The sequence below is a fragment of the Cupriavidus sp. 22TCCZM01-5 genome, from assembly GCF_057798915.1.
The window spans coordinates 1-55,890 of record NZ_JBYOJR010000030.1 but is presented as its reverse complement, the minus strand read 5'-3'; the positions used below and the strand labels follow the sequence as shown (position 1 = coordinate 55,890).

At 67.0% G+C, this 55,890-nt stretch carries 51 protein-coding genes (1 of these 51 only partly in view); 29 read left to right on the top strand and 22 right to left on the bottom strand.

All coding sequences use genetic code 11. The features are described from left to right. From AC3FNH_RS24010 to ligD, 3 genes are all read right to left on the bottom strand, one after another. Positions 1-594, bottom strand: the 5' portion of a protein-coding gene (locus AC3FNH_RS24010) for a response regulator (RefSeq protein ID WP_488721805.1). It extends 1,380 nt beyond the left edge of the window; 594 of the gene's 1,974 nt are visible here — the first part of the coding sequence; the start codon lies at positions 592-594; its stop codon lies off the left edge, out of view. A gap of 210 nt (positions 595-804) precedes the next feature. Then, positions 805-1,191: a hypothetical protein gene (locus tag AC3FNH_RS24005; protein ID WP_488721804.1), complete on the bottom strand. Its 387-nt coding sequence runs from the start codon at positions 1,189-1,191 to the stop codon at positions 805-807. Next, entirely contained in the window at positions 1,188-3,836 is a 2,649-nt protein-coding gene (ligD, locus tag AC3FNH_RS24000) for a DNA ligase D (protein ID WP_488721803.1), read from the bottom strand. Before ligD ends, AC3FNH_RS24005 begins: the two co-directional genes overlap by 4 nt. A 306-nt stretch (positions 3,837-4,142) precedes the next feature. Here ligD and AC3FNH_RS23995 point away from each other — a divergent pair, with 306 nt between their 5' ends. Continuing rightward, positions 4,143-5,156, top strand: a complete 1,014-nt coding sequence (locus AC3FNH_RS23995; RefSeq protein WP_276102410.1) for an SDR family oxidoreductase — start codon at positions 4,143-4,145, stop codon at positions 5,154-5,156. Between the two features lie 31 nt (positions 5,157-5,187). Here AC3FNH_RS23995 and AC3FNH_RS23990 read toward each other — a convergent pair whose 3' ends face one another. Next, positions 5,188-6,204: a sigma-54 interaction domain-containing protein gene (locus AC3FNH_RS23990; RefSeq protein WP_488721802.1), complete on the bottom strand. Its 1,017-nt coding sequence runs from the start codon at positions 6,202-6,204 to the stop codon at positions 5,188-5,190. Positions 6,205-6,499: 295 nt separating this feature from the next. Between AC3FNH_RS23990 and AC3FNH_RS23985 the strand changes: the two genes are divergently transcribed. The 5 genes from AC3FNH_RS23985 (at position 6,500) to AC3FNH_RS23965 (ending at position 10,524) form a co-directional block, all read left to right on the top strand. After that, complete coding sequence (locus tag AC3FNH_RS23985; RefSeq protein WP_276102409.1) at positions 6,500-7,903, top strand: sigma-54-dependent transcriptional regulator; 1,404 nt, start codon at positions 6,500-6,502, stop codon at positions 7,901-7,903. Positions 7,904-8,072: 169 nt separating this feature from the next. Next, positions 8,073-8,810: a sensor histidine kinase gene (locus AC3FNH_RS23980; protein WP_488721801.1), complete on the top strand. Its 738-nt coding sequence runs from the start codon at positions 8,073-8,075 to the stop codon at positions 8,808-8,810. A gap of 174 nt (positions 8,811-8,984) precedes the next feature. Then, complete coding sequence (locus AC3FNH_RS23975; RefSeq protein WP_488721800.1) at positions 8,985-9,338, top strand: hypothetical protein; 354 nt, start codon at positions 8,985-8,987, stop codon at positions 9,336-9,338. Between the two features lie 69 nt (positions 9,339-9,407). Next, entirely contained in the window at positions 9,408-10,001 is a 594-nt protein-coding gene (locus AC3FNH_RS23970) for a hypothetical protein (RefSeq protein ID WP_276102406.1), read from the top strand. Positions 10,002-10,065: 64 nt separating this feature from the next. Further along, on the top strand, positions 10,066-10,524 hold the full coding sequence (locus AC3FNH_RS23965; RefSeq protein WP_276102405.1) for a PRC-barrel domain-containing protein: 459 nt from the start codon (positions 10,066-10,068) through the stop codon (positions 10,522-10,524). Positions 10,525-10,662: 138 nt separating this feature from the next. Here AC3FNH_RS23965 and AC3FNH_RS23960 read toward each other — a convergent pair whose 3' ends face one another. Further along, positions 10,663-11,106, bottom strand: coding sequence for a BON domain-containing protein (locus AC3FNH_RS23960; RefSeq protein WP_488721799.1), 444 nt, complete (start codon positions 11,104-11,106; stop codon positions 10,663-10,665). A gap of 136 nt (positions 11,107-11,242) precedes the next feature. On the opposite strand from AC3FNH_RS23960, the gene AC3FNH_RS23955 reads away from it, so the two are divergent. Genes AC3FNH_RS23955 through AC3FNH_RS23945 form a run of 3 tightly spaced genes read left to right on the top strand, consistent with a single transcriptional unit; the run spans position 11,243 to position 13,719 of the window. Beyond that, the gene (locus AC3FNH_RS23955) at positions 11,243-11,755 is read left to right on the top strand and encodes a low affinity iron permease family protein (RefSeq protein ID WP_488721798.1); all 513 of its coding nucleotides are present in this window, start codon (positions 11,243-11,245) and stop codon (positions 11,753-11,755) included. Between the two features lies 1 nt (position 11,756). Further along, a complete protein-coding gene (locus AC3FNH_RS23950) occupies positions 11,757-12,899 on the top strand; it encodes a DUF3182 family protein (RefSeq protein ID WP_488721797.1) in 1,143 nt (380 codons plus the stop codon). Then, on the top strand, positions 12,886-13,719 hold the full coding sequence (locus AC3FNH_RS23945) for an alpha/beta hydrolase family protein (RefSeq protein WP_488721796.1): 834 nt from the start codon (positions 12,886-12,888) through the stop codon (positions 13,717-13,719). The genes AC3FNH_RS23950 and AC3FNH_RS23945 overlap by 14 nt, the downstream gene beginning before the upstream one ends. A 67-nt stretch (positions 13,720-13,786) precedes the next feature. Here AC3FNH_RS23945 and AC3FNH_RS23940 read toward each other — a convergent pair whose 3' ends face one another. The 4 genes from AC3FNH_RS23940 to AC3FNH_RS23925 all read right to left on the bottom strand — a co-directional run bounded on the left by AC3FNH_RS23940 (position 13,787) and on the right by AC3FNH_RS23925 (position 17,098). Further along, positions 13,787-13,975 (bottom strand): DUF3008 family protein, encoded by a 189-nt coding sequence (locus AC3FNH_RS23940; RefSeq protein WP_276102400.1) that lies wholly within the window; start codon positions 13,973-13,975, stop codon positions 13,787-13,789. Between the two features lie 93 nt (positions 13,976-14,068). After that, positions 14,069-14,227, bottom strand: a complete 159-nt coding sequence (locus tag AC3FNH_RS23935) for a DUF3309 family protein (RefSeq protein WP_276102399.1) — start codon at positions 14,225-14,227, stop codon at positions 14,069-14,071. A 193-nt stretch (positions 14,228-14,420) separates the two neighbouring features. Continuing rightward, positions 14,421-15,074: a response regulator gene (locus tag AC3FNH_RS23930; RefSeq protein ID WP_488721795.1), complete on the bottom strand. Its 654-nt coding sequence runs from the start codon at positions 15,072-15,074 to the stop codon at positions 14,421-14,423. Next, on the bottom strand, positions 15,071-17,098 hold the full coding sequence (locus AC3FNH_RS23925; protein ID WP_488721794.1) for a type IV pili methyl-accepting chemotaxis transducer N-terminal domain-containing protein: 2,028 nt from the start codon (positions 17,096-17,098) through the stop codon (positions 15,071-15,073). The genes AC3FNH_RS23930 and AC3FNH_RS23925 overlap by 4 nt, the downstream gene beginning before the upstream one ends. 356 nt (positions 17,099-17,454) lie before the next feature. On the opposite strand from AC3FNH_RS23925, the gene AC3FNH_RS23920 reads away from it, so the two are divergent. From AC3FNH_RS23920 to AC3FNH_RS23910, 3 genes are read left to right on the top strand one after another with little or no spacing between them, the layout of a single operon-like run. After that, complete coding sequence (locus AC3FNH_RS23920; protein WP_488721793.1) at positions 17,455-17,880, top strand: hemerythrin domain-containing protein; 426 nt, start codon at positions 17,455-17,457, stop codon at positions 17,878-17,880. A gap of 25 nt (positions 17,881-17,905) precedes the next feature. Then, positions 17,906-19,228, top strand: coding sequence for a hypothetical protein (locus tag AC3FNH_RS23915; RefSeq protein WP_488721792.1), 1,323 nt, complete (start codon positions 17,906-17,908; stop codon positions 19,226-19,228). After that, positions 19,221-20,000, top strand: coding sequence for a Crp/Fnr family transcriptional regulator (locus AC3FNH_RS23910; RefSeq protein WP_488721791.1), 780 nt, complete (start codon positions 19,221-19,223; stop codon positions 19,998-20,000). The genes AC3FNH_RS23915 and AC3FNH_RS23910 overlap by 8 nt, the downstream gene beginning before the upstream one ends. Here AC3FNH_RS23910 and AC3FNH_RS23905 read toward each other — a convergent pair. Continuing rightward, positions 19,922-21,112, bottom strand: a complete 1,191-nt coding sequence (locus tag AC3FNH_RS23905; protein ID WP_276102393.1) for an NAD(P)H-dependent flavin oxidoreductase — start codon at positions 21,110-21,112, stop codon at positions 19,922-19,924. The two genes, AC3FNH_RS23910 and AC3FNH_RS23905, sit on opposite strands and share 79 nt — an antisense overlap. A 258-nt stretch (positions 21,113-21,370) precedes the next feature. Between AC3FNH_RS23905 and ubiU the strand changes: the two genes are divergently transcribed. The 3 genes from ubiU to ubiT are packed head-to-tail and all read left to right on the top strand — an operon-like array spanning position 21,371 to position 23,804. Beyond that, the gene (ubiU, locus tag AC3FNH_RS23900) at positions 21,371-22,399 is read left to right on the top strand and encodes a ubiquinone anaerobic biosynthesis protein UbiU (RefSeq protein ID WP_488721790.1); all 1,029 of its coding nucleotides are present in this window, start codon (positions 21,371-21,373) and stop codon (positions 22,397-22,399) included. A 29-nt stretch (positions 22,400-22,428) separates the two neighbouring features. Further along, entirely contained in the window at positions 22,429-23,343 is a 915-nt protein-coding gene (locus tag AC3FNH_RS23895) for a U32 family peptidase (protein ID WP_488721789.1), read from the top strand. Further along, on the top strand, positions 23,340-23,804 hold the full coding sequence (gene ubiT, locus AC3FNH_RS23890) for a ubiquinone anaerobic biosynthesis accessory factor UbiT (protein WP_488721788.1): 465 nt from the start codon (positions 23,340-23,342) through the stop codon (positions 23,802-23,804). Before AC3FNH_RS23895 ends, ubiT begins: the two co-directional genes overlap by 4 nt. A gap of 39 nt (positions 23,805-23,843) precedes the next feature. On the opposite strand, the gene norR is transcribed toward ubiT, so the two are convergent. Next, entirely contained in the window at positions 23,844-25,409 is a 1,566-nt protein-coding gene (gene norR / locus AC3FNH_RS23885) for a nitric oxide reductase transcriptional regulator NorR (protein ID WP_488721787.1), read from the bottom strand. Between the two features lie 143 nt (positions 25,410-25,552). Between norR and ytfE the strand changes: the two genes are divergently transcribed. The 8 genes from ytfE to AC3FNH_RS23845 all read left to right on the top strand — a co-directional run bounded on the left by ytfE (position 25,553) and on the right by AC3FNH_RS23845 (position 36,477). Next, entirely contained in the window at positions 25,553-26,230 is a 678-nt protein-coding gene (gene ytfE, locus AC3FNH_RS23880; protein WP_488721786.1) for an iron-sulfur cluster repair protein YtfE, read from the top strand. Between the two features lie 38 nt (positions 26,231-26,268). Next, on the top strand, positions 26,269-28,554 hold the full coding sequence (locus tag AC3FNH_RS23875) for a nitric-oxide reductase large subunit (RefSeq protein ID WP_488721785.1): 2,286 nt from the start codon (positions 26,269-26,271) through the stop codon (positions 28,552-28,554). 376 nt (positions 28,555-28,930) lie between these two features. Beyond that, positions 28,931-31,420 carry a type VI secretion system Vgr family protein gene (locus AC3FNH_RS23870; protein ID WP_488721784.1) on the top strand — a complete coding sequence of 830 codons (2,490 nt, stop codon included), beginning with the start codon at positions 28,931-28,933 and terminating at the stop codon, positions 31,418-31,420. A gap of 2 nt (positions 31,421-31,422) precedes the next feature. Continuing rightward, a complete protein-coding gene (locus AC3FNH_RS23865; protein ID WP_488721783.1) occupies positions 31,423-33,363 on the top strand; it encodes a T6SS effector phospholipase Tle3 domain-containing protein in 1,941 nt (646 codons plus the stop codon). Further along, positions 33,363-34,046: a T6SS immunity protein Tli3 family protein gene (locus tag AC3FNH_RS23860; RefSeq protein ID WP_488721782.1), complete on the top strand. Its 684-nt coding sequence runs from the start codon at positions 33,363-33,365 to the stop codon at positions 34,044-34,046. Before AC3FNH_RS23865 ends, AC3FNH_RS23860 begins: the two co-directional genes overlap by 1 nt. Positions 34,047-34,154: 108 nt before the next feature. After that, the gene (locus AC3FNH_RS23855; protein ID WP_488721781.1) at positions 34,155-34,838 is read left to right on the top strand and encodes a T6SS immunity protein Tli3 family protein; all 684 of its coding nucleotides are present in this window, start codon (positions 34,155-34,157) and stop codon (positions 34,836-34,838) included. Beyond that, positions 34,835-35,092, top strand: coding sequence for a PAAR domain-containing protein (locus AC3FNH_RS23850; protein ID WP_488721780.1), 258 nt, complete (start codon positions 34,835-34,837; stop codon positions 35,090-35,092). The genes AC3FNH_RS23855 and AC3FNH_RS23850 overlap by 4 nt, the downstream gene beginning before the upstream one ends. After that, positions 35,089-36,477 (top strand): hypothetical protein, encoded by a 1,389-nt coding sequence (locus tag AC3FNH_RS23845; RefSeq protein WP_488721779.1) that lies wholly within the window; start codon positions 35,089-35,091, stop codon positions 36,475-36,477. The genes AC3FNH_RS23850 and AC3FNH_RS23845 overlap by 4 nt, the downstream gene beginning before the upstream one ends. A 75-nt stretch (positions 36,478-36,552) precedes the next feature. Here the strand turns inward: AC3FNH_RS23845 and AC3FNH_RS23840 are convergent, their stop codons facing one another. The 4 genes from AC3FNH_RS23840 to AC3FNH_RS23825 all read right to left on the bottom strand — a co-directional run bounded on the left by AC3FNH_RS23840 (position 36,553) and on the right by AC3FNH_RS23825 (position 40,850). Further along, positions 36,553-37,395 carry a TauD/TfdA dioxygenase family protein gene (locus tag AC3FNH_RS23840; protein ID WP_488721778.1) on the bottom strand — a complete coding sequence of 281 codons (843 nt, stop codon included), beginning with the start codon at positions 37,393-37,395 and terminating at the stop codon, positions 36,553-36,555. Between the two features lie 119 nt (positions 37,396-37,514). Next, a complete protein-coding gene (locus AC3FNH_RS23835; protein ID WP_488721777.1) occupies positions 37,515-38,489 on the bottom strand; it encodes a quinone oxidoreductase family protein in 975 nt (324 codons plus the stop codon). A 140-nt stretch (positions 38,490-38,629) separates the two neighbouring features. Further along, positions 38,630-39,631, bottom strand: coding sequence for an AraC family transcriptional regulator (locus AC3FNH_RS23830; RefSeq protein ID WP_276102376.1), 1,002 nt, complete (start codon positions 39,629-39,631; stop codon positions 38,630-38,632). Positions 39,632-39,791: 160 nt separating this feature from the next. After that, positions 39,792-40,850, bottom strand: a complete 1,059-nt coding sequence (locus AC3FNH_RS23825) for a beta-keto acid cleavage family enzyme (protein WP_276102375.1) — start codon at positions 40,848-40,850, stop codon at positions 39,792-39,794. A gap of 385 nt (positions 40,851-41,235) precedes the next feature. On the opposite strand from AC3FNH_RS23825, the gene AC3FNH_RS23820 reads away from it, so the two are divergent. Next, a complete protein-coding gene (locus AC3FNH_RS23820) occupies positions 41,236-42,228 on the top strand; it encodes a tripartite tricarboxylate transporter substrate binding protein (protein WP_488721776.1) in 993 nt (330 codons plus the stop codon). A 64-nt stretch (positions 42,229-42,292) separates the two neighbouring features. Continuing rightward, the gene (locus tag AC3FNH_RS23815) at positions 42,293-43,363 is read left to right on the top strand and encodes an AraC family transcriptional regulator (RefSeq protein WP_488721775.1); all 1,071 of its coding nucleotides are present in this window, start codon (positions 42,293-42,295) and stop codon (positions 43,361-43,363) included. Here the strand turns inward: AC3FNH_RS23815 and AC3FNH_RS23810 are convergent. Genes AC3FNH_RS23810 through AC3FNH_RS23790 form a run of 5 tightly spaced genes read right to left on the bottom strand, consistent with a single transcriptional unit; the run spans position 43,357 to position 48,606 of the window. Continuing rightward, positions 43,357-44,544, bottom strand: a complete 1,188-nt coding sequence (locus AC3FNH_RS23810; RefSeq protein WP_488721774.1) for a c-type cytochrome — start codon at positions 44,542-44,544, stop codon at positions 43,357-43,359. The two genes, AC3FNH_RS23815 and AC3FNH_RS23810, sit on opposite strands and share 7 nt — an antisense overlap. 40 nt (positions 44,545-44,584) lie before the next feature. Next, on the bottom strand, positions 44,585-45,397 hold the full coding sequence (locus AC3FNH_RS23805; protein WP_488721773.1) for an ABC transporter ATP-binding protein: 813 nt from the start codon (positions 45,395-45,397) through the stop codon (positions 44,585-44,587). Beyond that, positions 45,391-46,434: an ABC transporter permease gene (locus tag AC3FNH_RS23800; RefSeq protein ID WP_488721772.1), complete on the bottom strand. Its 1,044-nt coding sequence runs from the start codon at positions 46,432-46,434 to the stop codon at positions 45,391-45,393. Before AC3FNH_RS23800 ends, AC3FNH_RS23805 begins: the two co-directional genes overlap by 7 nt. 4 nt (positions 46,435-46,438) lie before the next feature. Beyond that, positions 46,439-47,476, bottom strand: a complete 1,038-nt coding sequence (locus AC3FNH_RS23795) for an ABC transporter substrate-binding protein (RefSeq protein ID WP_488721771.1) — start codon at positions 47,474-47,476, stop codon at positions 46,439-46,441. A gap of 32 nt (positions 47,477-47,508) precedes the next feature. After that, a complete protein-coding gene (locus AC3FNH_RS23790) occupies positions 47,509-48,606 on the bottom strand; it encodes an LLM class flavin-dependent oxidoreductase (RefSeq protein ID WP_488721770.1) in 1,098 nt (365 codons plus the stop codon). A gap of 269 nt (positions 48,607-48,875) precedes the next feature. Between AC3FNH_RS23790 and AC3FNH_RS23785 the strand changes: the two genes are divergently transcribed. The 4 genes from AC3FNH_RS23785 (at position 48,876) to AC3FNH_RS23770 (ending at position 53,377) form a co-directional block, all read left to right on the top strand. Then, a complete protein-coding gene (locus tag AC3FNH_RS23785) occupies positions 48,876-50,084 on the top strand; it encodes an acyl-CoA dehydrogenase family protein (RefSeq protein WP_488721769.1) in 1,209 nt (402 codons plus the stop codon). Further along, complete coding sequence (locus AC3FNH_RS23780) at positions 50,081-50,725, top strand: cysteine dioxygenase family protein (RefSeq protein WP_488721768.1); 645 nt, start codon at positions 50,081-50,083, stop codon at positions 50,723-50,725. The genes AC3FNH_RS23785 and AC3FNH_RS23780 overlap by 4 nt, the downstream gene beginning before the upstream one ends. After that, entirely contained in the window at positions 50,722-52,329 is a 1,608-nt protein-coding gene (locus AC3FNH_RS23775) for a rhodanese-related sulfurtransferase (RefSeq protein WP_488721767.1), read from the top strand. The genes AC3FNH_RS23780 and AC3FNH_RS23775 overlap by 4 nt, the downstream gene beginning before the upstream one ends. Positions 52,330-52,492: 163 nt before the next feature. After that, entirely contained in the window at positions 52,493-53,377 is an 885-nt protein-coding gene (locus tag AC3FNH_RS23770; RefSeq protein WP_488721840.1) for an alpha/beta fold hydrolase, read from the top strand. Positions 53,378-53,407: 30 nt separating this feature from the next. On the opposite strand, the gene AC3FNH_RS23765 is transcribed toward AC3FNH_RS23770, so the two are convergent. Together AC3FNH_RS23765 and AC3FNH_RS23760 are read right to left on the bottom strand one after the other, a co-directional pair. Continuing rightward, positions 53,408-54,055, bottom strand: a complete 648-nt coding sequence (locus AC3FNH_RS23765) for a hypothetical protein (RefSeq protein ID WP_346348619.1) — start codon at positions 54,053-54,055, stop codon at positions 53,408-53,410. A 17-nt stretch (positions 54,056-54,072) separates the two neighbouring features. Continuing rightward, positions 54,073-55,467, bottom strand: coding sequence for a selenium-binding family protein (locus AC3FNH_RS23760; protein WP_276102363.1), 1,395 nt, complete (start codon positions 55,465-55,467; stop codon positions 54,073-54,075). Positions 55,468-55,890 lie beyond the last annotated feature (423 nt).

Here is a 55,890-nt window from a genome sequence, read left to right as displayed (position 1 = left end):
AAGGCAACGTTGCGGGGCTTCGAGCAAGCTTTCAGGCGACTGGCCGCACAGTTCCGCCAGGCGCGGACTGACGAAAAGCAGGCGACGCTCGCGCGCGTCCAGCAGCCACACCACGTCGACCAGTGATTCCGCGAGCTGGCGGAACATGTCCTCGTTATCGTGCAGCGCCTGGCTGGTGCGGTGATAGGCATCTTCCGCCTGGCACAGGCGCAACAGGGAGTGGATGCTTGCGACCAGTTCTTCGGGCTCCGACGGCTCGGCGATAAAGCTGTCAGCACCGCACTCGAGCGCCTGCACGCGCTGCACGGAACTGGCCAGTGCGGGTGAGGTCAGCAGGACCGGCGTGCGCGCCAGGATGGGATCGGTCTTGAGCCGCCTGCAGACTTCAAAGCCGCTGATATCGGGCAGCTCCAGTGCCAGCAATACGAGCGCGGGCGCGTGCTGGCGCACCAGCGACAGCGCAGCCTGGCCGGTAGACGCTTCGATCACCGAAAAGCCGGCCCGTTGCAGGATGCTGCTCTTGACGTAGCGCGCTCCCTCGCGGTCCTCGACGTTCAGAAGGAGCGGGCCATTGCGGGAGGCGTTCGTGTTCATGGCCGCCAGCCTTCGCATCGGGGCCATGCGACGCTCAAGACGCTAAAGGCTGCAAAAACTGCCTGGTGCAGCCGCGCGGGTTTTGTACGAATTACATGCCTGGCTATGCTCACGGTGCGTTCCCCCTTCTGTGACTGAGCGGACGGTCGATCCCTTATTGGTGGGACCACAGGGGGGATGCGCAAAAGGCGTGCCGACGGCAGGCCTCTGCTAGTGCCGTGCCACTTCGCCGCTATGTGCCTCGGCGCTCGGAGAAGTGCCGCCGTGCGGGCCCGCGGACTGCGGCGCTTCCGCGGCCTTTTGCGGAACCTGGCCCGCGTCGGGGGCTGCCGGGGCAGTGCCGGCTCCCTTCCTGCCAAACTCCGCGGCGATCCGGTCTTGCGCCTGGGCCAGGCGTTCGGCCTGGTGCTTTGCCTCTTCGGCTTCCCTGGCCTTGCGCGCGTCGGCGGCTTGTTGCTGCTCCGGCGTGGGTGCCGGCAGGCGCGCACCTGCCGGCAGGGCCACGGCCATCAGCATCGCCGCGACCAGCGCGCGCCGTGGAGGACGTGGCAGCGCCTGGCGTACGTGGCGCATATAGCGGATGAAGGACCGGGTCATGGCTTGCTCCTTCCGGCGCGCGCCAGCCGGGCGGCTGCGCGCGTAAGGGTCTGGCGCGTACCGGCATAGGCGTCCCACGGATCGTGACGCGCGATCTCGTCCAGCCGTGGCGCCACATTGGCCACGGTCCACTGGTCGGAGCCCTTGAGGCCGTCAAGCTCGTCCCAGGCGAGCGGCACCGACACGCCCAGGCAGCTGCGCGCACGTGCGGAGAACGCCGCCACCGTGGTGGCGCCTACCCCATTGCGCAGGTAGTCGATGAAAATCTTGCCAACGCGGTTGCGGGCGCCGCTTTTCGCGACGAAGCGCTTGGGGATCGTGGCGGCCATGTGGAGCACCACGTCGCGGGCAAAGTCCTTGACCTCGTCCCAGCCCGCGCGTGGCGTCAGCGGCACCACTACGTGCAGGCCCTTGCCGCCGCTGGTTTTCACGAAGCTACCGAGCCCCAGTTCATCGAGCCACGCCTTCATCAGCGCCGCGGCTTCGCGCATATGGGGCCACGGCACGCCTTCACCGGGATCCAGGTCGAAGACGATGCGGTTGGGCCGGTCGATGCTGTGCTTGCTGGCGTTCCAGGTGTGGAACTCCACGACATTGAGCTGGGCCGCCGCCACCAGCGCGTGCTCCGAGACGATCTCCAGCAGCGCCGGATGATCCGGCCACAAGCTGGGATCGAGCACGTTGACGCCATCCACCCTGAGCGTGTCGCCATGCCGCTGGAAGAACTGCTGGCCGGCCACGCCGTCAGGCGCACGCACCATGGCGATCGGGCGGCCGCGCAGGTGCGGCAGCATCAGCGGTGCCACGCGCTCGTAGTAGCGTACCAAATCGCCTTTGGTGAGGCCGCTGGCCGTGTCGATGACGCGTTCGGCGTGACTGATGGCAACCTTGCCCTGTGCCGCGGTGGGTTTGCCTTTGCGCGCGGCACCGGTCTCGCGCTTGCCGCCGGCCGGCGCAGCGGGCAGTTCCACGGACACCGCGCTGGCGGGCTTGTCGCTGCGCAGGCCATGGAAGACCGCATGCCGCACGCGCCCGTCGCGCGTCCAGGAACCGAACGATACTTCCGCCACCAGCCGGGGCCGCACCCACAGCCCTTTGGCTGACCCTGGCAGCGTGTCGAAAGGCGCCTTGTCGGTACGCAGCGCATCGAGCTGTGCGCGCAGTTTCGCGAGCGTGCGGGTATCGAACCCCGTGCCCACATTGCCGGCGTAGCGCAGGCGGCCGGCGCTGTCATGCACGCCGAGCATCAGCGCGCCAAGGCCGGCGCGGCTGCCCTTCGGTTCGGTGTAGCCACCGATCACGAACTCCTGCCGCTGGGTGCACTTGAGCTTGATCCAGGTATTGCTGCGCGTGCTGACATACGGCGCATCCGCGCGCTTGCCGATCACGCCTTCGAGCTTCATGCGGCACGCGGCTTCCAGCATCTCGTCCGGCGCGGCCTCGAAGTCTTCGCTGAAACGCAGGCGCGGCGCGGTGCTGGATTCGAACAGGCGCCGCAGCAGCGCGCGCCGCTCCGCCAGCGGCACCTTGCGCAGGTCGTGGCCGGCATAGAACGGCAGGTCGAACACGAAGTACTGGATCGATTCGACGTGCGCGGTCTCGAAGGCGTTCTGCAAGGCCTGGAAGTCGGTCTCCCCGTGCTTGCCGAGCACGACCATTTCTCCGTCGAGCCAGCCGTCGGGCAAGCCTAGCGAGCGCACTTCGCGCGCCAGCGTCTTCAGGCGCGAGGTCCAGTCGTGGCCCTGGCGCGTGAACAGGCGCACGTCGTCGCCGTCGATGCGGGCCAGCACGCGGTAGCCATCGAACTTGACTTCGTAGCGCCAGGCGCCGGCATCGGCGGGCACGCGTTCCACCAGCGTGGCAAGCTGCGGCGACAGGGCGAGCGGCAGCGCGGCGGCGACAGCGCGGCGCGGCAGGGCCCTGGCTGTGTCATGGTCCTTGCGCTTGCCGGTTGCCTTGGACTTCCCGCTCTTGCGCGCCGCCGCCGCCCGGGAAGTGCCGGCCAGCACGCTGTCCGGCAGGGCCTCGGTCACGTCGAGTTCAGATGCGGGCACGGCGGCATCGTCGCGCTCCTTGATCAGCAGCCACGCATCCTGTTCCTTCTGGCGGCTGCCATGCATGCGCACCAGGGTCCAGTGGCCGTGCAGCTTCTCCCCGCGTAGCTCGAACTTCAGCTTGCCGGCGCGATAGGCCGCATCGGCATCGCCATCCGGCACCCATACCCCGCGGTCCCACACGATCACCGTGCCCGCACCGTAATGGCCGGGCGGAATTACCCCTTCGAAACCCGCGTACTCGAGCGGGTGGTCCTCCACGTGCACGGCCATGCGCTTGTCGGCCGGGTCGAGGCTCGGGCCCTTGGGCACGGCCCAGCTCTTCAGGGTGCCGTCCAGCTCCAGCCTGAAGTCATAGTGCAGGCGGCGCGCGGCATGCTTCTGGATGACAAAGGACAAGGCGCGTGTGCGCCCGGTGCCGCGCCTGGATGTCAGGGCGCGCTCACGCACGCCGCCCGGTTCGGGCGTGGCGGCGAAGTCCCGCATCTGGCGGTACCGGCTCAGGCTGTCGGGACCGCGCTTGCGCGCGGGCGGGGCTTTGCCGCCGGCGGTGCGGGCATCTTCGGTGGCCTGGCGCGTGGTTTTTGCCATGGTGGACCGGTTTCCATGGGGAAGGGAGGCGAACCTCGGTGGCTTCAGCTTAGGCACGGCCCAGGCCCGCCGAAATCGGCGCCAGTCCTACACCCGGGTCGGCCAATGCCGCGCGCGTGTGCTTCTTACCGGACGTTGTAAATCCGCGCGGGCGCTTGCGACGCGCTGGCCGGGAAAACCGCGGCAGCGCCGCGGGAACGCTCCTTGCGGCTTCTGGCCCTGCATATCGGTCGAGCGTTGCCGGCAGTGCGTCCCCGGATGCCGGCGATTGTCATCACCGCGCCCGGGGCATCAGGATGCAAGCAGATGAAACTCTCTCTGAAAACGATCGGGTCGCAGGTCATCGTGCTGACCGGCGCTACCAGCGGCGTTGGCCTGGTCACGGCACGCAAGGCGGCGGCCATGGGTGCCCGCCTTGTGCTGGTGGCGCGCGGCGAAGAATCGCTGCACAAGCTGGCCGAGGAACTGCGCGAGAAAGGCACCGAGGTCATCACTGTCACCGCGGACGTGGGCCGGCATGAAGACGTAGCCAACGTGGCGCATGCCGCCATCGAGCGCTTTGGCGGCTTCGATACCTGGATCAACAATGCCGGCGTGACCATCTTTGGCCGCCATGCCGATGTGCCGCTCGAAGACCAGCGGCGCCTGTTCGACACCAACTACTGGGGCACCGTGCATGGCTCGCTGGCGGCGGCGGCGCATCTGCGCGAACGCGGAGGCGCCATCATCAATATCGGCAGCGAAGCGTCGGACGGGCCCTTGCCGCTGCAGAGCGCCTATGCGGCGTCGCAGCACGCGATCAAGGGCTTCACGGATTCGCTGCGGCTGGAACTGGAGCAGGAGATGGCGCCGATCAGCGTCACGCTGATCAAGCCGGCCGGGCTGGAAACCCCGCTGGCCGAGCATGCCAAGAACTTCCTCGACGTCGAGCCGCGCCTGCCGCCGCCGCTCTATGACCCGGCACTGGCGGCGGACGCCATCCTGTTTGCCGCCGAGAACCCGCGCCGCGACCTGTTCGTGGGCGGCGCCGCCAAGGCATTCTCGGCAGCCGCCTATCATGCGCCGCACGCGTTCGACCAGTTCATGCGCCGCTTCATGGGCCGTGCGCAGCAGACCCGCCACCCGGCGGGCCCGCTTGAGGACAACACGCTGTACGGTGGCGGCAACGGCCTGCAGGAGCGCACGGGCAACCGCGCCGCGTTGCAGTCATGCCCTTACACCACGACTGCGCGCCACCCGGTGCTGGCCACCGCACTGGTGGTCGGCGCGTCCGCGGCGGTGGCCGCTGTGATGCAGGTCCGGCGCGGCCGCCATGGCTAGCTTGCGTCCGGCGTCCGGCCCGGGCCGGCCATCAGCCGGCCCGGTACGCCTCCAGGCGGTTGTACAGCGTCTTGAGGCTGATGCCGAGCGCGCGCGCGGCCTGCCGCTTGTCGCCGTTGAAATGGGCGAGCGTGGCCATGATGATCTCGCGCTGCGTATCGGCGAGCGTGGTGCCGACACGCACGTTGACCACGCCGTCGACCGTACTCGGACGCTGCGGCTGGGTACCGAGGTTCGGGTTGCCGATTTCCACGACCGTGTCGGCCAGGATAAAGGCACGGTAGACCGCGTTCTTCAGTTCGCGCACATTGCCGGGCCAGTCGTAGCGCGTCAGCCGCTCCAGGGTCCCGGCCGAAAACATCTTGTCCGTGTGCTCCATCGCGTTGTACTGGGCCAGGAAGTGGCGGGCCAGCGGAACGATATCCTCCACGCGCTCGCGCAGCGGCGGAATATGCAACGGGAACACGGCAAGGCGGTACAGCAGGTCTTCCCGGAGCTGGCCCGCGCGGACCGCGTCGAGCGGGTCGCGGTTGGTCGCGGCAAGGATGCGCACGTCGCTGGCGATCAGGGTATCGCCGCCGACGCGATGAAAGGTGCAGCTTTCCAGTACGCGCAACAATTTGACCTGCATGGCCGGGGGCATTTCGGTGACCTCGTCCAGGAACAGTGTCCCGCCCTGGGCCTGCTCGAAGTAGCCCGCCTTCTGGTCGATGGCGCCGGTGAAACCGCCCTTTTCGTGGCCGAACAGCTCGGATTCGATCAGCGTGGGCTGGATGGCGCCGCAGTTGACCGCGACGAAGGGGCCGCTGGACCGGCTGCTGCGCGCATGCACCGCCCGCGCCACGACTTCCTTGCCGGTGCCGCTTTCCCCGATGGCAAGCATGGTCACATCCGTGGCGGCCACGCGCTCGATCTGCGCCAGCAGGCTGCGCATGGCGGGCGCGGTGCTCTCCCATAGCAGGGAAACCTGGGACGGAATGGCGCGGCCCCGCAGGCCTTCCGCTTGCGGAGCGGCGCCGCGTCGGGATGGACTGGCGGTGGTCGACACGTTGGCATGGGTCCAGGAGCGCGGGACGTTCCTATGCTAGCCCGATAGGCAGGGCCCTGCCAGACGTCGGGCGCAGCACGCGGAAACATCCGACAGCCGTGTCAGAGAGACACTGGCAACAATCGGTCTCCGGGATGTTTAGACTCCGGGTACGCACCTTGCGTTGCGCCCGCGTGTCCGCGATGCGAACGTTTGTGTTGCGTCGCAGCAGGCGGGCATGCCGCGTTTGCCAACCGGCCCAACCGGCCCACCGCTGTTCCCCGGCAAACTTCCCGGCCGTCGGGCCGCGCCATCCATGCCTCATATCCTGATTGTCGACGACGACGAAAACGCCTGCGCCGCGCTGGCCGAAATCGTGGCACTGGAAGGGTTCACAGCCGCTACCGCGGGCAGCCTGCGCGAAGCGCGGCTGCAGATCGGCTGGCGCATGCCCGACGTGATCCTGGCGGACCTGCGCCTGCCCGATGGCAGCGGCATGGAATTGTTTGCCGAGGTGGCGTCGGCCGGCGTCGAAGTCATCCTCACCACGGGGTATGCCAGCGTGGACAGCGCGGTGGAAGCCTTGCGCTCGGGTGCGACCGATTACCTGGTCAAGCCCATCAACGTGGCACGCTTGCAGATCGTGCTCAAGCGCCTGGCCAATACCGGCGCGCTGCGCGCGGAAATCCATTCGCTGCGCGGCGAATTGCGGCGCTACGGCCGCTTCGGGCGCTTGCTGGGCAGCTCCGATGTCATGCAGGCGGTCTATGACCAGCTCGCGCGCGTGGCCCCGACCGAGGCCACCGTACTGCTGATCGGCGAAAGCGGCACCGGCAAGGAACTGGCCATGCTGACCGTGCATGAACTGTCTGCGCGGCGGCGCCAGCCCTTCCTGGCGGTGAACTGCGGCGCGATCTCGCCGACCCTGATCGAGACCGAGATGTTCGGCCACGAGCGCGGCAGCTTCACCGGCGCCGACCGCCAGCACAAGGGCTATTTCGAGCGCGCCCATGGCGGCACGCTGTTCCTCGACGAGATCACCGAGATGCCGGCGGAGTTGCAGGTCAAGCTGCTGCGCGTGCTCGAGACCGGCACCTTCATGCGCGTGGGAACGAACCGCGAGCAGCATGCCGATGTACGCGTGCTGGCCGCCACCAACCGGAATCCCGAAGATGCCGTGGCCGAAGGCAAGCTGCGCGCGGACCTCTTCCACCGGCTCAATGTGTTTCCGGTCGAACTGCCGCCGCTGCGCGCGCGCGGCGACGACGTCATCCAGATTGCCAATACCATGCTGGAGCAGCTCAATGCCGAACAGGGCACGGCGCGGCGCTTTGCCCCGGGCGTGCTCGACAGCCTGCGCCTGCATAGCTGGCCGGGCAATGTGCGCGAGTTGCGCAACTTCGTGCAACGGGCCTACATCATGGCTGACGACGACCTCATCACCGAGGTTCAGGTGCCGCTGCAGGTCGCGGCCACGCAGGCACCAGCGTCCGCGATGGTGTCGGTGCCGGTGGGGATGTCGCTGGCCGATGCCGACCGCCAGCTCATTTTCGCGACCCTGGAGCAGTGCGCGGGCGTGAAGAAGCACGCGGCGGAAATCCTTGGCATCAGCCTGAAGACCCTCTACAACCGCCTAGAAGACTACGCGGCTCGCGGCGAGCTGCCGGAATGGCTGCGTGCGTCGCGCAGCAGCCAGGCCGGCGCCTCGGCCGGGGGCTGATTCCCGCGGGCGCGCTGGCGCAGTCATGGGCCGGCCTTGTCTGGCGTTGCATGCTTTTTGCATGGCAACGGTGTGGAAAACGGCGGGGCCAACAATTATGACGCAGCATTCGCCAGCCAGCGAACATCCGAACCCCGAAGGCGGGCCATGGCCTCTGGTGGATCAGGACGTGCGCACTGTCACCGAGGTAGGGGCCCTGATCGACCAGACCGCGCACGACCTGCGTTCCTCCCTCAATGCCATCCAGAGCTGGGCCTATGTCCTCGAACGCGCTGTCGACCAGGCGGGGCCCGCCCGGCGCGCGCTGGAGGGCGTGCGCGCGGGCGTCCAGCAGCAGCTTGCGCTGGTCGACGAAATGGAAGAGGCGGTGCGGCTGCTCGCCGACGAAGGCAGCCCGCAATGGCGCCGCACCGACCTGCTGGCCGCAACGATGCAGGCAGTGGCCGACCGCCGCCCGGCAGCGACGGCACGCGGCGTAGAGTTGAAGCTGGAGCAGGCTGACGGCGCCGCGGCCGGGTGGTTCATCGACGCGGATCCGGCCCGGTTGGCGGCGCTGCTGCGCCATCTGCTGGTGCATTGCATCTGGCGCGCACAGGCTGGCGGCACCGTGTCGGTCCATTTGTCCGCACAGGCCGACCACGTCAAGCTGCGCATCACGGAAAGCCCGCTGCTGGATCAGACGCGCAGCGCCAACCGCCTGTCCGCGCTGTCCGATTTCTTCGGCAGGCGCCCGCCCCAGGCTGGCCAGTCTTCGCGGCAGTCCAGCGCCCTGCTGCTGACCCGCCGCATGGTCGAACTGCACGGCGCCGCCCTGAGTTCCGAGGGGGAGACCTGCAATACGGACAAGGTGACGGTCTGCATCGCGGTGAAGTTCCCCCGACACGCGTTTCGCGCGCCAGGGCTATAGCTGGCTGTAGCTTTTACATCGCCCCGGCACAAAGTGCGCGCGCCAAGCGTGCGCGTCAGCGGTCGATTGCCGCGTACCCACGGCCATGTGCGCAGCGGGCGGCACAATGCGTGCGCCGCCCCGCCTGGCCCACCGATTGCATAGGGAGGGACGTTCCTTTTCGGAGGCCCAGCCATGCACAAAGCCCACGCTCCCGCCAAGGCCAGTCCGGCTCGCAAGCCCGCCGCCCATACCGGGAAAACGGCAAGCGCGCGCAAGCCTGCTGCCGCGAAGCAGGCCAGGCCAGATGCCAGGTCATCCGCGCCCGCCGAAGACAAGCGCAAGACCTATCAGGGCGCTGTCGATGACTCGCTGGAAATGACATTCCCCGCCAGCGACCCGATCTCGCCAAGTGCGGCGATGCACGCCGAAAAGAAGACCCGGACTCACCGCGACGACGTCGACTGGAAGCTCAAGCGCGGCAGTGAACACCAGCCCGCCGGCGCGAAGCCCGCCGGACGCCGCAAGGGCGCCACAGGCCGCAGCTGAGCGGCGTGCCATGGCCTGGCCGCCGATCGCAAGTGTCCGATGACAGCGCATGAGACAGGAGGAGCCACGATGACTGATGCCATCATCGCCGGTCGTTTCGACAGTTTCGCCAAGGCGGAAACCACCGCGGGCCGCCTGCGCGCGCAAGGTGTCGCGCAAGAGGACTTGAGCGTCTTCTACGTGAATCCGCCGGGCCAGCACGCTGCCTACCCGATCGGCGGCGATACCGCTGTCGATCCCGGCTCGCGCCGTTCAGGCTTCGGTGCCGTCGCGGGTGTGTTGCTGGGCGCCACTGCGGGCGCCGCGCTTGGCGCGGCGATCATCACCATCATGGGAGTGTCGCCGCCAGTGTCTTTGTTCGTGCTGGTTTTTGCCACGGGGCTTTGCGCTTATGTCGGATCTCTGGTGGGGGGCGCGCTGTCGCTGACGCGCGGGGGGCGCGCCGAAGGCCGCCGCGGCCGTGCTCCGGTGCGCAATGCCGGGGTGTTGCTGGCCGCGCATGTCGAACCGGGCAACGCTGGCCTGGTATGCGATTTGTTGCGCAAGGGCGGCGCCCGCGACATCGAGCGCGCGCAGGGCCATTGGCGCGAAGGCCGCTGGGCCGACTTTGATCCACTGGCACCGCCGGTGCCGGCCGGGCGCGAAGGCGAGCGCCACGCGTGACTGGCCAAGGAAATGACGGACGACTGCTCTCGTCCATCTGCTTGCATCACTTCAGGAGGTGTCCATGAGACAAGACCAACCCCCGCCCCGGGAACCGCAGCCGCGCGGCGCGGCGATTGTCGGCAGCATCGACCGCGATTCGCCGGGCCCAGGCCCGTTCGTGATGGCGGCCGATACGCTGGAAGGCAACAAGGTGGTCGATCCCGCAGGCGATGATCTCGGCACCATCGACCACATCATGATCGACGTGCCGGGCGGACGTGTTGCCTACGCCGTGCTTGCCGTTGGCGGCTTCCTTGGCATCGGCGAGAAACTGTTTGCATTGCCGTGGTCGGCCCTGACGCTCGACACGCGCCGCAAGTGCTTCGTGCTGGGCGTGGAGAAAGACCGCCTGAAGGCCGCGCCGGGATTCGACAAGGACCACTGGCCGGGCATGGCCGACTCGCAGTGGGCCACGAGTATTCACGAGTACTACGGCATATCGCCGTACTGGGAGTCGGACCGCTACGATCCGTGGCACTGATCCGGCGCACCGGCCTCACTGGCCGCGCCGGAAAGTGCGGCGCGGCCATGACCAGGATTCAGGGTGGGAGAACGGGGCGAGGGCCGGCGGCATTTGCGCCGGCCCTCGCTTTGCCTGCCAGGCATGGGTATTGCCGGGTCAGACCTTGTGGTGGATCTGGCCGGCAGGCGGCGCCACCGGGATCGCGTTGGTGTGGTTCGCGTCCGGTTGTGCGGGCGGCGGCGGATCGTCGTGCCGCGTGCGCAGGGCGTTGTGCACGCCCAGCACGCCGGGACTGATGGCAGCGGCTTTTTCGATTTCCTGCGCAACGGCGGGGCTGTCGACGCAGCCAGTCAGTGTGACGCGGCGGTCGGCGACTTCAATGGCAAGCCCCTGCGGCAAGCTGCCAGCAAACGCCTCGGCGATGCGGGCCCGGACCTGCGCTTCAAGTTCGCTGGATGACGTCATGGCGATCTCCGGCTGTGGGAACAGGAACACGGGACGGCGCAAGATGCGTTCCCGCACCGCATCTGGCGGCTTCGTGGCGAAGTGGCTTGCGCGTTGTAGGACGGCGACCGCTGAACCAAGGGCGGTGCGCTCCATACAATGAAAGCAGCGTGTCGGCGGCAGGCGTTGCTTGCCGCGAACGAGGAGAGCAGCGATGAGCAGAAACGGTCTCGGCCTGCCGGGTCGGCCAGGCCCGGCATCCGCAACAGGCGCGCGGCCAGGATCCTGGCTGATGCACCGGTTCGACCGCTTTGCCGGTGCGGCCACGCGCTACGCCGGCTCGGCAGCGGCCTTTGTCATCTCGGTGGTCGTGGTGCTTGCGTGGGCGCTCACGGGTCCCATGTTCGACTACTCGGAAACATGGCAGCTGGTGATCAATACCGGCACCACGATCGTCACCTTCCTCATGGTCTTCCTGATCCAGCAAAGCCAGAACAAGGACGCCATTGCGGTACACCTGAAGCTCAACGAGCTGCTGGCCTCGCATCGCGAAGCGAGCAATATGCTGGTATCGATCGAAGATCTCGACGAGGAGGAGCTGCGCCAGCTCGTCGCCTTCTATCGCCACCTGGCGGCGCTCGCCGACAAGGAAGGCGGACTGAAAACTAGCCACTCCCTGGACGAGGCGCGCCTCAACCAGGCGGCGAAGCGAGAGGCACGGGTAAGCCGTCGCTCGGCTGCGATGGCTGCCGGGCCGCAGCCGGCAGGCTCCCCGGAACCCGGCACGTCTCGCCAGGAAGCGTGATATGCCGGCGGATCGCGGCAAGGCCAGGCAGGTGATGGTGTATGGCTGCGCCGACTACGGGCAGCCCGACAGCCACCAGGCCGTGACGCTGGAGCGCATCGGCAGGAAGGTGGCGCAGCTCGCCGGCTACGGCTTCGGCGGTGCCTACGAGGCCTGCGCCAGCACGCCCGAGGCAGCTTTGTACCTTGTGCCCCTGGACACGCTGGTCGGTGTCGCGCAGGCACGTGCGCTGGGCGTCCACGGGGTCGAAGACCTGTATGGCGGTGTGGTGCCGTTTGCCTTCGTTGCGACCAAGGCGATCACGCACGGGCTGGTCGCGCCCGATGCGGCGGCCCCGCAAGGCTGGTATCCGGGCTTCGAGCGGCGGGCCCGTGCGGCGGTGCTGCCAGGCTTTACCGCGTTCTCGCTCGAAGATGCCCGTCAGGCGGGCATGCGCTTGCTGGCCGGGGGCGTTGTCCGCCTGAAGGATCCGTGCGGCATCGGTGGACTCGGCCAACAGACGGTCGACAGCGAAGCGGCCCTCGACGCGGCGCTGGCAGCCATGTCGGCGGCCAGCATCGAGGCCAATGGCCTCGTGCTCGAACGCGACCTGGCTTCGCCGCGAACCTATAGCGTCGGGCAGGTGCTGCTGGACGGCTTGCTGGCCAGCTATTGCGGCATCCAGGATCTCACCGCAAACAACAGCGGCGAGCAGGTCTATGGCGGGTCGACACTGACGGTGGTGCGCGGCGGCTTCGACGCGCTGCTCGCGCAGCCGTTCGCGCCATGCGCGCTGTCCGCGGTGCGTGCGGCAACGGCCTATCACGACGCCGCGCTCGACGGTTATCCGGACATGGTGCTGTCGCGCTGCAACTACGACGTGGCCTTCGGCGTGCCGTCAGGCGACGCCGGTGCCAGGGAGCTTGGCGGCGTACTCGAACAGTCCTGGCGCGTCGGCGGTGCGACCGGCGCCGAACTGGCTGCGCTGCAGGCCTTGCATGCCGATCCGCGCCGCCACCGCGTGGTGGCCGCGACGCGTGAAGTCTATGGCGAAGGCGTGTCGGTCCCCGACGGCGCCGAAGTGTATTTCCAGGGCGAGGACCGCGACATGGGCCCGCTGACCAAGTATGCATTCCTGGAGTCGGATGACCATGGCAACCCATGAAGACGTGATCGAGATCCAGAGCGAAGGCGGCAGCATTGCCGGCACGCTGATCGCGCCGGCCACCAAGCTGCCCGGCGTGCTGTTCGTGCATGGCTGGGGCGGCAGCCAGGAGCAGTACCTGGCTCGTGCGCGCAAAGTGGCGGGCCTTGGCTGCGTGTGCCTGACCTTCGACCTGACCGGCCATGCCGGCACCCGTGCGCAATACGAGACCGTCAGCCGCATGCGTAACCTGGCCGACCTCGTGGCCGCCTACGATGTGCTCGTGCGTCATCCGGAAGTCGACCGCAACGCCATTGCCGTGGTCGGCAGCAGCTACGGCGGCTACCTGGCGGCAGTGCTGACGACGCTGCGCCCGGTGCGCTGGATGGCGCTGCGCGCCCCGGCGCTGTATATGGACGAGGGTTGGGAGCTGCCCAAGCGCCAGCTTCACCGCGACCAGGACCTGGCGACCTACCGGCGCTCGGTGGTGCCGCCCGACGCCAATCGCGCGCTGCGGGCCTGCACCGGATTCGAGGGCGACGTGCTCATCATCGAATCGGAAAGCGACCAGATCGTTCCGCATGCCGCCGTCACAAGCTACGTGGACGCCTGCGTGCACGCCAATTCCATGACCTACCGCGTGATCAAGGGCGCCGATCACGGCCTGGCCGACGAAGAGCACCAGCGTGCCTATTCCAGCCTGCTGGTGAACTGGCTGCGCGAGATGGTCACCGGGGCGCGCGCGGGGCCGGTTGCGGCGCAGCAGCGGCCTGCAGCCGCGAATGCGCCATCCGCTGACGGCGAACCGCTCGCCCAGGAGGGATCCGGCACGGCCCCCTAGCGCAAGAACGCCCGCCCGCAGAGCGGGACGGGCGTTCGATGGCGTATCCGGATGGACGGGCAGGCGCTCAGCGACCGGATACGTGCTTGGGTTTGCCCTTGGTCCCGGTCGACGCCATCTTCTCGAGTTCCTTGGTGCTCATGGACTTGGCCATTGACCTGGACGCTCCCTTAAGCGCGCCGGCTTTCTTCTCGCCGCGCTTGGCGGCGAGCGCCGCACCTGCGGCCTGCTGCTGTGCTTTGGATTTCGCTGGCATGTTTATCTCCTGCTTCACTGAGGCACTGCGTCCGGCCACCGAACGGTGGCCGGACGGCAACGCGTTCATGGACGGGGGAACGGGGCTGCCTGTCTATATGCGGCCCAGGACCACCAACAGCAGCACGATGAGGACGATCAGTCCCAGTCCACCGCTTGGCCAGTAGCCCCATTCGGCGCTATACGGCCACGCCGGCAAGGCGCCGACCAGCAACAGGACGAGGAGGATTAGAAGAATGGTGCCGATTCCCATATCGCGCTCCAGGTTTTGGCCGATAGGCCACGCTTGTCATCTGGGCTTGTCGCTGTCGGGCACCCTTTGCTGAATCGGAGCCGTGGACAGGCTTCGCCACGTAATTTCAGCGTAGGCGAGGGGCCAGCCGCATCCTTCCGGAACGCGGCTGAAAACGGTGTAGGAATCGGATGACGCCCCGGCGCCGGGGTGGCTAGCCCGCCTCGTTCAGGCCGTGTTCCACCGCGTAGACCGCCACCTGCACGCGGCTGGCGAGATTGAGCTTCTTGAGGATGTTCTGCACGTGGATCTTCACGGTGCTCTCGGCCACGCCCAGGTCGCGGGCGATCTCCTTGTTGCTCTCGCCGCGTGCCAGTCCCTGCACGATCTCGCGCTCGCGCGCAGTCAGCCGCGCCGTGTCGTCCTGCCGCACGGGCGCCGGAGCCGGTGCGCGGAATTGCTGCACGAGCTTGGCGGTCATGGCTTCCGAGATCACCGGCTCGCCGGCGGCGGCATGGCGGATCGCGCTGGTCAGGGCCTCGGTCTCGATGTTCTTCAGCAGGTAGCCGCGCGCGCCGCTGCGCAGCGCGGTGGCCAGTTCCTCGGCCTCTTCGGAGACGGTGAGCACGATGACGGCGGAGTCGGGCAGGTCTTCGACCAGGAGCTGCAGCGCTTCCAGCCCTGACAGGCCGGGCATGTTCAGGTCGAGCAGGATGACGTCGGGGCGATGCTGCTTGGCGCGCTTGATGCCCTCCACCCCGTCGGCCGCTTCATCGACGATCTCGAAGTCGGCCTGCCGCTGCAGCAGCGCGCGGATGCCCGAGCGGAACAGCGTGTGGTCGTCGATCAGCAAGATGCGGATGGTCATGGCAAGGACTCCTGGGTTGGGCGCGGCAACGCTTGCCCCGCAGTGGAATGGCGTTCCGCGCGGGCGGCCTGGCCGCCGCGCGGCAGCACCAGCTCGATGCGCGTGCCCTGCGCGGGGCGGGCCTCGATGGCAAGCCGCGCGCCGAGGCGCGCCGCGCGTTCGCGCATGATGTTCAGGCCAACATGCACGTCGCTGTCGTGCCCGAGTTCGGCCGGATCAAAGCTTTCGCCATCGTCCTCGACCACGAGGTGGAAATCGTGCCCGTAGCTCAGCGACACGGTGACGTGCGCGGCCATGGCGTGCTTGCGCACGTTGGACAGCGCCTCCTGCAGGATGAACAGCACCTGCAGTTGCTGCTCGGGTTGCAGCGGCAGGTGGTTGCCATGGTCGTCGATGACCAGCGTGGCTTCGGTGCGGCACTGGCGGCGGAAGCGCTCCACCGTTTCCTCGACGGCGGGGCGCAGCTCGCCGGGCGTGAGCCGCGAGCGGAAGTTGTTCAGCAGTTCGCGCACGTCCTGGTAGCTCTCTTCGACGCCATGGCGAAGCATCGGCACGAGCTCGCGCGTCTCCGCCAGATCGTCGCGTGCCACCGCATCGCCGAGCAGCTGCACCTGCAGGTTCAGGAAATTGAGGCCCTGCGCAATGCTGTCGTGCAGGCCCTGCGCGACCAGGTTGCGCTCTTCCACCACGGCAAGCTGGCGCGCGCTCGCGGACAGGCGCAGGTGTTCCAGCGCCGTGCCCAGATGCTGGGCGAGGGTTTCGAGCAGCTGACGATCCGAAGCGGGCAGCTCGCGCGGTGCGCGGAAGTGCAGCGCAAAGGTGCCGATGGCGCCGCGCTGGCTCTCGATGCGGAATGCCGCCATGGCGCTGAAACCTTCGCGCGTGCAGGGCGAGGGCTGCGGCAGCAGCGGGCGGCGCGTGGTCTTGCGCAGGTCGGCAATGGCGACCACGCCTTCGTGCGTGGCATCGCCGCAATGGCAGGCGTCGACCGCCATGCAGTTGCCGGCCTCGGCCAGCGCCGCGGGCAGGCCCGCGGAGGCAAGCAGGTGGAGCTTGCCGTGCTGTGCGTCCATGACCCGCACGGAGCCGCCATCGGCATCGAACTGGCGCATCACGCGCTGCAGGAAGCCGCGCGCCATGGCTTCGGCATCGCGCGCCTGGTTGAGGAAGGCCGCCATGTCGTAGAGCGTTTCAAGATCGCGGTTCTGGCGCTCCAGTTCGGCGGTCTTGCTGGCCACGCGCGAAGCCAGGTCCTGGTACAGGTCCTGCAGCTCGTCGGCCATGCGGTTGAAGCCCGCGTTCAGGGTGCCGAACTCGTCGCGCGTTTCGACGGGCAGGCGCAGCGTGAACTCGCGCGCGGCCATGCGGCGCAGGCCGTCCTGCAGGCGCAGCACCGGCAGGATGATCCACAGGTAGAGCAGGTAGATGACCGCCACCGTGCCCACGCATGCAATGGCCGCCAGCCCGGCCTGCGACAGCCGCAGCAGGTCGGTCTTGCGCGCGCTGTCGTGCTCGATCAGCATGACCAGGCGGTCGGCCTGGGCGACGAACCCCGGCAGCGCCTTCACGTAGGCGGGTCCGTCACCCGCGCGCGCCAGCGGCCGCAGGCCCCGCTGCCAGTCATGCACGACGCGGTCGAGCTGCGCATGGATGGCTGGCTCGTCCGGCAGGAACAAGGGCCGCACCGGGTTGCCCTTGCGCAGCTGGGCCAGCGTGGCGTCGAGCGCCTGGATCTGCGCGGCCCGCTCACTTGGCTGGCCGACGTCGGCGAGACCGAGCTCGATCGCCACGCGGTTGGCGCGCATGCGCAGGCTGCCGGCGTCATTGATGGCGGCGCCCGCGCCTTCGAGCTTCCACGACAGCCAGAGCGTGCCGGCGATCATGGTGAGCACCACCAGCAGCGAAGCCAGTGACAGAAGGATGATGCGCGTGGACAGGCGGTAGCGCGGCGGTGTCAGGCCGGCGGCATCGGGAAACGGGCTGCTGTCCGCGACGGGCGCAGTGTCGGTGTCGGAATTGGACATGGGAAAGACATGGGAACAAGGTCTGGGGACTGGGGGCGGTCAACCTTAATGGAAGATTGTCCGCGCGCGCGGGGCGAGTCAGCATGCGCCAGATCAAGAAAACGTCATTCCTTGACATGATTTTGTGCTGCATGGTGCGCTTCCGACGGAGGCACGGTGCTTGTGCGACTCCACCCGGTTTCGGCTTGAGTAAATATCACGACGTGATGTAATAAAAACACGCGTGCCTCTCCTGCGCCATATAGACCCTGAAGGCTCCGGGTCATGTCCGCGAATCTTGCGCGGACTTATTCGCGATCAAGTCCATACGGCAATGGGGGTCCTAGCATCCCTTCGACTGACCCCGGAGAACCGCCATGTCCAGCGCCATTGAGACCCTGGTGCGCCAGCACCGCGATTGCGATCAAGCCCTTGAAGGCCTCGAAGCGAGTCTTCGCCAGCCGGACTGGGATGCGGCGACGGGAGCGTTCGCGCGCCTCGAAGCCGCGCTGCAGGGGAATTTCACGGCCGAGGAGGAGCGCCTGTTCCCCGCCTTCGAGCAGGTGGCCGGCTCCGCCGGTGGTCCTACCGCGGTGATGCGCCACGAGCATGGCGACGTGCGCGCGCTGCTCGATAACGCGCGCGAATGGCTGCAGCTGCGCGACGCCAACGCGCTGGCCGCGGAACTCGACACACTCTCCGTGCTGCTGCAGCAGCACAACCTCAAGGAAGAGAAGGTGCTGTTCCCGATGTGCCGCGCGCACGTGCCCGGCCTTGACGCCTTGCTGGCGAACGTCGGCTGACAGTCTTCAAAAAGGGAACGCCACCTTGAAAGCCGCCAGCCTCGACTACGAACGCGCGCCGCGTCCCGGCGTGGTGTTCGGTTGCGTGATGCCGGCGCCCTGGCTGGGGGCCGCCGCGGGCTTGCTGCTCGCGCTTGGCCCCGTGGCCGGCCTGCCCGACAGGTTCGCGCCGCTGGCGCTTGCGGCCGTGCATGTGCTGGCGCTCGGCATGCTGCTGCCGGTCATGCTCGGCGCCTTGTTCCAGATGATGCCGGTGGTGGCTGGCGTGGCGGTGCCGGGCTCGGGCGGCCTCGCACCGCTGGTGGCGCTGGCAGGCGGCACGACGGCCGGTGCGCTGGCCGCGGGCTTTCTCGGTGGCGGCCCCGCACCGTTCCGCGTTGCCGCGGCGACCGGCGGCCTGCTCTTGCCGCTCGCGGGGGGCTTGCTGCTGCTGGCTGGGCGGCGGGTCGCCGCGGTGGATGCCACCACGCGCACGCTGGCCGGTATCGGCATGCCGCTGGCGGTGACCGGACTGCTCGGCGCAGCCCTGGCGGGCTGGTTCGGCGGGCTGTGGGTGGTGCCGCCGTCGCAGTGGCTGGCGCTGCATGTGACCTGGGGCCTGGGCGGGTGGCTGGCCGCACTGGTGACCGGGGTGGCGACCACGGTGCTGCCGATGTTCTGGCAGGCGCCGCGCCAGCCGCGCTGGCTGGAGCGCTGGCTGCCGCTCGGGCACTGGTTGCCCCTGCTGGCATTCAGCGTGCTGGTGGTGGCGCGGCCAGATGGCGCGCTCGCACGCTGGGGCCTCTTGCCGTGGCTGCTGTTTGCGGCGCTGGTGGCCGGAATCGGACTGCGGGCCACGCTGCGCGCGCGGCGCCGCCATGATCCGGTCTGGATGCTGTGGCCGGTTGCCGCGGCGAGCATGCTGGCCGCGGCGCTGTTCGCGGCGGTCCTGCCGCTGGCACCGGAGCCGTGGCACGCGGTGCTGTCATGGTGGACCGGCACGCTGGCGCTGGTCGGCGGCGGCGTGGTGCCCGTGACCGCCATGCTCGGCAAGATCGTTCCTTTCCTGGTATGGCTGCACCTGCGCCGGCTGCTGCCGCCGCGCGCGCGCGTGCCGGCCATGCAGGCCATCATCACGCCGTCTGCCCAGCGGCGACAGGCCTGGCTGCTGCTGGCTGCCTTCGCGATGCTGCTGGCATTGCCGCTTGCGCCGGCATGGCTGGCGCGCGCCGGCGGCGTGGCGTTTGCGCTCGCCAATGGCTGGCTCGGGCTGCAGTTGCTGAAGGCAATGCGATGCATGCGCGCCATGCGTGCGCGCGGCGGGCTGCCGCCGCGCAAGCCGCTTGCGCAAGGAGTTCACCATGGCTGAGATCGAGATGCTCGACAGCTTGCCGCTGTTCCGCGGCGTCGATGCCCGCGTGCTGGACGCGATCGCCGGCGCGGCCACGCAGCGGCGCCTGCACAAGGGCGAGTTCCTGTTTCGCCGCGGCGAACCGTGCCGCGGACTGTTCATCGTGATGGACGGGCTGGTAAAGCTTTCGCTGCCCGCTGCGGCCGGCGGCGCCAAAGGCGCGGAGCGGGCCATCGAAGTCTTTGGCCCCCGTGCGGCCTTTGGCGAGGATGTGCTGTTCATGGACGCGCCGCAGCCCGCCGACTGCCAGGCGATGACGCGCACTACCGTGCTCTGCATCGGGAGCGCCGTGCTTTGGGACGCGGTGTCGCGCGACCCGTTGCTGTCGGCGCGCCTGCTGCGCAACCTGTCCAGCCGCCTGCATGCGCTGATGCGCGATATCGAGGCCACGAGCCTGCACAACGCCTTGCAGCGCGTGGCCGGATTCCTGTGCGATGAGGCGCGCGCGGGACGGCGCACATGGCTGGCCTGCACGCAGCGCGTGATGGCCTCCAAGCTCGGCATCACGCCTGAAACCTTGTCGCGCGTGGTCAGCCGCTTCTGCGCCGAGAAACTGGTGCGGCTCGAGCGCGGCAAGATCTTCCTGCTCGATACCGATGGGCTGGGGCGCCTGGCTGACGATGCGTCACGCGCGGACGCCCCGGCCGCCGCTCATGCGGCGACGGTGGCCGCGGTGGCGACGATGGCCGGTGCGGCCATCGCGGCAGGCTTTTCGCCGGTGAGCAGGTAGTGGAGCAGGTCCGCCACCGGGCGGATCGCTTCGCCGAATGGCAGCGTGCCCTTGCCGCGGAAGAACAGCCCGCGCTCCACGTCGCCGCGCACGGCCTGCGCCAGCTTCAGGTCGATGCAGAACTGGCCGATGCGTGACACGCCGTCGCGCAGGCCGCAGGCGTGCAGGCAGTCAAAGCCTTCCAGGCAGTCGCGGGGCTTGGCACGGCGCTGCAGGCGGCTTTCGCTCGACAGGTAGCGCGACAGCCACGGCGTGAGCACGGCGCGCGCCGGCAGGCCCGCCACGCTGGTGAACTCGCGCAGGTCCTCCGGGCGGGCGGTGGCCAGTACCTGCTTAAAGGCCGGATGCGCGTCGCATTCCTCCGTGACGGCAAAGGCGGTGCCGAGCTGCACCGCGGCAGCGCCTTCGCCGAGCCAGTGGCGCACCTTGGCATGGCTGTTGATGCCGCCCGCCAGGATCAGCGGAATGCTGTCCCACGCGAGCCCGAGCGTCTGGAACAGCTCGCGGCATTCGGTCAGCACGCGCGCAAACGAAAAGCGCTCCTCGCCAAGGTCCTGGATGGCGGGCGCGCCCAGATGCCCGCCCGCATGGGCCGGGTGTTCGACCACGATGGCGTCGGGCAGCCGCCCCTTCTTCATCCACTTGCGCAGCACCAGGCCGATGCCGCGTGCTTCCGACAGGATCGGGATCAGCGCGACTTTCGGGTGGTTCGCGGTCAGTTCCGGCAGATCCAGCGGGAGGCCCGCGCCCATGACGATGGCATCGGCGCCGCTTTCGCAGGCCTGGCGCACCAGCTGCGCGTGCGAGCCGACGGCCTTCATCACGTTGACGGCGACCAGGCCGCGTCCGCCGGACAACGCGCGCGCGCCCTGGATCTCGCGATCAAGCGCCACGAGGTTGATGGCCTCGATGCGTGCCTTGTCGCGCGTGCCGCGCGTCTGCGCGAGCAGGTCGGGATGATGGTGGCGCAGGTCGATGCTGGCAATGGTGCCCACGCCGTTGTGCGCGGCCACGGTACCCGCCAGGCGGTGCGCGGAAATGCCGATGCCCATGCCGCCCTGGACGATCGGCAGCAGCCGGCGCCCGGCCAGTTTCAGCCAGTGTTCTGTCATGATGGTCTCGCTTGTTGGGAACTGCGTGCGGCCCGCGATATCGGGCCGCGCACGAACGGCCAAGCGTGGCACAGCGTCCGGCGCTGGCGTTTGCCGCAGGTCAATGGGGCGCCACCGCCTGCACCAATGGCGTAGGCCGACCGGTCTATGCAGCAAGGCGTTGCGGCGCGGTTTGCGCATGGTCAAGTCCACACGTCAAGTGGCTCGCTAGCATCTGCGCTGGCCGAATTCCCGCGCCGCGCAAGCGGCGCCTCCGACATGACAACCTCATCTTCCGTACGGGCGCGCCCACCGCAACTGGTCGCGCCCGCCGGTTCGCTGACAGCGCTGCGCGCGGCGCTGGAGCATGGCGCCGATGCCGTCTACCTGGGCCTGCGCGACGCCACCAATGCCCGCAACTTCGGCGGGCTCAATTTCACCGAGGCCGATATTCGCACCGGCGTGGCCGAAGCGCATGCGCGCCACGCGGAGGTGCTGTTCGCCATCAACACCTTCCCGCAGATGGGGGAGGTGGCCAGGTGGCACCGTGCCGTCGATGCGGCCGCGGACCTCGGCGCCGACGCGGTCATCATGGCCGACGCGGGGTTGATGGCCTACGCGAGCCAGCGGCACCCGCAACTGCGGCTGCACTTGTCGGTGCAGGGTTCCACCACGCATGCCGATGCCATCGAGCTGATGCGCGAGCGCTTCAATATCAGGCGCGTGGTGCTGCCGCGCGTGCTCTCGCTCGCGCAGATCGGCAAGCTGGCGCGGCAGACCAGCGTGGAGCTGGAAGTGTTCGGCTTCGGCAGCCTGTGCGTCATGGCGGAGGGCCGCTGCCTGCTGTCCTCCTATGCCACGGGGGATTCCCCCAATAACAAGGGCGTCTGCTCGCCCGCGCACGCGGTGCGCTGGACCGAGCAGGACGGCACCATGCATGCTCGCCTGTCGGGCATCCTCATCGACAGCTACGCGCCCGGCGAGCCTGCCGGATATCCCACGCTGTGCAAGGGGCGCTTCGAGGTCGAGGGCGAGCGCGGCTACGTGCTGGAAGAGCCCACCAGCCTCAACGCGCTGTCACTGCTGCCGGCGCTGCTCGATATCGGCATCGCCGCGATCAAGATCGAAGGCCGCCAGCGCAGCCCGCGCTATGTGGCGGACGTGGTGGGCGTGCTGCGCGCCGCGATCGACGCCGCCTGCGCCGAGCCCGCGCGTTTTACGCCGCGCCAGGAATGGCAGGGCACGCTCGGCCGCCATGCCGAAGGCGACCAGGTGACACAGGGCGCCTACGACCGGCCGTGGCGATGAGCGCGGCAATTCCAACCACGGAGCCATTCATGCGGGAAACCTCCACACGCGGCGCGGCCAGGTTCGGCATTGCGCTGGGACCGTTGCTGTACTACTGGCCGCGCACGGCGGTGATGCAGTTCTATGCCGACGTCGCCGGATCGGCCGTCGATCGCGTCTACCTTGGCGAGACCGTATGCACGCGCCGCCACGAACTGCGCCATGCGCACTGGCTCGAGATCGCGCAGATGCTGCGCGAAGCCGGCAAGGAAGTGGTGCTGTCCACGCCGGTGCTGATCGAGTCCGACACCGATATCGCCTGCATGCGCCGCGTCTGCGAACAGGACGACTACCTGGTCGAGGCCAACGATGTCGGCGCGGTGCGTTGCATGGGCGGGCGCCCGTTCATCGGCGGCCCGCATCTGAACGTCTATCACGCGGACACGCTCGCGTGGCTGGCCAGCCTTGGCGCCCGGGGCTGCGTGGTGCCGGTCGAGATGGACGGCGCCACGCTGGCCGCGCTGTCGGCGGGGCGCTGCGCCGGCGTGGCACTGGAAGTGCTGGCCTGGGGCCGCATGCCGCTGGCGTTCTCGGCGCGCTGCTTCACTGCGCGCCACCATCGGCTGCGCAAGGATGCGTGCGAATTCCGTTGCCTCGACTATCCGGACGGCCTGGTTGCCGCCACGGGCGAGGGGCAGGCCTTTTTTACGCTCAACGGCATCCAGACCCAGTCGGCGACGTGCCTGGATCTGTGCGACCAGGCGCAGGCGATGGCGCACATGGGTGTCGACATGTTGCGTGTGAGCCCGCATTCGACGGGGACGATCGAGGCGGTGGCCGCGCTGGCGGCGATCCGCGCCGGCGAACGTGCGCCTGGGCCGAGCGGCGTGGTGCCGGCCGGCGCGCAACCATGCAACGGGTACTGGCATGGACGTCCCGGCATTGCGTGGGAGGACCGGCCATGAGCGCGCTGCAAGGACTGCTGGCCCGCGTGCATCGGCGCATGCCTGCCCGTGCGCGCGCCATGCCGCTGGTCTCGGCACTGGAGCTGGCGCGGCGCGCCGGGTGGCTGGAGCCGCCCGCCGCGCTGGACGGGCACACCTTCCTGCTGACCGTGGAGGATCTCGGCCTGGATGTGCCATTTCGTTGCGAGCAGGGGCGTTTCCGTACGACCGGCCGCGGCGCCGGTGAGCCCGAACTGACGTTGCGGGCCCGCGTGCCCGACTATCTACGCCTGCTGGCGGGGCAGTGCGACACCGACACGCTCTTCTTCCAGCGCAAGCTGGTGATCAGCGGTGATACCGCACTGGGGCTTGAAGTGAAGTACTGGCTGGACGCCGCGCCGAGGCCGCCATGGCTGGAACCGCTGGTATCGCGGCTCGCTGCCGGGCTGGGCGTGGCGGCGCCGGAGACGCGGCATCGTTGAGGCGGGCAGGCGGCTTGCGCACCGTCTTACCGGAGCCGCCTACTTGCACCCAAGCCGCTTAGCCAGCTTGTGCAGGTTGCTGGCGTCGATGCCGAGCTGGCGCGCGGCCTGGGCCCAGTTGCCGTGGTGCGCGCGCAGCGCCTGGTCGATGCAGTCGCGCTGGGTTTGCTCGACAGCGTCGCGCAGCGTGGCACCGGCAGGCAGTGCCACCGGGTGGCGCTCGGTCTCCGCGACATGCGCAACGGGCGCCGATGCATCGGACGGCGCCGCCAGGCTGTCCAGGTCGAGCAGGTCGGGCTCCAGCGTCACGATGTCATTGCGGTTGGCGCCGCGGCTCACGGAGCGCAGCGCCGCGCGGCTGACCACATGCTCGAGCTCGCGCACATTGCCGGGCCAGCGGTAGCGGCGCAGCGCGTCCTGCGCGGCCGGCGACAGGCGCAGGCTGCGCATGCCGAGCCGCGCGCGGTTCAGTTCCAGGAAGCGCCCCGCCAGCAGCAGTACATCGTTGCCACGCTCGCGCAGCGGGGGAATCGGGATTGGGTAGACCGACAGCCGGTGGTACAGGTCCGCGCGGAACGAGCCGTCGCGCACATGCTCGCGCAGGTTGCGGTTGGTGGCGGCGATCACGCGCACGTCGACGCGGCGCGGCTTGTCCGAGCCCAGGCGCTGGATCTCGCCGTTTTGCAGCGTGCGCAGCAGCTTGGCCTGGATCGCCAGCGGCAGCTCGCCCACTTCATCGAGGAACAGCGTGCCGCCGTCGGCGGCCTCGAAGCGGCCGGGCCGCTCGCCCGTGGCGCCCGAGAACGCGCCCTTGACGTGCCCGAACAGCTCGCTTTCCGCGAGCGATTCCGGCAGCGCGGCGCAGTTCACGTGGACCAGCGGGCGCTCGCGCCGGCGCGACAGGCGATGCAGCCGGTGCGCGAACAGCTCCTTGCCGACGCCGGTCTCGCCGAGCAGCAGCACCGGCAGCTCCGAATCGGCCACCACGTCCAGTTCATGCAGCAGCCCGGTGATGGCCTCGCTCTGGCCGACGATCTCGCTCTCGTCGGCTGGCAGCTCGTTGTCGGGGGTCTTGCCGCGCGATAGTTGCAGCGCGCGGATTTCAGCCTCCAGCCGCGTGGTGCGGATGGCGCTTTCGACCAGCAGCGTGAGCCCCTCGAGCGCGGCCTGCGCGGTATCGTCGAAGGTGCCTACCTGCAATGCATCGAGCGTCAGCACGCCCCAGACGCGGCCGTCCTGTTCCAGGCTGATGCCCATGCAGTCATGCACGGGCAGCGGCTCGCCCACGTGCTCGTCGATCAGGCCGTCATAGGGGTCGGGCAGCGCGCTGTCATGGTGGAAGCACGTGACGCCGCGCCGCGCCAGGATCGCGCCAAGCCGCGGGTGCAGGCCGACCGCAAAGCGGCGGCCAAGTGCATCGCGCACCAGCCCGTCCACGGCCACGGGCCGCAGGTGTTCTTCTTCGAGCCGCAGCAAGGCCACGGCGCCACAGCCGAAGTGCGCGCGCAGTGCGCTGACCAGCCGCTGCAGGCGCACCGCGTGCGGCAGGTCGGCGACCACATCCGCCAGCAGTTCCGTATAGATGTCCCGTTGGTTTAGGGTCATAAATACCTTTAAGGGTAGAAAACACCCACACATAGGATGGGTGAATTTTACCGTGATTTTTTTAACTAATTGATTTTCAAGAAATAAAAACTGGCACGATACTCGCGATAGTGATGTGCAAACCATTCGAGAAGGAGCACATCATGCGCTTGCAAGACCAGCCTCTGGGCCAGCTGGCCCGCCGTATTCCGGGTGCCACGGGCATCTTCCACGACTATGACCTCGACTTCTGCTGCGGAGGCAAGCAGACGCTGCGCGATGCCGCGGCCGCCAAGGGCCTGGATGCCGAAGCCATCGAAACCCGCCTGCAGACTTTGCAGCGCGACAGCGAACCGGTGCAGACCGACTGGGGCGCCGTGCCGCCGGCCTCGCTGATCGCCCATATCCTGACGCGCTTCCACGAGCGCCATCGCGAGCAACTACCCGAACTGATCCGCCTGGCCCGCCGTGTCGAGCATGTGCATGGAGACCGGCCGGATTGCCCTGTTGGCCTGGCCGATCATCTCGTGGTCATGCGCGACGAACTGGAAGCGCATATGCAGAAGGAAGAGCAGGTGCTGTTCCCGATGCTGGCACGCGGGCTGCAGGCCGCCGCGACGGCGCCGATTACGGTGATGCGCATGGAGCATGACGACCACGGCGAAGCCCTGCAGCGCCTGGCCACGCTGACCAACGACATCACGCTGCCGCGCGCGGCGTGCAACACCTGGCGGGCGCTGTACCTCGGCCTGCGCACGCTGCGCGAAGACCTGATGGAACACATCCACCTGGAAAACAACATCTTGTTCGAGCCGGCCACCGCGCAGGCCGCGAACGACTGAGCCAACGCCAACACATTCCCATTAAAGCGAGCCTTATCATGGGTCCCTATCGCAGACTCTGGTTTCTGCTGATCGCCGTGCTGGCGGTCACGTTCTCCCTGCTCGGCTACTACGGTGTCGAGGTTTACCGGCAAGCGCCGCCGACGCCTGCCAAGGTGGTGGTCAGCGACGGCCGCACGCTCTTCACCGGCGAGGACATCCTCGACGGCCAGACCGCGTGGCAATCGGTCGGCGGCATGCAGCTTGGCTCCATCTGGGGCCACGGCGCCTACCAGGCGCCGGACTGGACCGCCGACTGGCTGCACCGCGAGCTGACCGCGTGGCTGGACCTGGCTGCGCAGCAGCAGTACGGCCGGCCGTATGCGAAGCTCGACGGCGCGGCACAAGCCGGGCTGCGCGAGCAATTGCGCGCCGAGTACCGCGGCAACCATGCCGATCCGCAGACCGGCGTGCTGACCGTGTCGCCGCGCCGTGCGCAGGCCATGGCACAGACCGCGGACTACTACGATCGCCTGTTCTCGGACTCGGCCGACCTGCACACGAGCCGCGAGCATTTCGCGATGAAGGAGAACACGCTGCCCAGCGCCGAACGCCGCGCGCAGCTCACGCGTTTCTTCTTCTGGACGGCATGGGCCGCGTCCACTGCGCGTCCAGGGCACGAAGCCACCTATACCAACAACTGGCCGCATGAGCCGCTGATCGGCAACCAGCCGACCAGCGAAAACGTGGTGTGGTCGGTCGTCAGCGTGGTGGTGCTGCTCGCCGGCGTCGGCCTGCTGGTGTGGGCCTGGGCGTTCCTGCGCGGGCAGGAAGAGGACCTGCCGCATGCCCCGACGCGTGATCCGCTGCTGGCCGTGGCGCTTACGCCGTCGCAACGCGCGCTCGGCAAGTACCTGTTCCTGGTGGTTGCGCTGTTTGTGTTCCAGGTGTTTCTGGGCGGCTTCACCGCGCACTACACGGTGGAAGGGCAGAAGTTCTACGGTATCGATGTCTCGCAATGGTTCCCGTATTCGCTGGTGCGCACCTGGCACATTCAGAGCGCGCTGTTCTGGATCGCCACGGGCTTCCTGGCAGCGGGCCTGTTCCTGGCACCGCTGATCAACGGCGGCAAGGACCCGAAGTTCCAGCGCCTGGGCGTGGACATCCTGTTCTGGGCGCTGGTGATCGTGGTGGTCGGCTCGTTCACGGGCAACTACCTGGCCATCGCGCAGATCCTGCCGCCGAACCTGAACTTCTGGCTGGGCCACCAGGGCTATGAGTACGTGGACCTGGGCCGCCTGTGGCAGATCGGCAAGTTCGCGGGCATCGTGATCTGGCTCGTGCTGATGATGCGCGGTATCTGGCCGGCGCTGCGTTCGCGCGGCGGCGACAAGAACCTGCTGGCGCTGCTCACGTCGTCCGTGGTTGCCATCGGCCTGTTCTACGGCGCGGGCCTGGCCTACGGCGAGCGCACCAGCCTGACGGTGATGGAATACTGGCGCTGGTGGGTCGTCCACCTGTGGGTGGAGGGCTTCTTCGAAGTGTTCGCCACCACGGCCCTGGCCTTTGTGTTCTGCACGCTTGGTCTCGTGTCGCGCCCGATGGCGACGGCCGCGAGCCTGGCATCGGCATCGCTGTTCATGCTCGGCGGCATTCCGGGCACGTTCCACCACCTGTACTTTGCTGGCACCACCACGCCGGTGATGGCGGTCGGTGCCGCGTTCAGCGCGCTGGAAGTGGTGCCGCTGATCGTGCTGGGTCATGAAGCGTGGGACAACTGGCGCCTGAAGGACCGCGCGCCGTGGATGGCCGACCTGAAGTGGCCGCTGATGTGCTTCGTCGCGGTGGCGTTCTGGAACATGCTTGGCGCCGGCGTCTTCGGCTTCATGATCAACCCGCCGATCTCGCTGTACTACATCCAGGGCCAGAACACTACGCCAGTGCATGCGCACGCCGCGCTGTTCGGGGTGTATGGTTTCCTCGCGCTCGGCTTCACGCTGCTGGTGCTGCGCTACGTGCGTCCGGCCTGCCGCCTGAGCCCGTCCCTGATGAAGACCGCGTTCTGGGGCCTGAACGCCGGCCTCGTGCTGATGATCAGCACCAGCCTGCTGCCGATCGGCATCATCCAGTTCCTGGCCAGCGTGGAATACGGTACCTGGTACTCGCGCAGCGAAGCGTTCATGCAGCAACCGATCCTGCAGACCCTGCGCTGGGTGCGCACGTTTGGCGACGTGGTGTTTATCGTCGGTGCCGTGTCGTTCGCGCTGCAGGTGGTGCTTGGGCTGGCTAATCGCACGGTCGCGGCGGATGCGCAGCCGGTGGGGCTGGAGCCGGCACGGCGGTGAAATCGATGGCTCCCCTGTTCCGCGTCGCGGCCCTGTGGCAGGCGAACGGAGCAGGGGATGCCGCATGTACCTGTACGCCTAAACAACGTACCTCAGGTCCTTCTGAGCGCTTGCACTGGATAACGCAAATTTCCCCACCAGTGAACTCGGATTTCTCCAAGTCCGATTGCAGAAAGCGCTCGCCATGCTTGCGAATCACGCAGTTCAGCGCTGGCAATGTCCCTCACATGCTTCTACACGGATTGATGCGCCCGATCAAATCGGGCGTAGTGATTGCTGCGCAGGATAGGCCGTCATCGTCCGGTTACGACGGTGACTGTTCAGCCTGGCACGAAGCGCCAGGCGTAACGGCACAGCAAAAGCGGAGGGAACAAAAATGGCGGAAGGTTTTGACGATCCCAGGTCAACCGGCGCCCGCGCGCCCGATGGGCTGATCACCGGGCAACAGGCATACCATCTTGAAGTGCCCGGCACGGCCAGCGCCGCGGCGTTGTCGGTGGTGTCCTTCGAGGCGGTGGAGCGGCTGGGCGAGCCCTACACCGTCACCATCCAGCTCACGCACCCGCTGGCGCTCGACCGGGCCGACTACCTCAACCGCGACGCCACATTCCTGATCGATCCCGCAGACGGCAGCGAGCCGCGCAAGTTCGCCGGCTGCATCACGCACTTCAGCGAAACCTGCCAGACGCGTGACTTTTACGGCTACGAGATTGTGGTCGAGCCGCTGGTCGCGCGGCTCAGGCTCACGCGCGCCAGCCGCATCTACCAGCAGCAGACCGCGCCGCAGATTATCGAGGCAATCCTGCGCCGCCATGATCTCAAGGGCCATCAGTTCATCTTCAGGACGCGACGCCAGTATCCGCAACACAAGTTGCGCATGCAGTACGGCGTCTCGGACTGGGACTATATCCGGCTGCTGATGGAGCAGGAGGGCCTGTACTGCTATTTCACCCCGGGCAAGTTCGGCGAGATGGTCGTGTTCGGCGACGACATCGACCACTACCTCTACCAGCCGGAACTGCGCGTGCCGTACCGCGAGACGGCGGGACTGGAGTCGGGCCAGGAGACGGTGTTCTCGATCAAGACCCATGCCAGGACGATCCCCGAATCGTTCCGGGTGGCGGACTTCAATCCCGACAAGGCGTGGGAGCGCCCCACCGGCGAGGCCAACGTCGCGCGCAAGGAAAAGACGACCTACGGCCAGTCCTATGTCTACGGCACGAACCACCTGGACTTCGACGACGCCAGGTGGGAGGCGCAACTGCGCCACGAGGCGGAGCTGGCCGGGCAACTGGTCTATGCGGGCGAGAGCAATGTGCTGGCGCTGTGTCCGGCGCGCATCCTGCGCATGGACCTCGCGCTGCCCGACGCGCCCAACGGGCAGGTTGTCACCGAAGTCATCCACACCGGCGCGCGCGATGCCGCGTACCGCAACCGCTACCGGGCCATCCCCTCGGAGCGGCGCTTCCGCCTGCCACTGGCCGAAGACAAGTGGCCGCGGATCGCCGGCACGCTGAGCGCCCGCGTCACCTCGCCGGGCCAGTACAAGTACGCTTACCTGACGCAGAACGGACACTACGTCGTCCGCTTCGATTTCGACTTTGACGCGTGGCCCAACGGCGGGGAAAGCGTCCCCCTGCGCCTGGCCAAGCCGTTCGCCGGGGCGTTGCAGACGGGCTTCCACTTTCCTCTCGTAGACGGCACCTACGTGGACGTGGCCTTCCGCGATGGCAACCCGAACAAGCCGTACATCGCCAGCGTGCAGCACAACAGCCAGCATCCGGACCCGATCACGAACCAGGACCGGTGGCTGTCGCGGAACGTGATCCGCACGCAGAGCAACAACAAGCTGCGCATGGAGGACTGGCAGGGACAGGAAAGCATCAAGCTGTCTACGGAATACGGCGGCAAGACGCAGCTCAATCTCGGCTACCTGGTGGATCACAGGAAGAAGAAACGGGGCGAAGGCTTCGAGCTGCGCACCGATCTCAAGGGCAGCGTGCGCGGCGGCGCGGGTCTGCTGTTATCGGCTGACAAGCAGGAGCGCGCCAATGGCCACCAGGTGGACATGGCCGCCGCCATGAACCAGTTCGAACTGGCGATGGCCCATGCACAAGGACTGGCAGAGGCCGCGCGGGTTGCCATGGCGGAAGTGGCTGACCTACGGGCGGAGAACCGGTGGCTCAAAGAGAGCGTCGGGGAACTGAAACAGGCGGCCATGGTGCTGTCGGCGCCGGCGGGTATTGCTGCCGCCACGCCCGAGCGCATTGCCCTGTCGGCGGGCAAGGATATCGGCATCAAGACCGCGGCATGGCTTCATGTCAGCGCCTTGCGCAATGTCGCCATCACGGCGGGCGAGGTGTTGTCGCTGTTCGCGCACAAACTCGGCATCAAGCTGTTGGCGGCCAAGGGCAAGGTACTGATTCAGGCCCAGTCCGATGCGATGGAGCTTGTGTCGGACAAGAACATGCAGTTGACCAGTGCCAGCGGCACGCTGACCGCCAATGCCCGGAACGGCGTCATCCTGAGCGGTGGCGGCAGCGCCTATGTGAAGGTGCAAGGCGACAACGTGGAGATCGGCGGCGCCGGCCATCTCATCCTGAAGATGATCGAGTTGCAGAAGTCGGGGCCGGGCTCGCTGTCATTGCCGCTACCCAGGTTCGGGCGGACAGACCTTTCACACGATGAGCGTTTCGTGCTGACCGATGCCATCAGTGGCGAACCGGCAGCCAACCGCGCCTACCGGATCAAGCTCGCTGATGGACAGATTGTCGAGGGTGTGACCAATGCCGATGGCGAGACCTCGCTGCTGGCCAGGGATATTGCGCAGGGTATGGAACTGCTGCGCGTGAAACTGGGGCTGTGAACATGAGTGAGAACAGCAATAGCGAACGTACAGAGGTGGATGCCGACAACGAGGCGACGGCCCCGCCGCGAGACTGGCGGAGAGAGGCGACGCGAGTGGTGCCGATGCAGCGGGACGTGAATGGCAATCCGTTCTGGGAGTCGTACCTGACCCCCACGAGCTTCTGCGTGCGGGCCGAAGCGCAAATTCCGCCGCACATGCCGGGGGTGGTCATCTTCGTGCATGGGGTCAACTCTGAAGGGGAGTGGTATGACACGGCTGAGGATGCGTTGTGTGCCGGTTTAAACGAGCGCCTTGGTCTCGAAGATACGGACTTCAAATTGAAGCCCAACAAATATGTCGACCGTGATCCCGATAAGAAGAAGATGCACGAGCGAAGGTATAACTCTGAGGAACCTGGCAATTCACCCGTCATCCGCTTCTACTGGGGCTACCGCGAGCCCGATGAGCATCAGGGCCGATACAAGGTGCCGCTGCGCAACCTTAAGGGGGTGGACTTCCAGAAGCGCACCGAGAATGATTCCGGGCCGTGGTTTTGGGGCGGCGGCGCGTTCCAAAACGGCACCAACAACCTACAGCAAATGTGGAGCCACAAGGGGTTCGATCGGACCATCCTGAGTATTGTGGATCTTCAGTTGCTGAACACCGAGCCTGAGCGCCAGTTGCAGAACGCCCCGCTGCGGGACTACTACCCGCATGCTGCCAAGCGGCTGGCGAACCTGATTGACAAGATTCGCAGCAGCTATCCGCATGACACGGTGACGATCATGTCGCACAGCCAGGGCACGATGATCGCCATGGCCGCGACGGCCTTGTGCGAGACGCGCGCCCCGGATGCGCTGTTCGTCATGAACTCGCCGTTCGCGCTGGATGACAAGCCGACGGACTTTGCCGCGTGCGGGAATAATCGGCCCACCGCTGAGGCGCGTGTCCGAACGTTCTGCAATATCGCCAACCGGATCAAGGGTGAGCGGCGGATGCTGGACGACCGGCTCAAGGGATTGCTTGCGGTCGGAAAAGGACCGGACGGCGAGCGGTGGCACCCGGATATCCAGATCACGCTAGAGATCAAGGAGCGCGACAACCATGGCCGCCTCTATGTCTATTTCAGCCCGCATGACCGCGTGATGGGATTGACTTCGCTGCAAAGCATCGGCTGGCAGGGTGTCAATGACACGCTGATTGATCTGCTCGGGGATACGGTCAAGCAGCGCATGCTGGCGCGCTTGACGCCGTGCGGGGACGTGCCCGGCCAGAAGCCGTACGGCACCCTCCCCGACATGAAGGGCGGCAGGCTCTACGACCCGGACCATCCCAAGGAGTTTTGGGACGGTAACCGGGGGCCGTTCTTCAACGCTGTCAAGCTGTGGGCCGTGCCGCACGCGAACCAGAAGGTGACCATCAACGCCGAACAGGTGCCGAAACCGTTGACGGCTGAAGAAACACGGCGTTTTGATGTATCCGTCACGGACCCACTAGTAAATGAGATGGGCGCTACTGACCCAGACACCGGCCAATACCTTGAACGGGATTATCCCTACTTTGAGTCGATCCAAGAACCCGAGCAATACCTGGACCGCGGCGCGGACATCTACAACGACGGTCGCCGGGTGAGAACGAAGGAAACTGTAGAAGAGGCCCGGAATCGGCTGAAACACCACAAGGCTGAACCCACCGACCACAGCACGCTCCCAATGAATAGAAAGTTCATGCAACGGGTGGCAGCTTATGACTTGCCCATAGGCTTCTGCGAGTCCTTCGATGACCGTGCGTTCTGGCGCGGTTTGATGATGGACGCGGACTGGACGCAATGCACGGATGCCTATTTCGAGAACGGCGTATTGCTCAAGCCGGACATGCCAACAGCCTATGTCGACAAAGAGATAGTCTCGGACGCTATCGAGCGGGCACAGGCCGAACGGGAAAAGCGGGAGAGACACTGATGCGCGCAAACATCCTGGGCGCTGTCGCCATGCTAATGATCGCCGGGTGTGCTGTAAAGAATGCGAATCCCCCGGAAATTGAGCGGAACTACGACGTGCCGCCGCAGGTGATCTACCAGATTGACGATCACCGCTTTTTCTCGCTGGAGAGTTATTCCGATTGTCATCATGGCACGACGTACTACAACGACACCCGCCAGGGCATTCGTACCAAACTGGGGTGGGCAAGCAAAGAGAACTATCGCGGACGTCTGATCAACGCTGATCCTACCGGACAGAACATCGTCATTCCGAATTCCACCCCTCCAAAATTTGCGTGCCCCGATAAGGGATGCCGGGTCTCGTTTGCTTACTCCACAGACGGTGGGCGTACGTTCCAGGGGGAATGGTACATGCGCAATACACAGAGTCCCTATCAGGACTCTGCCAACTACATCATTGCTGCTACGGCAGACCGCATCTACATAGCGGAAAAGTGGGGATCGGATGATTACTACGTGGAGCAATATCCACTGATTCCGGGTATCGACCTGAGCAAGGAATTGCCACCGGGTATCAAGGGGGATCGATTTAGCGCATCCAAGCGCCCAGACTACCTCAAGGGAGTGCACACGCCATCAGGACAGGAATACCTATTCTGTGACGACTCCATCCGCCCAATGAATCTACCACCCAAAAGATGAAAGAACCTGCTCTGCTAAATGACGCCGCCAGCCAAATTTCGACAAAGAGACGGTCTCGGACGCCATCGCGCGGGCACAGGCCGAACGGGAAAAGCGGGAGAGACACTGATGCGCACAAACATCCTAGGCGCCGTCGCCATGCTAATGATCGCCGGGTGTGCCGTAAAGAATGCGAATCCGCCGGAGATTGAGCGGCGCTACGACGTGCCGCCGCAGGTGATCTATCGGATCGATGACCACCGCTTTGTCTCGCTGGAGAACTATGCGGACTGCCATCATGGCACCACGTACTACAACGACACGCGACAAGGCATTCGTACCGAACTGGGAGAAGACAGCATCGAGAATTATCAAGGGCGACTGATTAATGCCGATCCTTCCGGTCGCTACATTGTGATTCCTTCTTCATTCCCTCCCGAAGAATCCTGTCCCGACAAGGGATGCAATATCTCGTTCATTTACCCGACAGATGGCGGGCGCTCGTTCCTGGGCACTTATTACATGCGCAATACATGGAGGCCATATCGGGATTCGGCCAACTATATCGTTGCAGCCACCGAGGATCGCATCTACATCGCGAAGAAGTGGGGATCAGGGGACTACTCTGTTGAGCAGTATCCGCTCATTCCCGGTGTCGACCTGAGAAAGGAACTGCCGCCAGGAATCAAGGGCGACCGTTTTCGCGCCTCTGACCGTCCGGACTACCTCAAGGGCCTGCACACACCCTCAGGTCAGGAATACCTGTCCTGTGACGATTCCATCCGCCCCAACAATCTGCCACCCAATAAATGAAAGAACCTGCCCTGCTGGATAACCCCACCACCCACGGTGGCCGCGTCAAGACCGCCTCATCCACCTTCATCCTCGACGGACGCCGCGCGGCGCGCGTCGGCGACATCGTCTCCTGCCCCATCCACGGTGACAACCCGCTCACCGAGGGCGGTGAAGGCATGAGCGACGAGGGCCGCCCGCTGGTCGTCACGGGCTGCCGTTCGCAATGCGGCAGCGTCGTGCTGCCGCGATACTCGGGAGTCAAGATCAGATGACATCGCCGTGGTTCTGTCCCGTGCCGAGCAAGCGACCGGAAGTTGCCTGGCCCGGCATTTGGCCCTATCTCATCATCTATGTGGTGATTCAGGCGATCACCGCTCTGATCGTGATCGACGCATGGCCCAAGGGAAAGCCGGCTGGCACGTTCGACTTTTACATGACCTTGTTGTTTCCGGCCGCATACGCGTCTTTTGTCGTTCTCAGTTTGTTTTATTACTTCTCGTTTGAAAGGCCCGCCTGGAGAACCTACGCGTGGAACAACCTTTGCGAAGAGCGCGAATGCTATTGGCACAGGTGGGCGCAAAAGTGCGTGGCGGTGGTGGGAAGCGTGGTGCTTGCTGCGGAGGAAGACATCGCGGAGCGCATGCTCGGACTTGAGGGCAGTGCCCCGACCAATCCCGACAAGATATTGCCGCTGAAGCTGGCGGTGCCCGCGGGCACGAGCCAACTGGCCCACGTGCTGGGCCTGCTGCTCCAACCGCTGGTGCAAACAGTGAAGCCGTTGCAACGGGCAGGGAATCTCCGCGTCGTCCTGCAAACCGAACGGGAAGCCGACTTGGAGGAGTTGCAGCGCGTCATGCGCAAGCTGGAGTTGTCGCCGTCGAATCTGTTGTGGGACTCAGGCAAGGATCCGGCGTCTGTGCGTCACCTGTGGAAGGATGACAAGGCGCTATCGGGAAGTCTGCTTGTCCTGGCCTGTCAATTGCACGAAGGGAAAATGGAGCCGGATTGTTCGGAACTGGCGCTGGCATTGCTGGTGTGCCACCCGGATGTGCTGGGGCGAACGAAGCCGCAGGGCTACTGGTATCGTCCCATCTCGGCCGATGCCGATGAGCTTGACACCGCGCTGACAACGCTGTTGCGCGCCGGGCAGACGCCACCGAAGCGTCTCAAACACTTCTGGTTCAGTGGGTTAGACAAGCGGATGCGGCACGCGGTGACGACGGCGGCCAGTGATACTGAGTTGAACTTGGGGATACAAGATATCGACCGATGTCTCGGCAAAGCGGGGCACGTCAGTCAGTGGCTGCCAGCCGCACTGGCCGCGCAAATGCACCACCACGGACAAGGTGCGCAGTTGATCGCCACACCCGGCAACCCCGGCGCCACCCTGCATGTGGTGGCTCCGCAGGTGGCAGGTCCCGCCTACGCATCCGCGCCGCAAATTTTCGGCATGATGTGGGCCGTCACGCTGATCGCGCTCGCTGCGGGTGCGTTTATGCTGGACCTGTTCCAGGTCAAGGGGAACACCGATGACATGTTCATGGCATGGTGGGCCTATCCCTTGATTACCGTGGTGCTGATTGCACTGGGCGTGATCGCGGAAGGACTGAGCCTGGGCGGGATGTACCAGGATTTCTGGGAAAGGTATGGATGGTAATGCAGTCTGCGAAACCAATGTATGGCGATCGACGAGACAACGGTGCTGGCCGGCCGAGCCGGCCATCTGCCGCAATCAGAACGGCCGGTCCCCCATGATCGTCGCGCGCTCCATCCGGCGCGGCGCCGGCCAATAATCACTGACCGCATAGTGCTGCGTGGCGACGTTGTCCCAGATCGCCACGCTATTGGGCCGCCAGCGGAAGCGCACCTGGTACTCCGGAATCGCGGCCTGGCTGAGCAGGTAGTTCAGCAGCAGGCTTGCACCCGGCGTCTTGTCCTGTCCGAAGCGCACATTCTCCGGCGTGTGGTAGTTGATGAAGTGGGTCGAGAACGGCGTCACGTACAGGATTTTCTCGCCGGTTTCCGGATGGGTCCTGACGACAGGATGATCGACGAGCGGGTTCTTGCGTACCAGCTCCTCTCTCTCCTCCGTGGTCATGATCGCGCCAAACGAATGCTCGATGCCGTGCTTGGCACGCAGGTGCGCAATCTTCTGCTTGATCTCTTCGGGAAGGTGCTTGTACGCCTCAACCATATTCACCCAGATGGTGTCGCCACCGACGTCGGGGCACGAGATGCAGCGCAGCACCGCACCCTTGGGCGGGCTCGCGCGCCACGAGGCATCGCTGTGGTAGGTGTTCTCGAAGTGGTCGCGCTTTTCGCTCTTGTAGATCTCGATCAGTCCCGGATAGCCCGGCACCGTATTGTTGACGGGGTGGTCTTCCAGGTCACCGAAACGCCGCGCGAACGCGACATGCTCGTCGCGCGTGATGTCCTGGTCGCGGAAGAACAGCACTCGGTGCTTCAACAGCAGCGCCTTGATTTCCGCAAAGAGCGAATCGTCGCGCGCGACGTCGGCCAGGCTCACGCCAGTCAGTTCGGCGCCGATCGAGCAGGTAAGTTGATTGATTTGCATAATGACCACTCCTTGAACGTTGGAAGCGACAGGCATCGCGGTCGGGCGATGCAGCCTGCTGCGCTGGATTCGACTGTCGGGGGGGAACCGAGGCTGGTGACCGGTTGAGACGTCCGCTGTCAGTCAGCGGTGAGCACGATCTTGCCCATGTGCTGGCTGCTCGCGATATAGGCGTAGGCGTCGCCAATCGCATCCATGGGGAAGGTCTTGTCGATCGGCAGGCGCAGCTTGCCGCCGCGGAACGAGGGCAGCAGGTCGCGCGCGCACGCCTGGATGCACGCGATACGCTCCTGCTCGGTACGCGTGCGGAACGTGACGCCGATCAGCTTCAGGCGATTCAGCCAGAGCCGGTTGATATCGACCTGGGCGGTGGCGCCGCCGCCAAGCCGGGCGATATTGACGAGGCGTCCTTTCACCGCGAGGCTCTTGATATGGTCTTCGAAGACGGTCCCGCCGATGGTGTCGATGATGATGTCCACGCCGCGCTTGTCGGTGGCTGCCATGATGGCGTCGACCTGCGCATCGCGCGACGCATTGACGCCGACGTCCACGCCGAACCTGGCGAGGCGTTCGAGCTTTTCCGCCGACCGCGAGGACGCGATCACCGGCCGCGCGCCGAGCGCCGACGCGACCATGATTGCGGCCATGCCCACGCCGCCCGAGGCGCCGTTGATGAACACCGATTCGCCCGCCTTCAGCTCGCCATTGCTCACGAGCGCGTCGTGGGCGGTGATGAACACATTAGGGAATGCCGCCGCATCGACCCATGACACATCGTCGGGCACCGGCATCAGCGCCAGCGGCGCCGCGATCACGAACTGCGCGTGGCAGCCGCGGCCATGGCCCATGACGCGGTCACCCTCGCGCCAGTCCCTGACCTTCTCGCCGACGCTGACGACTTCGCCGGCGAACTCGACGCCAGCGGTCATCGGGTTGCCGGCCCGGTGTTCCCCCATGTACTTGAGCTCGCCGTAGTTGAGGCCGGAGGCACGAACCCGGACCAGCACATCTTCGGGGCCCGGCTGCGGAACGGGGATATCCCGCACCTCGATGCGGCCGCCGTCGGCGCCCGGAATCACTTGTGCCGCTTTCATGCTGTCTCCTTTTGCTTCACTCGGTTGACAGCGATTCTCGGCAGTTCCAGGCCGCAGTGCTTGACGGGTGGCGCCACAACTTGGCGGATCGCGCCAGCTGGCTGCGTTGCCAGCGCCGGAGCGATACCGATACCGGGATTTCAGCGGCTCTGCTCGGCGCGCCAGCGCGTCGGCGGCGTGCCGAACTGCGCGCTGAACCAGCGCGAGAAGGTACTGACCTCGGCGAACCCCACCAGCATGGCCACCTGCGACACCGGATAACGGCTGTCGCCCAGATAGCGGCAGGCCAGCCCACGCCGGACTTCATTCACCAGCGACGAGAACTCCAGGCCTTCCTGCTCGAGCCGACGCTGCAGCGTGCGCGGACTCATGCCGAGCTGCTGGCCGACATGATCGATGCTGCCCTGTCCGCGCGGCAGGAGCATGTGGACCGCGCGGCGGACATTGGAGGCCGTGGAAAGCTGACGCCCGAGCGGGTTCTGTTCGAGGAATTCCCGGGCGTAGCGCGCGAGATTCACGTCGCCGAGCGGATTGGGCCGGTCGAGGTCCCGCCGGTCGATGACGATGCCGTCGAAGTCGCTGCCGAACTCGACCCTGGCCCCGAACAGCCGGTGGTGGATGTGGAGACTGGCCGGCGCGGCATGCGAAAAATGCACGCTGCGCGGCTTCCACGCCCCGCCCAGCATCGACTTCATCAGGCACAGCAGTGCGCCAACGGAAAGCTCGACCGGCTGGCGCCCCGGAACCGGCCGCTCCGTGATCAGCTGCTGCCGGACTATGGCCGTATCGCCGATTTCCTCCACATGGACGAATACGGATTCGCTCAGCAGGTGGCGATAGGTCTCGAGCTGGCCCAGCGCATGCCGCAGCGTCGGCTGGTGCTGCAACAGCAGGCTGATGGGGCCGAAGTCGGACAGCCGCCACGACTCGGCCATCAGCAGGCCGACCGCGGCGCAGCCGGACGACTGCGCGGTGGAATCCAGCACCTTCGCGAGCCATGGCTCCGGGACATGCAGGTCGGGCGAGACGATGCATGACCGGTCGGCGCCGACGTGGTGGATCATGCGCTCCGGGTCGACGCCAATGGTTCGGGCAATCTCGGAATACTTGACCAGGAGGGCGCTGCGAATCAGGGTGCTCATGACGGCTTGGGGGCGGATGCTTGGCAATTCCGGTGCCGCGCTCTGGCGCTGTGTCACCGGCTCTGAAGGTATGCACGCACCCGTGCCGTGTCAATCCTCCTATATAGGATTCATCGTAAACACCTAGCAGGAGAGGCCGGCGCACGGAGCCGCTGCGGAATCACTGTGTCTTGCGCAGGAAGCCCTGGTTGCCGCCGTTGCGGTTGGGCGCGAAGCCATTTGCCTGCAGCGACTCTTCCACGGTGTCGTAGAACACGCCGATCTTGCTGATCTCGCGCGCCTCCTTGGCCGTGGCGATCTCGCGGCCGAACTCGTGCGAGATGCGCACCAGCTGTTCGATCTGCTTCACCGTGCTCTGCTTGGCAGTGCGCTTCTGGTTCCAGATGCCGTCTTCGATGCCGCAGCGCACATGCAAGCCCATGGCAATGCCCATCATGTTGACCGGCAGCACATTGCGCACATTGCTTTCCACCGTCACCACCGCGCCATCGGGCACGCCGCGCATGAAGTTGCCCAGGCTGTAGATATTGGGCGTGTCCATGCCGCCGCCGATTGCCACCCAGTTCATCACCAGCGGGCCCTTGTAGAAGCCGCGGCGCATCAGGCGTTCCACCGACTCGAAGCTGTTGGTGTTGTAGCACTGGAAGGCGCTCTGGATGCCCTTGGCGGTCAGGCGGCGGACGTGCTCCTCCACCCACCCGGGCTGCGCGGGCACGGTCATTTCCTTGTAGGCCTCGAAGATGGCCGGGTTCTCGCGCGAGGTGCCGCGGAAGTCGGCGTCTTCCGCGTGGTCGGTCACGTTCATCTGCGAGGTGTTGACCGTCACCGTGACCTGGTCGGGCGTGGGTTCGAGTTCGGCCAGCATGTGGCGGGTGTCGTCCGACAGCCACTTGGCGGCCTGGCCCTCGTTCTCGGGGGCAAACGAGATCGAGCCGCCGACCTGGATGATCATCTCCGGCACGGCCTTGCGCACGCCGGCGATCAGCTCGTTGAACATGGACAGCCGCTTGCTGCCCTTGCCGTCCAGTTCGCGCACATGCAGGTGCAGCACCGTGGCGCCGGCGTTGTAGCAATCCACGGCCTTCTGGATTTGTGCTTCCATGGTGACCGGAATGTCTTCGGGGAAGTCCGAAGGCAGCCAGCCCGGGGCGTAGGGCGCCGCGGTGATGATCAGGGGCTGCTGGTTCTCGGGGAACAGGTGGCCGTCGAGAAAGTTCATGCTGTGTCTCCAGGGGAATGCTGTGGTCGGTTCAGGAGACGGCCGTGTCGGCCCGATGCGCTGGTCTCCATGTTTCCGGCTGTGATCCGGTCCACTGAGTATGTGGCGCGCCCGCCGCGACCGCTTGTCGATCCGGGACATGCATTTGTCTAGTTGGGACAGGCCGGGCGCGGGCGTCGCGGGCGCCACATGCGCACGCGGACCGGCGCCGCGCCGGGAAACAGGGGCCGGGCGGAGTGCCCGCTGTCACGATCTGCACATTTCTGTCGCGCGATGCAAAGCGGGCGGCTGCGCGCGCCCACAGAATGTTCCTGACGGCCATATCAGAGCCAGGCCAAGGCGTCCAGCGATGCCACGGACCAAGAGACCCCCCTAAGGAACCGCGATGAAGCCTTTCCCGAAGTTTGCCCGCCAGGCGCTGGCACTGATGATTGCCTCTGTTCCCTTGCTGCCGGCCGCGCAAGCCGCGAATGCCGCGGAGTGGCCGACCAAGCCCGTGCGGATCATCGTGGCAGCGCCGCCGGGCGGCACCGCCGACATCCTGGCGCGGCTCTTCGCCCATGAGCTGCAGCGCCCGCTCGGACAGACCCTGATCGTCGACAACAAGGCCGGCGCGGCGGGGACCATCGGCGTGCATGGCCTGCTGTCCGCGCCGCGGGACGGGTACACTTTCCTGCTGGTCCAGAAGGGTATCGTCTCGGAAGTGCCCCAGGTCATGAAGGTCACCTATGACCCGTTCAAGGACCTCGTGCCCGTGGCGCAGCTGACCCGGCAGGGGCTCATCCTGGTCGGCAAGCCAAGCCTGCCCGCCAGGAACCTCGGCGAGCTGATCACCTACATCAAGGCGAACCCCGGCAAGGTCGACTACGCGAACTTTGGTGCCGGCCTGCGCGGCCATACCATCGGCGTGCAGTTCAACCGGCTGGCGGGCCTGACGGCAGGTGCCGTGAGCTACAAGGGGTCGCCGCCCGCGCTGCAGGACGTGATGGGGGGCCACGTCCCGCTCATGTTCGACGGCCCGGCCACCTCGCTGCCGTTCATCAAGTCGGGGCAGCTCAAGGCGTTCGCGATCGCCTACCCGAAGCGGATCCCGGCGCTGCCTGACGTGCCCACGTTTGCCGAGCTCGGCTTTCCGGACCTCAAGGAGGTGAGCTGGATGGGACTCTGGTCCGCGCCGGGCGTACCGCCTGCCGTGCTCGCCAGGCTTCGCGAAGCGACGCTCAAGGTCATGCAATCGCCCGCTGTCCAGAAGAAGATCGAAGAGCTCGGCATGGAGATCGGCTCGGCGGCCACAAGCGAAGAGCTTGCCAGGGACGCGCGTGAATCGTCCGAACGCCAGGGCAAGCTGCTGCGCTCGATCAATTTCACTCCGGACTGAGGGCGACCGGCACAGCGAACGTGACGTCACGCTCCGCCCCCGGGCGGAGCCAATCGGGGGAGCCATGCAATCCGTCGGCAAGCTGATTCGCAGCGCCAGCCTGAACGGCTACATCGAGCTGGTGGCGTCGCTCGGGCACGATCCCCACGCCTACCTGCGCGCGGTAGGGCTGTCGGCCGGGCTGCTGGAGAATCCGGAGCAACTGATTCCCAGCCATGCCGTGCGCGAGCTGCTGGAACTCACCGCGCGCGCCACCGGCCTGGAAGACTTCGCGCTGCGGCTGGTCGCGCAGCGGTCGTTCTCGAACCTGGGGCCCATCAGCCTGGTGCTGAGGGAAGAGCCGACGCCGCGGCAGGCGCTCGACACCTTGTGCCGCTACCTGAAGCTGCTCAGCGCCACGCTGGTCACGCACATCGACGACAACGGGCATACCGTCGTCATTCGCGAGGATCTGCTGCCGAGCCCGGGGTTGTCCACGCGGCAGGCGATGGAACTCGCCGTGGGCGTGAAGTTCCGCATCATGCGCGAGCTGATCGGGCCCCGGTGGCAGCCGGTCGAGGTTTGTTTTACGCATCGCGCACCGGCCGACGCGGCGGCGCACCGTGCGTTCTTTGGCACGCTGCCGAAGTTCAACCAGTCGTTCAACGGCATGGTCTGCATGGCGGCCGACCTGCAGATGCCGCGCACGCCGGGCGACCCGGGCGCCGCGCGCTTTGCGCGGGACTACCTCGAGGCCGCACTGCGGCACCGCGATGAAGGCGTGCGTGAATCGTGCCGCGAGCTGATCCTCTCCTTGCTTCCATCCGGCCGTTGCACGGCAGAGCAACTGGCGCACCGGTTGCGCGTCGACCGCCGCACGCTGCACCGCTACCTCAGCGCCGAAGGACTGACGTTTTCATCGCTGCTCGACCAGGTCCGCATGGAACTGGTGATGCGCCACCTGAAGGAAAGCGACCAGCCGGTCGGCGAAGTGGCCGGCTTGCTGGGCTTCTCCACGCCGAGCAGTTTCAGCCACTGGTTCCGCGCCGCGTTTGGCTGCAGCGCGACCGACTGGCGCAGGCAGTGCGCCGGCGGCTCAGCCGGTCATTTCCCGGCCGAGCGCGCCGGTACACGGCTTCAGCCTCAGCCTCAGTGAACAAAGCCTCCCTTCACAAACCTGACCGGTTCCTCATCCATGCGCAGGAGCAGCGCCGTGAGCCCATCGGCGCGCGGCGCTTCGCGCGGTGTCCCGGCCGCGGCGCCTGACCGGCAAACTATGTCCGTATCCGACCACCCCCTCGTGCCCGGCGTACCGCGCGCCCGCAGCCAGCCGCCGCGGTCCGCCAGCAACTCCGTCCCGCCCAGCCGGTTGGCGGGCACGCCGGCGATCTGCGCATAGACGGCCCACGCCTGCTTGGACACCGCCACGCAGTTGGTACGAAAGCGCGGCAAGCCGGCAGGCAAGGTGCCATCGCGCGTCAGCAGCAAGGTCTGGAACCGCGGATCCTGCATCGGCAGCGAAGCCGGGTCTCCATTGAACGCCACCACGCGCACCCGCTGCCCGCCACGCCACTGCGCCAGCGGAAGGGGCAACGCATCCGCGCCGCATTGCACCAGGGTATCGGGCAATGGCAACGGCACCGGCCAGCTGCCGTTGGCGGCAGCGCCGCTGCCCGCGGCCAGCGCCTTCATATAATCGAGCACCGCCCACGTGTCCGCGTCGCTCAGCGTCGCGCCAAACGCGGGCATGGTGGGCTCGCCATTCGCGTCCCGCATGCCGTTCACGACATGCCAGAACAACTCGCCATCCGCGCGCCGCGCAAGCAGCGGACCGACCAGCGTGGGCGGCCAGCGCTTGAGGGAAGCCGCCAGTGGTCCCTCCCCGCGGCCGTCGTTGCCGTGACAGGACGCGCAGCGCTGCGCATAGACGGTGGCGCCGAGCGCGATGGCATCGACCGAGAACTGCGTGGGGCTGGTGTGGAAGCTGGTCGGCGCCGCAGAGCCGAGCAGCAACGAGGGCGACGGCCACGGTGCCACAACGAGGGCCAGGGCGGCTACGGCAAGCAGGCCACCGCGGTGGCGGCACCATGCAATCGCAAGCGTCATCAACGCCAGCGCAAACACCGTCGCGCCGAGCGACCAGGCAAGCTGGCGCGCGAGGCCGAGGTCGATCAGCAGCGTTTCGCCCGCAATACGCCGCGCCCACGGCCAGGCGGGCTGGCCGTGGGCGTCCCCGCTGAGCCCCAGTGCATGGCAGAGCCGCAGCAGTGCAAGCTGGGCGTTCTGGAGCAGGACCAGCAGGGTATTGAGCCAGGCCTGCGCGGGCAGGCCGTTCATGGGCGCACTGGGCGCACCGCCCCGTCAAGCCAGGACATCATCACCAGCTTGCATCCAGTCCGAGGTGGCGCAGCGCTTCGTGGCGCAGTGCGGTCAGGCGCGGATCGCCGCGGTGGCGCGGGTAGGGCAGGTCCACGGCGATTTCCGCGCGGATCTTCGCCGGCCGGTCGCTGAAGATGATCACGCGCTGCGCCAGGAACAAGGCTTCTTCCACATCGTGCGTGACCAGCAGCGCCGAGAAGCCCGCGCGCTGCCATAGCTCGACGAGATCGCCCTGCATGGCCAGGCGTGTGAGCGAGTCGAGCTTGCCGAGCGGTTCGTCGAGCACGAGCAGGCGCGGGTCGTTGACGAGCGCGCGCGCCAGCGCCACGCGCTGCGCCATGCCGCCCGAAAGCTGGTGCGGGAAGGCGCGCCCGAACGATTCCAGGCCGACGCGCCTGAGCGCCGCATCGACACGATGGCGTTCCTGCCTGACGATACCGCGTGCCTGCAGCCCGAGTGCGACGTTGTCCCACACGCGGCGCCACGGGTACAGCGTCGGGTCCTGGAACACGACGATGCGCGACGGGTCGGGCTCGGTGATGGGCGCGCCGTCCTGTAGCATTTCGCCAGCGACCGGCTTGTCCAGGCCCGCGACCAGACGCAGCAGCGTGGATTTCCCGCACCCGCTGGGGCCGAGCAGGGCGACGAACTCGCCGCGTTCGACCGTCAGGTCCACGCCGTCCAGCACCTGCAAGCGATTGTCGCCGCTGCCGAACCAATGGCTGACGTTGCGGATATCGATGTGCGCGCCAGTTGCCGGCGTCGGGGCGGGCCCCCTTGCGGCGGCAGGGCGTTCAGCGATGGCTACCATTTGACGGTACCCTTCTGCCACGACAGCGCGCGGTCGCGCACGGTGAACAGCAGCGTGATGACGCCGGAGAAGAGCAGCGCCATCACGATCAGCGCGGCATACATATTGACGTAGGAGGCCCAGCCCTGTGCCCAGGTCAGGTACCAGCCGAGGCCGGACTTCACGCCCATCATCTCGGCCGTGACCAGCACGGAAAACGAGGCGCCCAGGCCCATGAACAGGCCGACGAATACCTGGGGCAACGCTGCGGGGATAGCGACGCGCAACACCAGGAACCAGCCCGATGCCCCCATCGTTCGCGCGACATCGTAGTAGCTTTTGCTGACGCTGGCCACGCCGGACCAGGTCAGCACCGCGACGGGGAAGGCCGTGGCCAGCGCGATCAGGAACACTGCGGCCGAGTAGCTCGACGGGAAGAAGTAGAAGGTCAGCGGCAGCAGCGCGGTGGAAGGCAACGGGCCCAGCACGCGCAGGACCGGATGCACCCAGTAGCCGATGCGGCGCGACCAGCCGATCGACACGCCGATCAGGAAGCCGGCGATGCCGCCATACGCCACGCCGAGCCCAAGCAGCTTGAGCGTGTTGAGGGCGCTGTCGCCAAGCCGGGGCCAGTCATCGACATAGACTTCGATCAGCGCCTGCGGCGGCGCGAAGAACGGCGTGGGCAGGAGCGCGGTCTTGGCGGTCAGGATCTCCCACGCGGACAGCACCACGGCCATTGCAACGAGCCACGGCCCGGCGGCATGCAGCCGGGCCAGCGTGCCGCGCGGCGGCGGTGCCCGCCGGCCGGCAAGCGCCAGCAGCGCCAGCACGACGGCCACCGACACTGCGGCGATGCCGAGTTCCTCGGTGTAGGCCCAGTCGGAGAAGCCCGCCACCTGGTTGGGCCAGCGCCATGTGATGGCGCCGAAGGCCGCCCAGGCGCCGGCCGCGGCGATGCCTGCGCGCCAGGGCCGCCAGGCGTCGCGTGCCGGTGCCGAGGCGGCGCCGGCGCTGCGCGCGAGCACCGGGTCGAGTGCGGATTGGCTTGTGGTCATGTCGTTACCCCAGGACGTTGGCGTAGACGTGCTGCGCCAGGCGTTTGGCATCGGTGGTCTTCTTGAGCACGCCGATGCGGCGGAAATCCTCGGCGTAGAAGCCGATCTCTTCCTGCAGGTCCAGGCCGGTCGGGTGGTGCGTGTAGGTCAGCGTGGCGTAGAGCTTGCGCAGGTCATCGGGACTGATCTTGGGCGAGTACCTGGCGAAGACCCTGGCGGCCTCGTTCGGGTTCTCGTTGACGAACTCGGTGGCCTGCACGATCGCGCGCGCCAGCGATGCCGCGGCCGGGCGGTCATTGCGCACCAGTTCGCCGCGCGCGCCGACCACGCAGCAGACCTTGCGCGCGTACTCGCCGGTCAGGTTGGTGGCCAGTTCGACATAGGCGCCGTTGGTGCGCTTTTCGAGCAGATAGAGATTGGGGTCGCCGTCGGCAATGGCCTGGATCTCGCCCTTGTCCACCGCCACGCCGAGCAGGTCGGCGGGATACTGGCGCCAGGTGATGTCCTTGTCGGGATCGATGCCGTGCTTGGCCAGCAGGATGGTGAAGAAGTGCTTGCCCGGCGCGGCCAGGTCGCTCACGCCGACGGTCTTGCCCTTGAGCTGCTGCAGGCTGGTCACGCCCGCTGCCCTCGCGCCCACCAGCCGCACGCAGCCGCCGTGCGAGCTGCCGATGATCTTGACGTCGAAGCCGGCTTCCAGCGGCTTGAGCCAGCGGTGGATCATGCCGATCGCGGCATCGGCCTTGCCCGTGGCGATCGATTCGAGCAACTGGTCGGTGGAGCCGCTGTAGTTGATCAGCTCGACCTGCAGCCCGTTCTTCTCGAAGAAGCCGCGCTCTTGCGCCACCACGACCGGTGTCAGGCAGAACGAATTCTGGTTCCAGGCAAAGGTCAGCTTGCGCGGTGCGGACCAGGCCTGGCGGCCAAGGATCAGTGCCGGCGCGGCGATTGCGGCCGCGCCCGCGGCGCGCAGCACGCCGCGGCGGCGCGCGTTGTGGCTGGCCGCGCTGGCAAGCGTGGCGGCCGGTTCGATTTGGCTCATGGATTTTCCCCCGTTCCTGTTGTTTGCCGGATTCAGGCTGCCTTGCGCGCCGACTGGCGCCCTGCATCGCGCTGCGCGACCAGTTCGCGCACGCGCGGAATCAGCTCGCGGCCGTAGTCGGTCACGTCTTCCAGCGGATCGAAGCCGCGGATCAGGAAGGTGGTGACGCCCAGGTCGTAGTACTGCAGCAGTGCATCGGCCACCTGCTCCGGCGTCCCCACCAGTCCGGTGGAATTGGAGCGGCCGCCGGTCTCGCGCGCGATCGCGGTCCACAGGCGCTGGTCGACGCGGTCACCCTGCTCCGCCGCGGCAAGCAGGCGGCGCGCGCCTTCGCTCTGCTGCGGACCGCCGCGGCTGTAGCCCTGCTGCACGCGCAGCGCGCGGGTACGCTCGAGGATGCTGTCGGCGCGCGCCCATGCCTTTTCCTCGGTCTGCGCGAGTACCGGGCGGAACGAGACCGAGAAGCGCACCTCGCGGCCGTGCTGTGCCGCTTCGGCGCGCACGCGCGTGGTCAGCTCGCGCACCTGGTCGAGCGACTCGCCCCACAGCGCGTACACGTCGGCGTGCTTGCCCGCGACCTTGAGCGCGGCTTCGGACGCACCGCCGAAGTAGATTGGCACATGCGGCTTCTGTGCAGGCTTGACCTCGGAGAAGCCATTGCTGAAGCGGTAGTACTTGCCTTCGTGGTCGAACGGCTTGTCCTCGGTCCAGATGCGCCGCAGGATCTCCAGGTATTCGTCGGTGCGCGCATAGCGCTCGTCATGGTTCAGGTAGTCGCCGTCGCGTTTCTGCTCGTCGTCGGAGCCGCCCGAGATGAAGTGCACGCCGAGGCGGCCGCCGCTGAACTGGTCGAGCGTGGCGATCTGGCGCGCGGCCAGCGTCGGCGCAGTGAAGCCGGGACGGTGGGCCAGCATGAAGTGGATGCGCTCGGTCACCGTGGCCGCGTAGGAGATCGTCAGCGTCGCCGAGGGGCCGGTCGAATGGTGCGGAACCAGGATGCGGTCGAAGCCCGCCTGCTCGTGGGCCTGGGCGAAGGCACGGACATAATCGCGGTCGATCACCGGGCCCGTGGGGCGGTGGATCTCGGACTGCTTCTGGCTCTGGATCATGCCGATGATATCGACGCTCATGCGTGGTTCTCCTGACGGGAAGGGGCAACGATGCGCTTGCGTGCAAGGCGCAAGGCGAGGTGCGAAAGAGTCAAACGAGGAAACGAGGAAACGAGGAAATGACAAAGGAACTGAGCCGCAAGTTACGCCCGTTCCTGGCAAGACCGAACGAATAAAAACGACAGACCATATGCGGGATGCGTCGTTTCAGAAGCGGCGCGGCGGCGTTACGCTATGCGGCGTTCACCAGCGGTGCGCGTTCGCGCACCGCGCCTTGCCAGGAATCCACCATGCCCCTGTCTTCCCTGCGCCGGCTGCCCAGCAGCGAGGCGCGGCTCGGCAATGTGCTCGCCGGGCTGAGGCCGCGCTTTGCGGCCACCGCCGCGCAGCACGACGCCGCGGCCAGCTTTCCGCACGAGAACTTCGCACTGCTGCACCAGTACGGCCTGATCTCTCAGGCCGTGCCGCGCGCCTACGGTGGCGGCGGTGCCGGCCTGGCCGAGGCGCGCCGCATCATCGGCGCGGTGGCCGGCGGTGACGCCGCGACGGCGCTGGTGCTCGCCATGACCTACCTGCAACACCGTGCCATTGGCCGCGCGGATACACGCTGGTCCGAGCCGGTACGCCAACAGGTGTTCGCGAGCGCGGTGGAAGAGGGCGGCCTGATCAATTCCCTGCGCGTGGAGCCGGACCTGGGCTCGCCCGCGCGCGGCGGCCTGCCCGCGACGGTCGCGACGCGCGTGGCCGACGGCTGGCGCCTGAGCGGACGCAAGCTCTACAGCACCGGCATCCCCGCGTTGCGCTGGCTGTCGGTCTGGGCGCGCACCGATGAGCCGCAGCCGCGCGTGGGCGTCTTTCTGGTGCCGCGTCCGGCGGACGATGCGGCCGGCATCCGCGTGGTGGAGAACTGGAACCACATGGGCCTGCGCGCATCGGGCAGCCATGAGACCGTGCTCGACAATGTCTGGATCCCGCCGGAGAACGCCGTCGATATCCGCGCGCCCTCGGCATGGGCACCCGCAGACGCGAGCCAGGCCGATGTGGACGCCAACGCGGACCAGCAGGCATGGATGGTCGTGCTGCTCGGCAGCCTCTACGACGCCGTGGCCCGCGCGGGCTTCGACTGGATCCGCGGCTTTGTGCGTGAACGGACACCCGCCAGCCTTGGCGCGCCGCTGGCGACGCTGCCGCGCGTGCAGGAGGCGATCGGCGAGATCGCGGCGCTGCTGCATGCCAACCAGGCGCTGCTCGACGATGCCGCCGCGCGCACCGATGCCGGCACGCCGCCGACACCGGCCGACAGCGGACTGCTAAAGTTCACAGTCACGGGCAATGCAATCCGCGCGGTGGAGCTGGCGCTGCAGCTTTCGGGCAACCACGGCCTGAGCCGCAACAACCCGCTGGAGCGCCACTACCGCGACGTGCTGTGCAGCCGCATCCATACGCCGCAGAACGACTCGATCCTGCTCGCGGCGGGCCGCGCGGCGCTCGGACAATGACCAATCAGGAGACATGCGTGAGTGAATCCCCCACTGCCGGCCGCGCAACGCTTGCGCCGCTGCGCGAGTTCATCACCGGCCTGACGGCCCTGCTCGACGAGCAGCCCGACGAGCCGCGCATCCTGCGCGAAGGCGGGGTGCTGCTGGCCAGGCTGGTTGCGCGCGATGACTGGCTGCCCGATGCGTTCGCGCAGCCGCATCCCGAGTACTACCAGCAGATGCTGCTGCACTGCGATTCGGCCGAGCGCTTTTCCGTCGTGAGTTTTGTCTGGGGCCCTGGCCAGCGCACGCCGATCCATGACCATACGGTCTGGGGCCTGATCGGCATGCTGCGCGGCGCCGAGTATTCGCAGCCGTTCGTGATCGATGCCGCAGGACGCCCGCTGGCGCACGGCGAGCCGACCAGGCTGGAGCCGGGACAGGTGGAGGCGGTTTCGCCGACGGTGGGCGATATCCACCGCGTGCACAACGCGTACGACGATCGCGTCTCGATCAGCATCCACGTGTACGGCGGCAACATCGGCGGCGTGCGCCGCAGTGTCTATACCGAGGCCGGTGAACGCAAGCCATTCATCTCCGGCTACTCCAACTCCTACCTGCCCAATCCGTGGGACCGCTCGAAGGATTCCGCCGCATCATGACCGCTTCCGCTGAACAGTTTCCGCTGATCACCAGCCAGGCCGTGCGCCAGGCGCTGCTCGCGCGCAAGGAGATCGCGCTGATCGACGTGCGCGAAGAAGATCCGTTTGCCCAGTCGCATCCGCTCTGGGCCGCCAATTTCCCGCTATCGAAACTGGAGCTGGAAGCATGGCCGCGCATTCCCCGACGCGACACGCGGATCGTCATCTATGGCGAGCATGACGACGCTGACCTGGCGCCGCGCGCGGCAAGCGTGCTGCGAAAGCTGGGCTATTCGGATGTGAACCTGCTCGACGGCGGGCTCGGTGCGTGGATCGCTGCCGGCGGCGAAGTGTTCCGCGACGTCAACGTGCCCAGCAAGTCCTTCGGCGAAGTGGTGGAGGCGAAACGGCACACGCCGTCGCTGGCCGCGCCGGAGGTCAAGGCGCTGATCGACAGCGGCGCCGACGTGGTCGTGGTGGACGCGCGCCGCTTCGACGAGTACCAGACCATGAGCATTCCCACGGCCACGAGCGTGCCGGGCGCCGAACTGGTGCTGCGCGTGCGCGAGCTGGCGCCGAACCCTTCGACCCAGGTCGTCGTCAACTGCGCGGGCCGCACGCGCAGCATCATCGGCACGCAGTCGCTGATCAATGCCGGCATTCCGAACCCGGTGGCGGCGCTGCGCAACGGCACCATCGGCTGGACGCTGGCGGGGCAAACGCTGGACCACGGCGCGAGCCGCCGTGCGCCGCTGGAAATCGGCGCAGCCAATCGCGAACAGGCACGCCGCGGCGCACGCGCGATCGCTGCACGTGCAGGGGTGCAGCGCATTGAACACGCCGCATTGAAGTCGCTGGAAGCGCCGGGACGCACGCTCTACCGTTTCGACGTGAGGACGCCCGAGGAATTCGCCGACGGCCACCTGCCCGGCTTCATTAACGCACCGGGCGGGCAGCTCGTGCAGGAGACCGATCACAGCGCACCCGTGCGCGGCGCGCGCATCGTGCTGGCCGACGATGACGGCGTGCGCGCCGACATGAGCGCGTCATGGCTGGCGCAGATGGGCTGGGACGCGTGGGTGGTGGAACCGGTCGATGTGGCGCTGCGCAGCGAAACCGGCGTGCCGCGCGTGCCCGCACCCGATGCGGCGCCCGTGGAGGCGGTGTCGCCGGCCACGCTGAACGCGTGGCTGGAAGCGCAGGATGGACAAACGGTCGTGCTGGACTTCACGGCCAGTGCCAATTACGTGAAGCGCCACATCCCCGGTGCGTGGTTTGTCATCCGCGCGCAGCTTGCCCAGGCGCTAAAGCGCATTCCGCCCGCGCGCCGCTATGTGCTGACATGCGGCACGAGCCAGCTTGCACGCTTCGCGGCCGAGGACTTGCGCGCGCTGACACAGGCCGGGATCTACGTGCTCGAAGGCGGCACGCTCGCATGGCTGGCCGCCGGACTGCCGGTGGAAAGCGGCGAGACCCATCTGTCGGTGCCGCGCACGGACCGCTATCGCCGCCCGTACGAAGGCACCGACAATGCGGCCGCCGCGATGCAGGCCTACCTGGACTGGGAGTTCGGGCTGATCGCCCAGCTTGAGCGCGACGGCACGCATTTCTTCAACGTCGCCTGACGCTGTGCCAACGCCCGCGCGGGCGCGGAGCAGGCGCGCATTCGTGAGCAGCAGGAATGAATGAACGTCGTCGTCGGAAACGATGGCAATCGATTTCCTGATTACACTGCCTTCACCTTCAATGCCTCTTGCGGGTCATTGAATACGAAAGGAGACATGCGTGCTGGAGGGATTCAAGGGATTCGAACATCGCCATGTGCAATGCGCGGACGTCGGCATCCACGCCGTCGTGGGCGGTCAGGGGCCGGCGCTGCTGCTGTTGCACGGCCATCCGCAGACCTATGTGATCTGGCATAAGGTCGCGGCGACCCTCGCGCGCCACTTCACGGTGGTGGCCGCTGACCTGCGCGGCTACGGCGACAGCGACAAGCCCGCCGGGCTGCCCGGCCACGCCAACTACAGCAAGCGCACCATGGCGGGCGACCAGGTCGGGCTGATGGCAGCGCTCGGCTTCGAGCGCTTCCGCGTCATGGCGCACGACCGCGGCGCCCGCGTGGCGCACCGCATGGCACTGGACCACGGCGAACGCATCGAACGCCTGGTCACGCTAGACATCGCGCCGACGCTGGCGATGTACGAGCAGACCAGCCTGGCCTTCGCCACGGCCTACTGGCACTGGTTCTTCCTGATCCGGCCCGCGCCGTTTCCCGAGACGCTGATCGAGGCCGACCCGGCGCTTTACCTGCGCAGCACCATGGGCGCACGCAGCGCCGGGCTGGCGCCGTTCACAGAGGCCGCGATGGCCGAGTACCTGCGCTGCCTGCAAAGCCCTGGCGCCGCCCACGGCCTGTGCGAGGACTATCGCGCGAGCGCGGGCATCGACCTGGAACACGATCGCGCCGACCTGGCGGGCGGGCGCATGGTCGAGTGCGAGATGCTGGCCTTGTGGGGCGAGCAGGGCGCCGTGGGCCAATGTTTCCGCCCGCTCGACGAGTGGCGCAAGGTGGCGCGTCGCGTCAGCGGGCACGGCCTGCCGTGCGGCCACTACATTGCCGAGGAGGCGCCGGAGTTGTTGCTGGAGACGGTGTTGCCGTTCCTGCTGCGGTGAGACCCGGCGGGAGCGTTCGGCGGCCGGCAATCACCACACCAGCAGCGCCACTCCGCACAACGCCAGCGCGACGCTCCAGACCAGGTCCAGGTTGATCCATCCCGTGCGCAGGAAGGCCACCCCTACGCGGTCATAGACCAGCAGCGCCACCGCGCAGATGGCCAGCAGCATGGCTCCGGTATGCAGGCCCAGCGCCAGCACGGCGGGTGCCACGGCGCTGCCCCCGACGATACGGCCCGATAGCGGCGACGCGCACAGCGGCATCAGTGCCGGCACCAGCATCAGCCCGGCCCCATGCACGCCCGCCATGAGGAACGACCAGCAGGCGAGCCCGGCCATGCCGGCCTGCATGCCCACGCGCGGCCGGCCGCGGTGGCCACGCAGGATGTGCCAGCCGGCCCAGCCGATCAGCACGAGCCCGCCGACGCGCGCGAACAGGCTTGCATCCACCACACTGCCAAGCGTGAGCGCCGCCGCTACGAATACCGCCACCGCCAGCGCATGGCCCAGCGCGATCGGCAGCAGCGACAGCAGCACCACGCTGCGCTTGTGGCGGTGCAGGCCCAGCGCCACGGCGAACAGCCACCCCATGGCGGGGTTGATGCCGTGGAACAGGCCCAGCGCGGCAATGACGACCCAGGGCCACCATGCCGCCCACTGGGCCGATGCGGTTGCCAAGGTGGCCGATGGACCCATCACGGATAGCAGTACGAATCCGACGAGCAATCCCCGCCCTGCAGCCGCACCTGGTGCGGGCGATGGCCCTTCGGCCAGTCGATGAAGAACTTCGGATCGATGGACAGGCCGCCTTCCGGGGCGGCATCGAGCTTCACCATCCAGCCGTCGATGCCTTCGGGATAGAACTGCGGGTCCACCGCGCCGTACAGCGAGTTGGTGAAGTAGATGCGGCGTCCGTCGCGGCTGATCTCGACCATCTGCGGCCCGCCATTGAGCGCGCCGTTCTTCGCGCCCGGATGCGTGGCGCGCGAGACGATGCCGCCAAGGCGCACCTTGCCTGTGAGCTTCGGCGCGAAGGGGTCGGACACATCGTATTGCAGCAGGTCTCCCGTGCCCCAGCAGGACACGTAGAGGAAGCGGTCATCCATCGACAGGTCGATGTCCGTCACCAGCGGCGGCACCGCCTTGAAGCCCTTGAGCATGGGCGGCAGCTGGTCGGGATCGGCGGCTTCGGCAGGGATCTCGATGACCTTGCGCACGGCCCATTTGTCCTTGTCGCGATACCAGGTCCAGATCGACGACGACAGGTCCTTCAGGCTGATCACGCAGTTGACGAAGCCATAGGCCCGGGTCGGGTCATGGGCCGGGCGCAGCTCGAACACGAGCTGGTACTCGTCGCCGAAGTCGATCTCCTGCAGGTGCCTGCGCCGCGTGAAGTCCCAGAAATGCAGGCGGCGCCCGTAGCGCGCGCCGAGCAGGATGTCGGGCACGAGGCCGTCCTCGACCATATCCGGCGTGCCCCATTCGCTGGTGACGAGCGTGTCGTAGCCAAGGTGCCACCAGCCGTCATAGGCGAAGTACTGCGGACCGCGCTCGACCTCCCAGCGGCCGAGCGGGTCGAAGCTCTGCGCGTCGAGCATGGCGATGCCGCCGGGGCCCTTGCCCTCGGCGTTGCCGAGCGCCGTCACATAGATGCCGCCCGGTCCGCAGTGCACGGTATGCGGGCGGCTGTAGCCGGTGCGCTCGGCCAGCATCTCGGGCTCGATGACCTTGGTCAGGAACGGCTTGAGCGGATCGGGTTTGGTGTCGAGGATGTAGATGCGCGACGAGCGCAGCCCCGGTACCACCAGGTAGCGCCGTTCCATATGCGGATGCGGCGCGTTCGGGCACAGGCACGACGAGCACGCATTCCAACCGAAGTGATGCAATTCATCGCCCGCATGCGGCATGGCGACCTTGCCGACGATGCTGGCGTAGCGCGGTGACGCGGGGTCCACGTCGACCACGGCGATGGCGTCGGGTTGCTTGCGCTCGGGATCGAACATCGCCACGTAGGCAATGGTCTCCGGCGGGGCCTTGGCTGCCAGGCGGGGGGATGGGTAAAAGCTCGGATCCGGCTTCCAGGTCGTCATGGCGCGTCTTCCTGTGTTTTGTTCCCACGTACCGCGGGGATTTCACTATAGGACAGAAGGGGGAGGCGGCAGGGGGGCAACTGTAGGCCTAGGGGAGGCTGGCTTGTCGTGCTTGGCATGCGCCGCTGTTTCGCCGGCGTAGCCGGCGAGTCACTTTTTGTCCGAGCGACAAAAAGTAACCAAAAAGCGCGTTTACTTGCCCTAGCGGGCGAATATTGATCGTAGTGTGCTGCGGGTGTTGTACGGGTATGAACTTCAGAGTGTGCCTGGCTGCCTGCCGCGTGGTGCGCGTCCGCCGGTAGGCTTTCAAGCAATGATTGAACGAGCCCCGAAACTGTCCGTGGCCCCTGCTGCTACCGCCATCGTGTAATCGCCTTCGGCTGCGCTACGCGCAGAGCCCTAGTCTGAGCACCCAGGCCGCAG

Excerpts from the sequence above, each read along its gene's own strand:
- AC3FNH_RS24005 (WP_488721804.1), bottom strand. The coding sequence starts at position 1,191 with ATGACCCGGTCCTTCATCCGCTATATGCGCCACGTACGCCAGGCGCTG.
- ligD (WP_488721803.1), bottom strand. The coding sequence starts at position 3,836 with ATGGCAAAAACCACGCGCCAGGCCACCGAAGATGCCCGCACCGCCGGC.
- AC3FNH_RS23995 (WP_276102410.1), top strand. The coding sequence starts at position 4,143 with ATGAAACTCTCTCTGAAAACGATCGGGTCGCAGGTCATCGTGCTGACC.
- AC3FNH_RS23985 (WP_276102409.1), top strand. The coding sequence starts at position 6,500 with ATGCCTCATATCCTGATTGTCGACGACGACGAAAACGCCTGCGCCGCG.
- AC3FNH_RS23975 (WP_488721800.1), top strand. The coding sequence starts at position 8,985 with ATGCACAAAGCCCACGCTCCCGCCAAGGCCAGTCCGGCTCGCAAGCCC.
- AC3FNH_RS23970 (WP_276102406.1), top strand. The coding sequence starts at position 9,408 with ATGACTGATGCCATCATCGCCGGTCGTTTCGACAGTTTCGCCAAGGCG.
- AC3FNH_RS23965 (WP_276102405.1), top strand. The coding sequence starts at position 10,066 with ATGAGACAAGACCAACCCCCGCCCCGGGAACCGCAGCCGCGCGGCGCG.
- AC3FNH_RS23960 (WP_488721799.1), bottom strand. The coding sequence starts at position 11,106 with ATGGAGCGCACCGCCCTTGGTTCAGCGGTCGCCGTCCTACAACGCGCA.
- AC3FNH_RS23955 (WP_488721798.1), top strand. The coding sequence starts at position 11,243 with ATGCACCGGTTCGACCGCTTTGCCGGTGCGGCCACGCGCTACGCCGGC.
- AC3FNH_RS23950 (WP_488721797.1), top strand. The coding sequence starts at position 11,757 with ATGCCGGCGGATCGCGGCAAGGCCAGGCAGGTGATGGTGTATGGCTGC.
- AC3FNH_RS23945 (WP_488721796.1), top strand. The coding sequence starts at position 12,886 with ATGGCAACCCATGAAGACGTGATCGAGATCCAGAGCGAAGGCGGCAGC.
- AC3FNH_RS23940 (WP_276102400.1), bottom strand. The coding sequence starts at position 13,975 with ATGCCAGCGAAATCCAAAGCACAGCAGCAGGCCGCAGGTGCGGCGCTC.
- AC3FNH_RS23935 (WP_276102399.1), bottom strand. The coding sequence starts at position 14,227 with ATGGGAATCGGCACCATTCTTCTAATCCTCCTCGTCCTGTTGCTGGTC.
- AC3FNH_RS23930 (WP_488721795.1), bottom strand. The coding sequence starts at position 15,074 with ATGACCATCCGCATCTTGCTGATCGACGACCACACGCTGTTCCGCTCG.
- AC3FNH_RS23925 (WP_488721794.1), bottom strand. The coding sequence starts at position 17,098 with ATGTCCAATTCCGACACCGACACTGCGCCCGTCGCGGACAGCAGCCCG.
- AC3FNH_RS23920 (WP_488721793.1), top strand. The coding sequence starts at position 17,455 with ATGTCCAGCGCCATTGAGACCCTGGTGCGCCAGCACCGCGATTGCGAT.
- AC3FNH_RS23910 (WP_488721791.1), top strand. The coding sequence starts at position 19,221 with ATGGCTGAGATCGAGATGCTCGACAGCTTGCCGCTGTTCCGCGGCGTC.
- AC3FNH_RS23905 (WP_276102393.1), bottom strand. The coding sequence starts at position 21,112 with ATGACAGAACACTGGCTGAAACTGGCCGGGCGCCGGCTGCTGCCGATC.
- ubiU (WP_488721790.1), top strand. The coding sequence starts at position 21,371 with ATGACAACCTCATCTTCCGTACGGGCGCGCCCACCGCAACTGGTCGCG.
- AC3FNH_RS23895 (WP_488721789.1), top strand. The coding sequence starts at position 22,429 with ATGCGGGAAACCTCCACACGCGGCGCGGCCAGGTTCGGCATTGCGCTG.
- ubiT (WP_488721788.1), top strand. The coding sequence starts at position 23,340 with ATGAGCGCGCTGCAAGGACTGCTGGCCCGCGTGCATCGGCGCATGCCT.
- norR (WP_488721787.1), bottom strand. The coding sequence starts at position 25,409 with ATGACCCTAAACCAACGGGACATCTATACGGAACTGCTGGCGGATGTG.
- ytfE (WP_488721786.1), top strand. The coding sequence starts at position 25,553 with ATGCGCTTGCAAGACCAGCCTCTGGGCCAGCTGGCCCGCCGTATTCCG.
- AC3FNH_RS23875 (WP_488721785.1), top strand. The coding sequence starts at position 26,269 with ATGGGTCCCTATCGCAGACTCTGGTTTCTGCTGATCGCCGTGCTGGCG.
- AC3FNH_RS23870 (WP_488721784.1), top strand. The coding sequence starts at position 28,931 with ATGGCGGAAGGTTTTGACGATCCCAGGTCAACCGGCGCCCGCGCGCCC.
- AC3FNH_RS23865 (WP_488721783.1), top strand. The coding sequence starts at position 31,423 with ATGAGTGAGAACAGCAATAGCGAACGTACAGAGGTGGATGCCGACAAC.
- AC3FNH_RS23860 (WP_488721782.1), top strand. The coding sequence starts at position 33,363 with ATGCGCGCAAACATCCTGGGCGCTGTCGCCATGCTAATGATCGCCGGG.
- AC3FNH_RS23855 (WP_488721781.1), top strand. The coding sequence starts at position 34,155 with ATGCGCACAAACATCCTAGGCGCCGTCGCCATGCTAATGATCGCCGGG.
- AC3FNH_RS23850 (WP_488721780.1), top strand. The coding sequence starts at position 34,835 with ATGAAAGAACCTGCCCTGCTGGATAACCCCACCACCCACGGTGGCCGC.
- AC3FNH_RS23845 (WP_488721779.1), top strand. The coding sequence starts at position 35,089 with ATGACATCGCCGTGGTTCTGTCCCGTGCCGAGCAAGCGACCGGAAGTT.
- AC3FNH_RS23840 (WP_488721778.1), bottom strand. The coding sequence starts at position 37,395 with ATGCAAATCAATCAACTTACCTGCTCGATCGGCGCCGAACTGACTGGC.
- AC3FNH_RS23835 (WP_488721777.1), bottom strand. The coding sequence starts at position 38,489 with ATGAAAGCGGCACAAGTGATTCCGGGCGCCGACGGCGGCCGCATCGAG.
- AC3FNH_RS23830 (WP_276102376.1), bottom strand. The coding sequence starts at position 39,631 with ATGAGCACCCTGATTCGCAGCGCCCTCCTGGTCAAGTATTCCGAGATT.
- AC3FNH_RS23825 (WP_276102375.1), bottom strand. The coding sequence starts at position 40,850 with ATGAACTTTCTCGACGGCCACCTGTTCCCCGAGAACCAGCAGCCCCTG.
- AC3FNH_RS23820 (WP_488721776.1), top strand. The coding sequence starts at position 41,236 with ATGAAGCCTTTCCCGAAGTTTGCCCGCCAGGCGCTGGCACTGATGATT.
- AC3FNH_RS23815 (WP_488721775.1), top strand. The coding sequence starts at position 42,293 with ATGCAATCCGTCGGCAAGCTGATTCGCAGCGCCAGCCTGAACGGCTAC.
- AC3FNH_RS23810 (WP_488721774.1), bottom strand. The coding sequence starts at position 44,544 with ATGAACGGCCTGCCCGCGCAGGCCTGGCTCAATACCCTGCTGGTCCTG.
- AC3FNH_RS23805 (WP_488721773.1), bottom strand. The coding sequence starts at position 45,397 with ATGGTAGCCATCGCTGAACGCCCTGCCGCCGCAAGGGGGCCCGCCCCG.
- AC3FNH_RS23800 (WP_488721772.1), bottom strand. The coding sequence starts at position 46,434 with ATGACCACAAGCCAATCCGCACTCGACCCGGTGCTCGCGCGCAGCGCC.
- AC3FNH_RS23795 (WP_488721771.1), bottom strand. The coding sequence starts at position 47,476 with ATGAGCCAAATCGAACCGGCCGCCACGCTTGCCAGCGCGGCCAGCCAC.
- AC3FNH_RS23790 (WP_488721770.1), bottom strand. The coding sequence starts at position 48,606 with ATGAGCGTCGATATCATCGGCATGATCCAGAGCCAGAAGCAGTCCGAG.
- AC3FNH_RS23785 (WP_488721769.1), top strand. The coding sequence starts at position 48,876 with ATGCCCCTGTCTTCCCTGCGCCGGCTGCCCAGCAGCGAGGCGCGGCTC.
- AC3FNH_RS23780 (WP_488721768.1), top strand. The coding sequence starts at position 50,081 with ATGACCAATCAGGAGACATGCGTGAGTGAATCCCCCACTGCCGGCCGC.
- AC3FNH_RS23775 (WP_488721767.1), top strand. The coding sequence starts at position 50,722 with ATGACCGCTTCCGCTGAACAGTTTCCGCTGATCACCAGCCAGGCCGTG.
- AC3FNH_RS23760 (WP_276102363.1), bottom strand. The coding sequence starts at position 55,467 with ATGACGACCTGGAAGCCGGATCCGAGCTTTTACCCATCCCCCCGCCTG.